The sequence below is a fragment of the Mycobacterium sp. E1747 genome, assembly GCF_001667775.1.
Taxonomy (GTDB): domain Bacteria; phylum Actinomycetota; class Actinomycetes; order Mycobacteriales; family Mycobacteriaceae; genus Mycobacterium.
This window is the reverse complement of sequence record NZ_LZJI01000098.1, coordinates 1-42,902: the sequence shown is the minus strand read 5'-3', so window position 1 is coordinate 42,902 and position 42,902 is coordinate 1. Positions and strand designations below refer to the sequence as shown.

At 71.2% G+C, this 42,902-nt stretch carries 33 protein-coding genes; 19 read left to right on the top strand and 14 right to left on the bottom strand.

Annotated features, from left to right (window positions below):
- From A5695_RS10255 to A5695_RS10245, 3 genes are all read right to left on the bottom strand, one after another.
- Positions 1 to 665, bottom strand: a 665-nt coding sequence (locus A5695_RS10255) for a VWA domain-containing protein (protein ID WP_068080597.1), incomplete at its 3' end; no start/stop codon positions are given.
- A gap of 43 nt (positions 666 to 708) precedes the next feature.
- Positions 709 to 2,007, bottom strand: coding sequence for a primosomal protein (locus tag A5695_RS10250; protein WP_068080579.1), 1,299 nt, complete (start codon positions 2,005 to 2,007; stop codon positions 709 to 711).
- 165 nt (positions 2,008 to 2,172) lie between these two features.
- Positions 2,173 to 3,051, bottom strand: a complete 879-nt coding sequence (locus tag A5695_RS10245) for an alkaline phosphatase family protein (protein ID WP_068080593.1) — start codon at positions 3,049 to 3,051, stop codon at positions 2,173 to 2,175.
- A gap of 116 nt (positions 3,052 to 3,167) precedes the next feature.
- On the opposite strand from A5695_RS10245, the gene upp reads away from it, so the two are divergent.
- On the top strand, positions 3,168 to 3,791 hold the full coding sequence (upp, locus tag A5695_RS10240; protein WP_068080576.1) for a uracil phosphoribosyltransferase: 624 nt from the start codon (positions 3,168 to 3,170) through the stop codon (positions 3,789 to 3,791).
- A gap of 1 nt (position 3,792) precedes the next feature.
- On the opposite strand, the gene A5695_RS10235 is transcribed toward upp, so the two are convergent.
- A complete protein-coding gene (locus tag A5695_RS10235) occupies positions 3,793 to 5,376 on the bottom strand; it encodes a phospho-sugar mutase (protein ID WP_068080591.1) in 1,584 nt (527 codons plus the stop codon).
- Between the two features lie 57 nt (positions 5,377 to 5,433).
- Positions 5,434 to 6,240 carry a purine-nucleoside phosphorylase gene (locus tag A5695_RS10230; RefSeq protein ID WP_068080573.1) on the bottom strand — a complete coding sequence of 269 codons (807 nt, stop codon included), beginning with the start codon at positions 6,238 to 6,240 and terminating at the stop codon, positions 5,434 to 5,436.
- A gap of 56 nt (positions 6,241 to 6,296) precedes the next feature.
- On the opposite strand from A5695_RS10230, the gene A5695_RS10225 reads away from it, so the two are divergent.
- The 3 genes from A5695_RS10225 to A5695_RS10215 are packed head-to-tail and all read left to right on the top strand — an operon-like array spanning position 6,297 to position 9,366.
- Positions 6,297 to 6,962: a cutinase family protein gene (locus A5695_RS10225; RefSeq protein WP_082945976.1), complete on the top strand. Its 666-nt coding sequence runs from the start codon at positions 6,297 to 6,299 to the stop codon at positions 6,960 to 6,962.
- 35 nt (positions 6,963 to 6,997) lie between these two features.
- Positions 6,998 to 8,191, top strand: coding sequence for a M20 family metallopeptidase (locus A5695_RS10220; protein WP_068080567.1), 1,194 nt, complete (start codon positions 6,998 to 7,000; stop codon positions 8,189 to 8,191).
- Complete coding sequence (locus tag A5695_RS10215) at positions 8,188 to 9,366, top strand: amidohydrolase (RefSeq protein ID WP_068080564.1); 1,179 nt, start codon at positions 8,188 to 8,190, stop codon at positions 9,364 to 9,366. The genes A5695_RS10220 and A5695_RS10215 overlap by 4 nt, the downstream gene beginning before the upstream one ends.
- Here A5695_RS10215 and A5695_RS10210 read toward each other — a convergent pair.
- Entirely contained in the window at positions 9,363 to 10,181 is an 819-nt protein-coding gene (locus A5695_RS10210) for an alpha/beta hydrolase (protein ID WP_068080589.1), read from the bottom strand. The two genes, A5695_RS10215 and A5695_RS10210, sit on opposite strands and share 4 nt — an antisense overlap.
- Before the next feature lie 89 nt (positions 10,182 to 10,270).
- Positions 10,271 to 10,750 carry a gamma-glutamylcyclotransferase gene (locus A5695_RS10205; protein WP_067757370.1) on the bottom strand — a complete coding sequence of 160 codons (480 nt, stop codon included), beginning with the start codon at positions 10,748 to 10,750 and terminating at the stop codon, positions 10,271 to 10,273.
- A gap of 93 nt (positions 10,751 to 10,843) precedes the next feature.
- On the opposite strand from A5695_RS10205, the gene A5695_RS10200 reads away from it, so the two are divergent.
- From A5695_RS10200 to A5695_RS10160, 9 genes are all read left to right on the top strand, one after another.
- On the top strand, positions 10,844 to 12,259 hold the full coding sequence (locus A5695_RS10200; protein WP_068080561.1) for an NAD(P)H-quinone dehydrogenase: 1,416 nt from the start codon (positions 10,844 to 10,846) through the stop codon (positions 12,257 to 12,259).
- Between the two features lie 65 nt (positions 12,260 to 12,324).
- Positions 12,325 to 14,067: a glycerol-3-phosphate dehydrogenase/oxidase gene (locus tag A5695_RS10195; RefSeq protein WP_369830175.1), complete on the top strand. Its 1,743-nt coding sequence runs from the start codon at positions 12,325 to 12,327 to the stop codon at positions 14,065 to 14,067.
- Positions 14,068 to 14,074: 7 nt separating this feature from the next.
- Complete coding sequence (locus A5695_RS10190) at positions 14,075 to 14,923, top strand: pseudouridine synthase (RefSeq protein ID WP_068080587.1); 849 nt, start codon at positions 14,075 to 14,077, stop codon at positions 14,921 to 14,923.
- An 81-nt stretch (positions 14,924 to 15,004) separates the two neighbouring features.
- The gene (locus A5695_RS10185) at positions 15,005 to 15,673 is read left to right on the top strand and encodes a diguanylate cyclase/phosphodiesterase (RefSeq protein ID WP_231974780.1); all 669 of its coding nucleotides are present in this window, start codon (positions 15,005 to 15,007) and stop codon (positions 15,671 to 15,673) included.
- A complete protein-coding gene (locus A5695_RS10180) occupies positions 15,624 to 17,144 on the top strand; it encodes an HNH endonuclease signature motif containing protein (protein ID WP_068080555.1) in 1,521 nt (506 codons plus the stop codon). Before A5695_RS10185 ends, A5695_RS10180 begins: the two co-directional genes overlap by 50 nt.
- Positions 17,145 to 17,258: 114 nt before the next feature.
- The gene (locus A5695_RS10175) at positions 17,259 to 17,573 is read left to right on the top strand and encodes a hypothetical protein (protein ID WP_068080554.1); all 315 of its coding nucleotides are present in this window, start codon (positions 17,259 to 17,261) and stop codon (positions 17,571 to 17,573) included.
- A 104-nt stretch (positions 17,574 to 17,677) separates the two neighbouring features.
- Complete coding sequence (locus tag A5695_RS10170) at positions 17,678 to 17,983, top strand: hypothetical protein (RefSeq protein WP_369830173.1); 306 nt, start codon at positions 17,678 to 17,680, stop codon at positions 17,981 to 17,983.
- A gap of 210 nt (positions 17,984 to 18,193) precedes the next feature.
- On the top strand, positions 18,194 to 19,336 hold the full coding sequence (locus tag A5695_RS10165; protein WP_068080552.1) for a PPE family protein: 1,143 nt from the start codon (positions 18,194 to 18,196) through the stop codon (positions 19,334 to 19,336).
- A gap of 104 nt (positions 19,337 to 19,440) precedes the next feature.
- On the top strand, positions 19,441 to 20,592 hold the full coding sequence (locus A5695_RS10160) for a PPE family protein (RefSeq protein WP_068080585.1): 1,152 nt from the start codon (positions 19,441 to 19,443) through the stop codon (positions 20,590 to 20,592).
- On the opposite strand, the gene A5695_RS10155 is transcribed toward A5695_RS10160, so the two are convergent.
- Positions 20,581 to 22,929 (bottom strand): heavy metal translocating P-type ATPase, encoded by a 2,349-nt coding sequence (locus tag A5695_RS10155; RefSeq protein ID WP_068080550.1) that lies wholly within the window; start codon positions 22,927 to 22,929, stop codon positions 20,581 to 20,583. The two genes, A5695_RS10160 and A5695_RS10155, sit on opposite strands and share 12 nt — an antisense overlap.
- A 99-nt stretch (positions 22,930 to 23,028) precedes the next feature.
- On the opposite strand from A5695_RS10155, the gene A5695_RS10150 reads away from it, so the two are divergent.
- Together A5695_RS10150 and A5695_RS10145 are read left to right on the top strand one after the other, a co-directional pair.
- The gene (locus A5695_RS10150) at positions 23,029 to 23,442 is read left to right on the top strand and encodes a cyclic nucleotide-binding/CBS domain-containing protein (RefSeq protein ID WP_369830172.1); all 414 of its coding nucleotides are present in this window, start codon (positions 23,029 to 23,031) and stop codon (positions 23,440 to 23,442) included.
- On the top strand, positions 23,439 to 24,971 hold the full coding sequence (locus A5695_RS10145) for an FMN-binding glutamate synthase family protein (RefSeq protein WP_068080548.1): 1,533 nt from the start codon (positions 23,439 to 23,441) through the stop codon (positions 24,969 to 24,971). The genes A5695_RS10150 and A5695_RS10145 overlap by 4 nt, the downstream gene beginning before the upstream one ends.
- Here A5695_RS10145 and A5695_RS10140 read toward each other — a convergent pair.
- The 3 genes from A5695_RS10140 to A5695_RS10130 form a co-directional block, all read right to left on the bottom strand.
- A complete protein-coding gene (locus A5695_RS10140; RefSeq protein WP_068080546.1) occupies positions 24,946 to 27,633 on the bottom strand; it encodes an HAD-IC family P-type ATPase in 2,688 nt (895 codons plus the stop codon). The two genes, A5695_RS10145 and A5695_RS10140, sit on opposite strands and share 26 nt — an antisense overlap.
- A 35-nt stretch (positions 27,634 to 27,668) precedes the next feature.
- Positions 27,669 to 28,286: a DUF5994 family protein gene (locus tag A5695_RS10135; protein ID WP_068080544.1), complete on the bottom strand. Its 618-nt coding sequence runs from the start codon at positions 28,284 to 28,286 to the stop codon at positions 27,669 to 27,671.
- A 147-nt stretch (positions 28,287 to 28,433) separates the two neighbouring features.
- The gene (locus A5695_RS10130; RefSeq protein WP_369830174.1) at positions 28,434 to 32,717 is read right to left on the bottom strand and encodes a cation-translocating P-type ATPase; all 4,284 of its coding nucleotides are present in this window, start codon (positions 32,715 to 32,717) and stop codon (positions 28,434 to 28,436) included.
- A 268-nt stretch (positions 32,718 to 32,985) separates the two neighbouring features.
- Here A5695_RS10130 and phoU point away from each other — a divergent pair, with 268 nt between their 5' ends.
- Genes phoU through mgtA form a run of 3 tightly spaced genes read left to right on the top strand, consistent with a single transcriptional unit; the run spans position 32,986 to position 37,307 of the window.
- Positions 32,986 to 33,651 (top strand): phosphate signaling complex protein PhoU, encoded by a 666-nt coding sequence (phoU, locus tag A5695_RS10125; RefSeq protein WP_068080540.1) that lies wholly within the window; start codon positions 32,986 to 32,988, stop codon positions 33,649 to 33,651.
- Between the two features lie 36 nt (positions 33,652 to 33,687).
- Positions 33,688 to 34,680 carry a magnesium transporter CorA family protein gene (locus A5695_RS10120; RefSeq protein WP_068080538.1) on the top strand — a complete coding sequence of 331 codons (993 nt, stop codon included), beginning with the start codon at positions 33,688 to 33,690 and terminating at the stop codon, positions 34,678 to 34,680.
- Positions 34,677 to 37,307 carry a magnesium-translocating P-type ATPase gene (gene mgtA, locus A5695_RS10115; RefSeq protein WP_068080536.1) on the top strand — a complete coding sequence of 877 codons (2,631 nt, stop codon included), beginning with the start codon at positions 34,677 to 34,679 and terminating at the stop codon, positions 37,305 to 37,307. Before A5695_RS10120 ends, mgtA begins: the two co-directional genes overlap by 4 nt.
- Positions 37,308 to 37,610: 303 nt before the next feature.
- Here the strand turns inward: mgtA and A5695_RS10105 are convergent, their stop codons facing one another.
- Positions 37,611 to 37,961 carry a DUF732 domain-containing protein gene (locus A5695_RS10105; RefSeq protein WP_068080531.1) on the bottom strand — a complete coding sequence of 117 codons (351 nt, stop codon included), beginning with the start codon at positions 37,959 to 37,961 and terminating at the stop codon, positions 37,611 to 37,613.
- A gap of 167 nt (positions 37,962 to 38,128) precedes the next feature.
- Here A5695_RS10105 and A5695_RS10100 point away from each other — a divergent pair, with 167 nt between their 5' ends.
- The gene (locus A5695_RS10100; protein WP_068080530.1) at positions 38,129 to 39,046 is read left to right on the top strand and encodes a PHB depolymerase family esterase; all 918 of its coding nucleotides are present in this window, start codon (positions 38,129 to 38,131) and stop codon (positions 39,044 to 39,046) included.
- A 27-nt stretch (positions 39,047 to 39,073) separates the two neighbouring features.
- On the opposite strand, the gene nei2 is transcribed toward A5695_RS10100, so the two are convergent.
- Positions 39,074 to 39,829 carry an endonuclease VIII Nei2 gene (gene nei2 / locus A5695_RS10095; RefSeq protein ID WP_068080528.1) on the bottom strand — a complete coding sequence of 252 codons (756 nt, stop codon included), beginning with the start codon at positions 39,827 to 39,829 and terminating at the stop codon, positions 39,074 to 39,076.
- A gap of 13 nt (positions 39,830 to 39,842) precedes the next feature.
- The coding region (locus tag A5695_RS10090) for an ATP-dependent helicase (protein ID WP_068080526.1) at positions 39,843 to 42,902 on the bottom strand (3,060 nt) is incomplete at its 5' end.

Below are 42,902 nucleotides of genomic sequence, written 5' to 3'. Positions count from 1 at the left end.
GCGGCGGTGAACGCCCCCTGCGGGGCGTTGGCGTCCAGCGGCACATTCTCCGCGCCGTCGGATTCCAGCACGATGCGCGCCGGCGGCGGGCCGTCGCCGCCCCCCATCACCGAACCCACCGTCGCGATCGCCTGCAGCGCGGTGAACAGGCCCTCACCCGTCGCGGTCTTGGGTGCCGGCTTCAGGCTGTCGATCGCCGCCTTCACGGCCGCACGGTTGGTGGTCGGCGAGACCAGCAGCGACGCGTTGGCCGCGAACTCCACCAGCCCCAGGTTGATGGCCGGCGTCAGCTCGTCGGCGAACTGCTTGCCGGCCACCTTCGCGGCGGTCAGCCGGTCGGGGGGGACGTCGGTCGCCCGCATCGACTGCGACATGTCGATGACCAGCACGACGACGGCCCGGTTGCGCGGGATGCGCATGTCGTGGGTGGGCGTGGCCAGCGCGATGGTCAACAGGACCAGGCTGAGCAGCGCCACCGCGATCGGGATGTGCTGTCTCGGCGACTGCGGCACGGTCTCCTCGGTGAACCGACGCAGTCGGCGCCGCCGACGGGCCTGGACACCGATGTAGACCGCCAACAGGGCCAGCGGCAGCAAACCGAACAGGAGCATGCCCGGGCGCTGAAAGCCGTACAAGGGCAACGGGCCTATCCCGGGAAGCGACACCCGCCAGTAAAGAGGAGACTTGCGGGCCCGTCAAACGCGGGGGCTACTCCCGGCGCAGCCGCCCGTCGACGAATTGCTCCAGGTTCTCCCACTCCCGCACCGCCGCCGCGTACGGGGCCGACGGCTTGCCGACCGAGCCGGGCTCGAGCACGTAGGCGACCAGCTTGCCCAGCGGGCGTCCCGTCTCGAGCGCCTTGTCGACCGTGCCCTCCTCCGAGTAGTCGCCGATGTCGCGGAGCAGTTCGACGGCCAGGTCCAGCTGGTCGCGGTCCACGGCGTCGGGGCCGTCGGCGATGTCGTCGGCCAGCCCGCTGAGCACGTAGATGTTGTCCTCGGTGACCTTGACCTCCAGCGAGCCGTCGGTGGCGGCGGTGCGGATGTCGTCGTAGGTGCTCAGGTCGGACAGGTCGTGGTCGTGCTCGTCGGCGAGGTAGCGGGCCAGCGCCCGCTCGGAGGTGAACACGCTGATGCGCCCGTTGCGGCCGAGGAAGATCGGGCGGTCGTCCAGGTAGCACCGCAGGGTGTAGAAGGTGCCCGAACTCGTCATGATCCGAATGGGGTCGATGCCCACCTGCAGCCAGAAATCCTCGTCGCTGCCCAGGATCACGGTGTCGCCGGCCGCGCGCGGCTCCTCGTCGGCCTCGACATCGTCCTCCGGGGCGTCCGCCGCCTCGTCGCCCTCGTCGACGGCATCCTCGTCCGCCTCGTCGCCGGGCTCGGTGTCTTCCGCCTCTTCTTCCTCGGGCTCCTCGGCCAGCTCGTCGGCCGCCTTGGCCGAGAGCTTCTCGTCGACCTCCGGCGTGGTGGCGATGCCCTCGATCGCGCTCAGCACGTCGTCCCAGCCGCGGCCGATGATCTCGCCGATCGCATTCCAGCGTTTGAGGCCGGCCTTGCCGGTGAAGTGGTCGATCCCGCCCGACACGGTGCCCAACGTGGGGTTGCCGTTGAAGAACTTCGACACCGCCGGGAGCTCGCACACCGACCCGATGGACGAGACGAGCGACAGCGTGCGGGCGAGCCCGATCACCGACTCCTCGGTCGGCTTCTCCGACACCAGCTCCTCGACCGCGACCAGATCGAACTGCTTGTCGGTGGCCGGCGCGAATTTGTGTGCGTGCGCCGACGTCAGGTCCTTCCACGCCGGGTGGTCGACCAGGTCGTTGTCGGTATCGGAGCGCACGAAGGCGACCAGGTCGGCGACGGTCTCGAAGACGTACAGGTCCTCGTCCTTGCCCAGGAACGCCTCCCACTCGTCGCCGGCGTCACGCCAGCGGGGCGCCCACACGGTGTAGCGGTCGCCGTCGGACAGGCTCAGGCGGATGGGCACGAGGTCAGCAGCCATGCGGCACACAATAGCGACGGCGGCGCAATGCGCGGGCCATCGGGCCGTCGCGCCTAGCCCGGCGACGGCGAGCGCCGTGCGGCGCGAGCAAGGAGTCGGGCCGTCGCGCCTAGCTCGGCGACGGCGAGCGCCGTGCGGCGCGAGCAAGGAGTCGGGCCGTCGCGCCTAGCCCCAGATATCGGCGATCGGGGGCGCGCCAGCCGCGTAGCCGGTCTTGGGCAGCCCGTACATCTGCTCGACCGTGGCGAGCAGGTTGTAGTGGTTGATCCGCTCGGCGTAGTTGCCGGGGACGACGTGGGCGCCGTAGAAGATGGTCGGGATCTGGTTGCGGCTGGAATTGTCGTCCTCGTCCCACGTCACGATCAGCAGGCTGTTGTTGGCCACCGCCCAGTTGGCGTAGCCCGACAGCTGGCGGTTGAGCCAGGTATCGGCCTGCGCGATCGACCCGTCGTGCATGTTGTCGTCGTTGTTGGGGATGACGAAGGACACGGTGGGCAGGCTCGCGTAATTGCCCGTCGGGAACGCGGAGAACGGCAGGGAGTTCGCCGACGGCACGTTGGCGAAGTTGGCCCAGGGCACATGCTTGCGCGCGTACTTGCCGGCGCTGCACGCCGGCGAGCCGACCGCAGGCAGGCCTTCGGCGAAACCGGCGAAGGTGTAGCCCGCCGCGAGCAATTCGGAACCCAGGTTGGGCGCGTCGCCCGCATTGACCGGGCACCGGTCGCTGGTCACGCCGAAGGTGTTGCCGGCGAACATCGCCAGGTAATTCGGCTCGCTGGGGTGGGTTTCGGCGAACGACTGCACCATGTTGGCGCCGCTCGCGGCCAGCGCGGTGATGAAGGGCGCCGACTTGTTGCCGATGATGTTGGCCTCGGAGCGGTTCTCCTCCACCACGATCACGATGTGCGCGGGCTGCGGAATCGCCGCGGCCGCGAGGCCGATGCGCGCGGTCAGCGGCCCGGCCGCCAGAGCGACCAGCGCGACTGCGCCCAGCAGGCGCAGGATCCGAAACGCCCTGTCCGTCAACCCCGTTGCACCCACCATTGCGCCCGCCACCACGGGAGCATAGGGGGACGCCAGGAATTGACGGCGCCGACGCGGCCGGTTTGGGCGGGGCGTTTAACGAAATGCGGCCGGATTGTTATATAGGGTCGGACACCGTGGAAGTGCGCGTTGTCGATCACCCGCTCGCGGTCGCCCGGCTGACGACGATGCGCGACGAACGCACCGCCGATGACGGCTTCCGGGCGGCGCTGCGCGACGTGACCGCGATGCTGATCTACGAGGCCACCCGGAACGCGCCCCGCGAGACCTTCGGAATCCGCACACCGGTGGGCGACACGTTGGGGGTGCGGCTGGCCCAGCCGCCCCTGCTGGTGCCGGTGCTGCGGGCCGGGCTGGGCATGGTCGATCAGGCGCTCGCCCTGTTGCCGCAGGCCCGGGTCGGATTCGTCGGCGTGGCCCGCAACGAGGAAACCCACCGGCCCACCGGGTATTTCGAGTCGCTGCCCGACGAGCTGGCCGGTCTGCCGGTGCTGGTGCTCGACCCGATGCTGGCCACCGGCGGGTCGCTGAAGTACACCGTCGGCCTGCTGCTCGAGCGCGGTGCCACCGACATCACGGTGTTGTGCGCGGTGGCCGCCCCCGAAGGCGTTGCCGCCCTTGAAGAGACGGTGCCCGCCGCCCGCCTTTTCACGGTGGCGATCGACGACGGTCTCAACGAGAACGCCTACATCGTCCCGGGCCTCGGCGATGCCGGGGACCGTCAGTACGGGCCGCGCTAGCTCACAAGCCGCGCGCCGCGGACACCAGCTCGTCGCGCAATGCACCCGCGCGCCGGCGGGCCTGGTCGATGCCGCCGGTCACCGCGCAACGAACCTCGATGTAGCACTTCAACTTCGGCTCGGTTCCCGACGGGCGCACGACCAGCCTGACCGACGTCGCGTCGTCGCCGCCGGTGAGGATCAGCGCGTCGGTGATGTCGGTGACCGTGGCGGTGAAACCGGCCAGCGTTTCCGGTGGCGCCGTCCGCAGCCGACGCATCAACTCGCCCGCCTCGGCGGTGTCGGCGACCCGGCGGGACACCGCGGCGACGTCGTGTACCCCGTAGCGCCGGGCGAGTTCGTCGAGCGCGTCAACCACCGAACGGCCCTGCTCCTTGAGCGCGGCCACCAGGTCGCACACCAGCACCGCCGCGCTGATGCCGTCCTTGTCCCGCACGGCCTCCGGGTCGACGCAGTGCCCGATCGCCTCCTCGTAGGCGTAGACCAGCGTGCCGCCGGGCACGCCGGCGTCCGCGCGCGCCAGCCACTTGAAGCCGGTGAGGGTTTCGACGTGGGTGGCCCCATAGCGGCGCGCGATGGCCGCCAACATTCGCGACGACACCACGGTGCTGGCCACCACCGCCGTTTGGGGCTCGGCGCTGCGCGACAAGATGTAATCGCCGAGCAGCCAACCGGTTTCGTCGCCGGACAGCATTCGCCAGCCGTCCGCGGTGGGGATCGCGACCGCGCAGCGGTCGGCGTCGGGATCAAGCGCGATCGCGACGTCGGCCGTGACGTTGTCGGCCAGGGCGAGCAGCGCGTCGGTGGCGCCGGGCTCCTCGGGGTTGGGGAAGGCGACGGTGGGGAAGTCAGGGTCGGGCGCGAACTGGGCGCCGACGGTGTGCACCCGATCGAAGCCGGCGCGCTGCAACGCCTCCACGGCCACCGCGCCGCCCACCCCGTGCAGCGGGGTGAGCGCCACCCGGACCGATCCGGTACCGCGCCGCACCGCGGCGGCGCGCGCGACGTAGCGCTCGACCACGTCGGTGACGGCGGGTTGTGCCGGGGTCCGGGCGATTTCGTCGGCCGGGGGAGCGGCGGACATCGCGGCCTCGATCTCGCGGTCGGTGGGGGAGACGATCTGGATGCCGCCGTCGGCGTAGACCTTGTAACCGTTGTCGGTCGCCGGGTTGTGCGACGCGGTGATCTGGATGCCGGCCGCGGCGCCGGTGCGGCGCACGGCGAAGGCGACCACCGGCGTCGGCACCGGACCCGGTAGCAGCTGCACGGTAAAGCCTTGGGCGGCAAGCACTTCGGCGGCGACGGTGGCGAAAACGGCGGAGCCGTGCCGGGAGTCGCGCCCGACGATCACCACCGCGCCGGCCAGGCCACGTCTGCGCAGCACCTGCGCCACCGCCCAGGTGGCGCGCGACACCACCGCCACGTTCATGGCGTCCGGCCCGCCGCGCACCGGACCGCGCAGCCCCGCGGTGCCGAACGTGAGCGGTCGCGCGAAACGCGCCGCCAGCTCATCGGGATCGCAGGCGGCGAGCTCGGCGGCCGTCGCCGGGTCGGGATCGTGCGCGATCCACTCCGCCGCGGCGATCGCACGCCCGGTGTCGTCGCCGGGGGCCGCGGGTCGCCGCCACGGGTCGGGCGGCATCTAAAACCGGGCCACGACGTCGGCCAGCAGCGCGCCCATCCGGCTCGCCGACACGGCGCCGGCGGCGAGCACCTCGGCGTGGCTGAGCGGCTCGCCGCTGATCCCGGCGGCCAGGTTGGTCACCAGCGACACCCCCAGCACCTCGGCGCCGGCCGCCCGCGCGGCGATGGCCTCGTGCACGGTCGACATGCCGACCAGGTCGGCGCCCAACGCCCGCAGCATCCGCACCTCGGCGGGGGTCTCGTAATGCGGCCCCGGCAGTCCGGCGTAGACCCCCTCGGCCAGCCCGGGGTCGCCCTGGCGCGCCAGCTCCCGCAGCCGCGGCGCGTAGGCGTCGGTCAGGTCCACGAATTGCGGGCCGACCAGCGGTGAACGGGCGGTCAGGTTGAGGTGGTCGCTGATCAGCACCGGCTGACCCACCGCCATGTCGGACCGCAGGCCACCGGCCGCATTGGTGAGCACGACGATGCGCGCCCCCGCCGCGCAGGCCGCCCGCACCGGATGCACCACGTGGCACAGGTCGTGGCCCTCGTAGGCGTGTACCCGGCCGACCAGGACCAACACCCGGCGCTCGCCGACGCGCGTCGACATCAGCTCGCCGGTGTGCCCGACGGCGGTCGGCGGCGCAAACCCGGGCACGTCGGCCTGGGGCAGCACGGCGGTCGGGGAGCCGAGTGCGGCGACGGCCGGGCGCCATCCCGATCCGAGCACGATGGCCACGTCGTGCTCGGGCACCCCGGTGCGTTCGGCGATGACCGTCGCCGCCAGTCGCGCCAGTTCGGTGGGGTCGGACGCGGGGTCGCTCACAGTCGGGGAGCTTAGCGCCGCGACGGCCCGCGCCGGCATATGTGAAAATCTGCCGCATGAACCTTCGTAGGTGGCAGGTGGTCGGCTCGGCCGTCGCCGTTGCGGTGTCACTGTTTTCGATCGCGGGCAGCTGGCTGCCGGCGGCCCGGGCCGATGGATGCCCCGACGTCCAACTCATCTTCGCCCGCGGCACCGCCGAGCCGCCCGGCCTCGGGGTCGCCGGCGACGCGCTGCTCGACGCCCTGCGGCCGGCCCTCGGCTCGCGCAGCGTCGATGCGTACCCGGTGAACTACCCGGCGAGCTACAACTTCCTGCTGACCGCCGACGGCGCCAACGACGCGCGCGACCACATCGCGCAGATGGTCGACCAGTGCCCGGGCACGCGGCTGGTGCTCGGCGGCTTCTCGCAGGGCGCCGCCGCGGTGTCGATGCTGGCCGGGGTGCCGCCGCTGGGCGAGCGCATCGGAAACTTCGGCTCGGCCCCCGCGCTGGATCCCGGCCTGGCCAACAAGGTGGCGGCCGTCGCGGTGTTCGGGAATCCCGGCAACCGCTTCAACACGCCCCTGTCGACGACGGGGCTGTTCGCCGGTCGCGCCATCGACATCTGCAGCCCCGGGGACCCGGTGTGCGTGGTCGGCGGCCGCGACCGGGATGCGCACCACGACTACGGGGTGCCGCCCTACCCCGGGCAGGCCGCGGGATTCATCGCCGGACTGGTGTAGCCAGGCCCCGAGGTCGCGGGTGGGATACTGCGAGGATGCCCACCACCGCATCGGACCACCCCTCAGACAGGGTCGAGGATGTCGTGCGGCGACGTGGCTCCGACCTCGTTGAGCTATCCCACGCCATCCACGCCGAGCCCGAGCTGGCGTTCGCCGAGCATCGCAGCTGCGCCAAGACCCAGGCGCTGGTCGCCGAGCGCGGTTTCGAGCTCACCGCGCCGGCCGGCGGCCTGGACACGGCCTTTCGCGCCGACTTCGGCAGCGGGCCGCTGACCATCGGGGTGTGCGCCGAGTACGACGCGCTGCCCGAGATCGGCCACGCCTGCGGCCACAACATCATCGCCGCCTCGGCGGTTGGCGCCGCGCTGGCGCTGGCCGAGGTGGCCGACGACCTGGGCCTGCGGGTGGCGCTGATCGGTACCCCGGCCGAGGAGGCGGGCGGCGGCAAGGAGCTGCTGCTGCGGGCAGGGGTGTTCGACGACGTGGCGGCGGCGGTGATGGTGCACCCGGGCCCCGCCGACATCGCCGCGGCCCGCTCACTGGCGCTGTCGGAGGCGATCGTGCACTATCGCGGCAAGGAATCCCACGCCGCCGTCGCGCCGCATCAGGGCATCAACGCCGCCGACGCCGTGACCGTCGCGCAGGTGGCCGTCGGGTTGTTGCGGCAGCAGCTGGCCCCGGGTCAAATGGTGCACGGGATCGTCACCGACGGCGGGCAGGCGGTCAACGTCATCCCCGGACATGCGACGCTGCAGTATGCGATGCGGGCGGTCGAGTCGGATTCGCTGAGACAGCTGGAGGGCAGGATGTACGCGTGCTTCGCCGCGGGCGCGCTGGCCACCGGCTGCGAGTACGAAATCGACAACCCCGCGCCGGCATACGACGAACTGCATCCCGACGAATGGCTAGCCGACGTCTTCCGCGAGGAGATGCGCCGGCTCGGCCGCGAGCCGGTGGCCCGCGAGTTCGAGGCGGCGCTGCCCATGGGCAGTACGGACATGGGCAACGTCACCCAGGTGCTGCCGGGCATCCATCCGGTGGTCGGGGTCGACGCGGGCGGCGCGACCGTGCACCAGCGTGAGTTCGCCGCTGCGGCCGGTGGACCCAGCGCCGACCGGGCGGTCGTCGAGGGCGCGATCATGCTGGCCCGCACGGTCGTTCAGCTGGCGCAGACAGCGGCTCAACGCGACCGGGTGATGGCCGCGCAAGAACGGCGGGCGCACGCATGAGCCTGGCCGACGCCGCCACGTCCTGGCTGGCCGCGCACCACGACGACCTCGTCGAGTGGCGCAGGCACATCCACCGCTACCCCGAGCTGGGCCGCCAGGAGTACGCCACCACCCAGTTCGTCGCCGAGCGGCTGGCCGACGCCGGGCTGAACCCCAAGGTGCTCCCCGGCGGCACCGGACTGGTCTGCGACCTTGGCCCCGAGCACGAGCCCAGGATCGCGCTGCGGGCCGACATGGACGCGCTGCCCATGGCCGAACGGACCGGGGCGCCCTACACCTCGACCATGCCGAACGTCGCCCACGCCTGCGGGCACGACGCCCACACCGCCATCCTGCTCGGCACCGCGCTGACCCTGGCCTCGGTGCCCCAGCTGCCCGTCGGGGTGCGCCTGATCTTCCAGGCCGCCGAGGAGCTGATGCCCGGCGGCGCGATCGACGCCATCGCCGCAGGCGCCATCACCGGGGTGTCGCGCATCTTCGCCCTGCACTGCGACCCGCGGCTGGAGGTCGGCAAGATCGCGGTCCGGCACGGCCCGATCACCTCGGCGGCCGACCAGATCGAGATCACGCTGCACTCGCCGGGCGGGCACACGTCGCGCCCGCACCTAACCGCCGACCTGGTGTACGGGCTGGGCACGCTGATCACCGGTCTGCCCGGCGTGCTGTCCCGCCGCATCGACCCGCGCAACGCGACAGTGCTGGTGTGGGGCGCGGTCAATGCCGGGGTGGCCGCCAACGCCATCCCGCAGTCCGGGGTGCTGGGCGGCACCGTGCGCACCGCGAGCCGGCAGACCTGGGTGGGGCTCGAGGACATCATCCGCGAAACGGTGTCGGCGCTGTTGGCCCCGCTGGGCATCGACCACACGCTGCAGTACCGGCGCGGCGTGCCGCCTGTGGTCAACGAGGACGTCTCCACCCGCATCCTCACCCACGCGATCGAGGCCATCGGCCCCGACACGCTGGCCGACACCCGCCAGTCCGGCGGCGGCGAGGACTTCTCCTGGTACCTCGAGGAGATTCCCGGCGCGATGGCGCGCCTGGGCGTCTGGCCGGGCCAGGGGCCGCAGCTGGACCTGCACCAGCCGACGTTCGACCTCGACGAGCGGGCCCTGGCGATCGGCCTGCGGGTGATGGTCAACATCGTCGAGCAGTCGGCCGCGTTCTCGCTGCCCTAGCGGGTGGCCCGCACGACGTGCTCGGCGATGCGGGCGTAGCTGCGCAGCGTGACGTCGGCCGCGTCGCTCATGATGTTGTAGCCGTGGTCGACGCCGGCCACCTCGTAGCACTCGGCCAACGCCCCGACGGCGTCGAGCTTTTCGGCGTAGCGGCGGGCCTCGTCGCGAAGTCGATCGTGCTCGGCCGTCACGACCAGCGCCGGCGCGATGCCGGCGATCCCGTCGGCGTTGCCGCCCCAGGCGGGCGAGGCCAGCCGATCGCGCCGCCGCCCGGGGTCGGGCACGTAGGCGGTGTCGAAGACCTCGCCCATCCACGGTTTCAGGACGGCGCGGCCGCCCACGCTGGACGGCTTGTCGCGGGCGGGCGTCACGAGGTCGAGCGGCGCGTAGTGCAGCACCTGCAACGCGATGCGGGGGCCGCCGTTCTCCAGCGCCAGCCGCGCCGCCGCGGCACTGAGGTTGCCGCCCGCGCTCTGGCCCCCGACGCACAGCCGCCCGCCGTCCCAGTCGCGATCGGCGGCCGCCGCCCAGCAGACGACGTCGTAGACCTGGTGCGGCGCCGCGGGGAAGCGGTGCCGCGGCGCCAGCACATAGTCGGGATTGATCACCGCCACGCCGGCGTTGGCGGCCAGGTACCGGCACCAGGGATCGTCCTGGTCTGGGTGCCCGATCACGAAGCCCCCGCCGTGCACGTTGACGTAGACCGGCGGGCTCGTCGTGCCGACCGGCGGATGGTAGACGGTTGCCGGCACCGGACCGTGCCGGGCGGGGATGGTGACGTGCGAGGTCTCGCCGCCGATTTCGGGGAAGCGCACGGCCGCCTTGGGGGCCGGGTTGACGACGGCGGCGAACGTGCGGGCCAGTGCGTCGGCGACGACTGGCGTGGAAAGAATCGACACGGGCCTTAGGAGCCCGTTCCCGGACCGATGTTGTGGGCCGGCCTGGTTCGCAGGTTGTGCACGTAATCGCTTGGTGCTCCGGCGATTTCGGCAGCATCGGCCATCACGCCCAGGTATCGCGCCGAGGGCAGGCCGCCCTCCCAGGCGTCGAGCACGTACAGCCACGCCAGCACGGGGTCGGTGCTGGTGTCCGACGAGATGCGCTCCACCCGGCAGCGGATCTTCTTGTGCACGCCGAACTCCGAGCCCTCCCACCGGTCGAGGTTGTTCTCGTCGGCCGGGGTCATGTCGTACAGGACGACGAACACCTTGGAGGTCGGGTCTTCGACCACCGTGGCCAGCGCGCCTTCCCAGCCGATGTCCTCGCCCCCGAACGTCAGGCGCCAGCCGTGTAGCCAGCCGGTTCCGGCCATCGGCGAATGGGGTGCCCGCTTGAGCATCTGCTCAGGATCCATGTTCGACCCGTAGGCGGCGTAGAGCGGCACGGGGAAATCTTAGACGTCCCACAGTCGGCTGGTCTTCTCCCGCGGACGTCGCCGCGCTGCGGCCTCCCGCGTTCCCCCGCTAGGTTGGGGGCTGTGGCGACCCGCATCGTGATCCTCGGTGGCGGCCCTGCCGGTTACGAAGCCGCGCTGGTGGCCGCCACCTCCCACCCCGACACCACGCACGTCACCGTGATCGACTCCGACGGCATCGGCGGCGCGGCCGTGCTGGACGACTGCGTGCCCTCCAAGACGTTCATCGCCTCGACCTGGCTGCGCACCGAGCTGCGCCGGGCGCCGCGGCTGGGATTCGACATCGACATCGATGACGCCAAGATCTCGCTGCCGCGGATCCACGCCCGGGTCAAGCGACTCGCCACCGAGCAGTCGGCCGACATCACCGAACAGCTGCTCGGCATGGGCGTGCAGGTGGTGGCCGGTCACGGCGAGCTGATCGACCCCACGCCCGGGCTGGCCTGCCACCGCATCAAGGCGACCGCCCACGACGGCACCACCCGGGAGTTCGAGGCCGACGTCGTGTTGATCGCGACCGGCGCCAGCCCCCGGGTCCTGCCGTCGGCCCAGCCCGACGGCGAGCGCATCCTGACCTGGCGGCAGCTCTACAACCTGGAGACGTTGCCCGAACACCTGATCGTGGTCGGGTCGGGCGTCACCGGCGCCGAGTTCGTGCACGCCTACACCGAGCTGGGCGTTCCGGTGACGGTGGTCGCCAGCCGGGACCGGGTGCTGCCCTACGAGGACGCCGACGCCGCGGCGGTGCTGGAGGAGGCGTTCTCCGAACGCGGTGTCGAGCTGGTCAAGAACGCCCGCGCCCAGTCGGTCACCCGCACGGGAGACGGCGTGCTGGTCACCCTGGCCGACGGGCGCACCGTCGAGGGCAGCCACGCACTGATGACGATCGGATCGGTGCCCAACACCGGCGGCCTCGGCCTGGACCGGGTGGGCATCGAGCTGGGCCGAGGGGGTTACCTGACCGTGGACCGGGTGTCGCGGACCTCGGTGGCCGGCATCTACGCCGCGGGCGACTGCACCGGCCTGCTGCCGCTGGCGTCGGTGGCCGCCATGCAGGGCCGGATCGCGATGTACCACGCGCTGGGCGAGGGCGTCAGCCCGATCCGGTTGCGCACGGTCGCGGCGACGGTTTTCACCAGGCCCGAGATCGCGGCCGTCGGCGTGCCGCAGACGATGATCGACGACGGGTCGGTGTCGGCCCGCACGATCATGCTGCCGCTGCGCACCAACGCCCGGGCCAAGATGTCCGGTCTGCGGCAGGGTTTCGTGAAGATGTTCTGCCGCAAGTCCACCGGCGTGGTGATCGGCGGCGTGGTGGTGGCCCCGATCGCCTCCGAGCTGATCCTGCCGATCGCGGTGGCCGTCCAGAACCGCATCACCGTCAACGAGCTGGCCCAGACGCTGGCCGTTTACCCGTCGCTGTCCGGATCGATCACCGAGGCCGCTCGTCGCCTGATGGCCCACGACGATCTGGACTAGCCTGGGTTCGACACCGTCCTACTGGCGAGTAACCGGGTGAGGAGTCCTCTGCCGTGACCGATCCGATGCACGCGCCCACCGAGTTGGGCTCGCCGGCATCCGTGCTGGGACCGCAGCACCGCGAGGTGGCCTGGGAGCGGCTCGGCACCGAGCAGTTCGACGTCGTCGTCATCGGCGGCGGCGTGGTGGGCTCCGGTTGCGCGTTGGACGCCGCCACCCGGGGGCTGAAGGTGGCGTTGGTGGAGGCGCGCGATTTCGCGTCGGGCACCTCCAGCCGCTCGTCGAAGATGTTCCACGGCGGGTTGCGCTATCTCGAGCAGCTGGAGTTCGGGTTGGTGCGCGAGGCGCTGTATGAGCGCGAGCTGTCGCTGACCACCTTGGCGCCGCACCTGGTCAAGCCGATGCCGTTTTTGTTTCCGCTGACAAACCGCGTGTGGGAGCGCCCCTACGTCGCCGCGGGCATCTTCCTCTACGACCGGATGGGCGGCGCGAAATCCGTTCCCGCGCAAAAGCATTTGACTCGGGCCGGTGCTTTGCGGTTGAGCCCTGGCCTCAAACGCAGCGCCTTGATCGGCGGCATCCGCTACTACGACACCGTCGTCGACGACGCTCGGCACACCATGACCGTCGCGCGCACGGCCGCCCACTACGGCGCGGTGGTGCGCTCCTCCACGCAGGTGGTCGCGTTGCTGCGCGAGGGCGACCGGGTGACCGGCGTGCGGGTCCGCGACTCCGAGGACGGCGCGGTCACCGAAGTCCGCGGCCACGTCGTCGTCAACGCGACCGGGGTGTGGACCGACGAGATCCAGGCATTGTCCAAGCAGCGCGGGCGGTTTCAGGTGCGCGCGTCCAAGGGCGTGCACGTGGTGGTGCCGCGCGACCGCATCGTCAGCGACGTCGCGATCATCCTGCGCACCGAGAAATCGGTGATGTTCGTCATCCCCTGGGGCAGCCACTGGATCATCGGCACCACCGACACCGACTGGAACCTGGACCTGGCTCACCCCGCGGCCACCAAGGCCGACATCGACTACATCCTCACAACCGTCAACACCGTGCTGGCCATCCCGCTGACCCACGCCGACATCGACGGCGTGTACGCCGGGCTGCGGCCACTGCTCGCGGGCGAGAGCGAGGAGACCTCCAAGCTGTCGCGCGAGCACGCCGTGGCGGTGCCCGCCCCGGGCCTGGTGGCCATCGCCGGCGGCAAGTACACCACCTACCGGGTGATGGCCGCCGACGCGATCGACGCCGCGGCGCAATTCGTCCCGGCCCGGGTGGCGCCGTCCATCACCGAGAAGGTCAGCCTGCTGGGCGCCGACGGCTACTTCGCCCTGGTGAATCAGGCGGAACACGTTGCGGCGCTTCAGGATTTGCATCCCTACCGAGTGCGGCATCTGCTGGATCGCTACGGCTCGCTGATCGGCGACGTGCTCGGCGTGGCGGCCGGCAACGCCGACCTGCTCAGCCCGATCAAGGAGGCGCCGGGCTACCTCAAGGTGGAGGCCCGCTACGCCGTCACCGCCGAGGGCGCGCTGCACCTGGAGGACATCCTGGCGCGCCGGATGCGGATCTCCATCGAGTACTCGCACCGCGGCGTCGACTGCGCCCGCGAGGTCGCCGACGTGGTCGCGCCGGTCCTCGGCTGGACGACGCAGGACATCGAGCGCGAGGTGGCAAACTACTGCGCGCGGGTGGAGGCCGAGATCCTCTCGCAGGCCCAACCCGACGACGTGTCGGCCGACGAGTTGCGGGCCAGCGCGCCCGAGGCCCGCGCCGAGATCCTCGAGCCGGTGCCGTTGAATTGAGCGCGTGGTGAGGCCGGCACCGCTTCCGGTTCGCGACGGGCTCGGCCCGGCGCGGGTGCGGCTGCGCGGCGGGCCCGTCTTCGCCGAGTTGACCGCCCGGTTCGGCGCGGGGGCGGTGAGTGGACCGGTTGTCGACGCCGACGGGATGATGGTCGACGACGCGACTCTCCTGCCCGCCGGGTCGCACGTGTTTCTGTACCGGGAGCTGCCAGACGAGGTTCCGGTGCCCTGCGACATCCCGGTGCTGCATCGAGACGACGACATCGTCGTCGTCGACAAGCCGCACTTCCTGGCCACCATGCCCCGCGGCCGGCACGTGGCGCAGACGGCGCTGGTGCGGCTGCGCCGGGAGTTGGGGCTGCCGGAGCTGAGCCCAGCCCACCGCCTCGATCGGCTGACCGCGGGGGTGCTGGTGTTCACCGCCCGCCGCGAGGTGCGCGGCGCATACCAGACGCTGTTCGCCCGGGGTTTGGTGCACAAGACCTATCTGGCGCGCGCCGCCGTCGACCCCGCTTTGGTGTTGCCGCGCGTGGTGCGCAGCCGAATCGTCAAGCGCCGCGGGGTACTGCAGGCCACCTGTGAAGCCGGGCCGCCCAACGCCGAGACGCTGGTGGAACTCGTTTCCCCGGACGGGCTCTACCGGCTGACCCCACGCACCGGCCGCACCCATCAACTGCGCGTGCACATGGCCTCACTGGGGGTGCCGATCGACGGTGATCCGTTGTACCCCAACATCGTCGACGTGGCGGCCGACGATTTCAGCACGCCGCTCAGGTTGCTGGCGCGGCGCATCGCGTTCGACGATCCGCTGACCGGCGCGCGCCGCGAGTTCGTCAGCCGGCGACCCCGACCGTAGTTTCGGCGCTGTCGCGCGGGGTACAGGGCGCATGTGCGACACCAAGGGACAAAACGGACGACGATCGGGCTGCGTCGGCGGATGCGCGTTCCGGATCAGGCCAACGACTCCGAAACAGCGCTGCTGCGTTATTTGATGTACGGTCTGCTGCCCGCTTGGTTCATCCCCGCCCTGTTGGATTGGAATCAGCACCGCCGCAGCCGGATTGAGATAACGGCAGGAACGCGTGAGTCGTTGATCCACCTGTTGATGATGGCCGAAGTCGGCGTACCGATCACCCTTGTCTTGCTTTGTGAGATCAACCCTCTGGTGCTGAGCACCATACTGGCGTCGATTGCCGCCCACGAGGCCACCGCGCTGTGGGATGTGAGCACTGCCGAGCACAGTGGGCGCCGGGTGACCACGTGGGAGCAGCACGTGCACAGCTTCTTGGAGTCCATGCCCATCATGGCTGCCTCGGCCCTCGGTTGCCTGCACTGGCGGGAGATGCGCGAGCTGATGCGCGGCGCGCGCTCGCGGGATGCATGGCGGCTGCGGTGGAAGCAGAATTCCCTGCCGGGCGGCTACCTCGCCGCTGTCGGGGCGGGTGTCGTCGCCGCAATTGTCGTCCCGTACGGCGAGGAGCTCTACCGCTGTGTCACCAAGGCAGACCGGACCTTGGGCCGAGATTCTGTCGGCCGCGGGTGGCATACTCGAATGTATGTTCGATTCCCGGGTGCCGTCGGCGGAGGTGATCGCCGCGATGGATGAGCACTTTGAGCGGCGGTATCCGTCGAAGACCGGCGAGTCGGCGGGGTTGCTGGATCGGGTGTCGCGTTTGGCGCGGGTGGAGAATCGGGCGGCGGCTGGGCAGTTGGCGGCGATTGGGGCGTTGTTTGCGTATCGGTTGTCGCGGTGTGGGGAGTGTGACGAGTGGGCGGTGGATACCGAGGCGGCGGTGGCCGCCGAGGTGGCCGCGGAGTTGGGGATCGGTCAGGGGCTGGCGGCCAGCCGGGTCCGCTATGCCCGCGCGCTGCGTGAGCGGCTGCCTCAGGTGGCCGGGGTGTTCGCGGCCGGGGACATCGATTTTCGGATGGTGCAGACGCTGGTGTATCGCACCGATCTGATCACCGATGTCGAGGTGATGGCGGCGGTGGATGCGCAGCTGGCCGCGACGGTGGCGCGCTGGCCCTCGATGACCCCGGCCCGGCTGGCCGCCCGGGTGGACAAGGTGGTGGCCCGCGCTGATGCTGATGCGGTGCGCCGGCGCCAGCAGCGCGCGGCGGGGCGCGAGGTGTGGATCGGTGATATGGGGGAGGGCCTGGCCCGCCTCGAAGGGGTGCTGTGTAGCCCGGATGCGCACGCCCTGGATGCGCGGCTGGATGCGTTGGCGGCCACGGTGTGTGCCCACGATCCGCGCAGCCGCGAGCAGCGCCGCGCCGATGCGCTGGGGGCACTAGCCGGCGGGGCTGAGCGGCTGGGCTGTCGCTGCGGGCGCTCCGATTGCGCCGCGGCCGCCCGGCCGGCGGCCGGCCCGGTGGTGATTCACGTGATCGCCGAGCGGGCCGCCCTCGAGGGCACGGGCGCCGCTTCCGCTTCCGAGCTCAGGGCTGACGGGCTGATCCCGCCGGAGTTGATTCGCGAGTTGGCGGTCGCGGCCAAACTTGTGCCGCTGGTCCATCCCGGCGACGCGCCGCCCGAACCCGGGTACGTGCCCTCGGCGGCGTTGGCCGATTTCGTGCGGTGCCGGGATCTGACGTGTCGCTGGCCAGGCTGTGATTGCCCGGCGGTGGCCTGCGACATCGACCACACCATCCCGCACAGCCAAGGTGGGCCCACTCACGCGTCGAACCTGAAATGTTATTGCCGCACCCATCATTTGGTGAAAACGTTTTGGGGCTGGACCGAACAGCAGCTGCCCGATGGCACCCTGATCCTGACCTCCCCGGCCGGGCGCACCTACGTCACCACCCCGGGCAGCGCGCTGCTGTTCCCCAGCCTGTGCGCGGCCACCGGGGCCATCGGGGCCGCCGAAGCCGACCCCCCGCCGCCCGACGACTACTGCGGCCAGCGGACCGCGATGATGCCCAAACGGCGCCGCACCCGCACCCAGGACCGCGCCACCCGCATCGCCGTCGAACGCCGACACAACCGCGACACCCGGATGGCCCGACGAGCCGAAAGGGTGAGCTACAGCGGACCGGCCCCACCCGACAGCGAGGACGATCCGCCACCATTCTGAACCGACCCGGGACTCTTCCTGGGATCGGTAGCGATCCGGTCATTGTTCGCTGCGTCAAGCAGCGCGAGCGGATACTGATCCTCAGCATCCAGCGTCGAGGAAAGGCGCGAGGCTATGTCGAACAATTCCAAGTTCAGGAAGGTGATTGCCGGGGCGCTACTGTCCGGCGGCATGGCGCTGGCTGGTCTGGGGCTGGGCTCGGGCGCGGCCCAGGCGGACAACTTCACCGTCCCGCACGACTGGTGCCCGGGCCAACCGTTGCCGATGCCCGATGTCCGGTGGCACATGGGCGTCTGCCACCACTGGTACTGGGTCCCCGTCGGCGGCATGGGCAACGTCGGCCAATTCGTCTGGGAGGGTGACGCGCCCCGCCGGCCGCTCGGGCCACCGCCCTGTTACGGCGCCCCCATCTGCTTGCCCGGCCTGTAGGCGTGAGCCGCTCGCAATCGGGTGGCCCGCGGTGATGGGCATCATGCTGGAATTCGCCGCCGACGACGGATCGCCCCGGCGCAGGCTACATCTCGGGCGACACGGTGCTCGTCGCGGAACTCAAGGAGATCCCGGCGCGGTTCGACCCCATCGACGTGGGCGTGCTGTACCTGGGCGGGACCCGTCTGCCGGCCGGGCCGCGGCTTCCGTTCGGGCTGACCGTAACCATGGACGGCCGCCAAGGCGCGGAACTGGTGGCCATGCTGACCCTGCCGAAGGCCATCCGGGTGCACTTCGACGACTACGCCGCCTTCGCCTCCCCGCTCGCCGACTTCACCGGGGAAATGCAGCGCCGCAATATGGCCGATCGAATCATCGAGGTCGCGCGCGGCGCGTCGGTGACCGTCTGAGAAGTCGCCGGCTGGCCGGATAAAAGGCCACGTCGGCCGACACTTTGGCTACCCTAATGTCACGGGTATATCGTTCGTCACGGCCGGAACTCGACGGGGAAGGATTGGGGCGGCACCCTGGTGGGTGAATGCGTAATGTTTCCGGTCTCTTTGCCACCTAGTAAACGAAATTTTCCGGCCGCGTACTCGGCATAGACAATGTGAGATGTGATGGACCTATTCGCGCCACCTGAGGTCACCTCGACGCTGATTCACTCCGGTCCTGGAGCGGGTTCGCTGGTCGAGGCTGCCGGCGCGTGGCAGAGTCTGGCCGTCGAGCTGGAGAACTCGGTCTCCGTGTATGCGTCGGTGCTGTCGTCGCTGATCGAGTCATGGGACGGGTCGTCCTCCATGGCGATGCTGCAGGCCGTGCAGCCCTACCTCATCTGGCTGCGCACCACCGCGCAGCAGGCCCACCAAATGGCCACCTCGGCGGAGTCGGCCGCCGCGGCGTTCACCGCCGTGCGCGCGTCGGTCGTCCCCCCCACAGTGGTGGCAGCCAACCGGACACGGCTCGCGCGACTGCTGGCCACCAACCGATTCGGCCAGAACACCGCGGCGATCGCCGAGACGCAAGACGAATACCAGACCATGTGGGCGAACAACTCGGCGGCGATGAGCCGCTACCAGGCCACATCGTCACAAGCGACCACGTCGCTGTCCCAATTCAATTCGCCGCTGGCCATTGCGGACCCGTCGGGGACGGCCCAGCAACAAGCTGCGGTGTCGAATGCCTCCCTGCTCAGCTCGGCATCGAGCACCGGGAACATCATCGACTCGCTCGGGGTCACCCCCTTCGACCCCAACGCCGGGTGGTTCAGCTACGCGAGCACCTGGGGCAACCAGTTCATCTCGTCCGGTTTTCCCATCAACCTGCTCAGCTACCTGGCGCAGAACACCTCGGCGCAGGCGCTGCAGGGCGTGGGCAGCGACATCGGGCTGGGGCTCTCGGAGGGCGAGGGGGCGCTGGCGTCGTCGATCACCAGGCTGGCGGGCGCCGTCTCGGCCGCGCCGGGGGGCGCCGCCGCGGGTGCGATGGGCGTCGGGGTCTCGCTGGGCAAGCTCACCGCCCCGCCCGCGGTGGTGGGCCTGTTGCCGGCGACGCAAACCCCGGTGCAACTCGCCTCGTCGGTGTCGCCGCTGCCCGCCGAACCCGGGCTCGCCGGGATGCCGCTGATGCCGATGATGCCCGTGCCTCCGGGCAGCTCGGCGGGCAGCGGCTGGCGCAAGCGCAAGCAGCAGAAGTTCGAAGACCTTGACTACGGGGCGGAACTCCCGAAGAAGGTGATACACCGACCGCCCAGCGGGGGATGAGGAACGACGATGGTTCCTCACCACTCCGGAAGCAGAATTTCGCCGCCGGATAGGTCGACGGCGCGACTCGTCGCCAGCCCGGCTCACTCATTGGGCGAGACGTGATCGATTTTGGGCTGCTGCCGCCCGAGATCACCTCGGCGCTGATCCACTCGGGACCCGGCGCCTGGTCGATGATCGAAGCAGCCGGCGTGTGGCAAGAACTCGGCGCCGAATTGGAGGCGACGGCCAACAGCTACAGCGCGGAGCTGGCGTCGCTGGCCGGGACGTGGCAAGGGCCGTCGGCGACGGCGATGGCCCAGGCGTTCGAGCCGTACCTGGCATGGTTGCGCACCACCGCGGCGCAATGTCAGGAAATAGCCGCCTCGGTCGAAACCGTCACGGCGGCATTCGAGTTGACCCACTGGACGGTGGTGCATCCCTCGGTCGTCGCGGCCAACCGCGCACGGTTGGCGATGCTGCTGGCCACCAACTTCTTCGGCATCAACGCCCCGGCCATCGCGGAAACGGAAGCCGAGTACAACGCGATGTGGGTGAACAACTCGGCGGCGATGTACCGCTACGGCGCGACCTCGCTGAACGCGGTGAAGCTGTCCCAGTTCTCGTCACCGCCGTCCGTCGCCAACGCCTCTGGCGTCTCCACCCAGGCCGCCGTGCTGCCCGCCGCCACGGGCAGCGCCCAGACCACCGCCAACCTGCTGGCCGCCTCCAATACCGGCACGATCATCGACCAGCTTGGCGTCACCCCGTTCGACCCTAACCAGGGCTGGTTCGGCTATTTCAGCACCTGGGGCAACCAGTTCATCGCCGGCGGCTTCCCCGTCAACCTGCTCAGCTACGTCGCGCAGATCAGTGCGGCCCAGGCGCTGCAGGGCGTCGGCTCCGACATCGGTCAGGGCCTCGCGGAGGGGTCGGCCGCGTTGAGCGCGGCGGAGGTGAACCTGGCGAACGCGCTCAACTCCGGTGGGTTGGGGCTGGCGCCCCGCGGTGCGATGGGCGTGTCGGTGCTGGTGGGCAAGCTGAGCATGCCGCCCGCCACGGTGGGCATGCTGCCCGGCGCGCAGGCGCCGGTGCAGCTCGCCGCCGCGGTGTCCCCGCTTCCGCCGGGGGGAGCCCAGCCGTCCGGCCTCCCGATGGTCCCGGTGCGGCCGCCGCTGGGCGGCAAGGGCGGGGGTGCCGGGCGCGACTACGACGACATCGAAATCGGCGCGGAGCTGCCGGGTACGGTGATGAAGCGGCCGCCGTCAGCGGGCTAGCTTGTGCGCCAAAGACTTTGGTTCCGCGGGTTCGTCGTCGGCCAGGGTGAAATAGCTTTCCTCCTCCTGCAGGAAATGCAGGCGTAGCAGGGCGTGCAGGCCGTAGAGGCACGCGAGCAGGTCGTCGACCTGATCGGCCCCGATCGCCCCGCTGCTTCGGGCCAAGGCCAGGTGGGCGCCGATCCGGTCGGCGAGGCGCTGGATCTCCGCGTGGGTTCGGCTCATCGGGGCGGTCGCCTCGCTGGTACCCAGCGGGTGGACCAGCGCCGGATAGAGCTGCGTCTCCTCGGCGCGCTCGTGCGGGATGATCCGCTCGACCAGCACGGCGTAGGCCTGGCCGATCGCCTCCAGGGCCGACTGGTCGGCCGCGGTGGCCAACCGGTCGGCGGCGCCGCGCAACAGGTCCACGGCGTCGCGCAGCTCGTCGTGTTCGGCGTCGAAGCGCCGCAACAGCTGTTCGGTCGGCGCGGGAAGGTCGACCTCGATGTCGGGATTGCCGCGCAGGGCGCGCAGCGCGTTGAGGATCACGGCGACGTCGATGCCCTCCTGCACCAGCGCCCCGACGGCGGGCGGCAGCCACCCGACGGCGGCGACGCCCATCGCGGCCAGCGACAAGACCATGCCGACGACGGCGCTCTGCACGGCGATGCGCCGCGACCAGCGGGCGATGTCCATCGCGTCGGCGAGCCGCTCCAGCCGGTCGGTGGTCAACACGATGCCGGCGGCCTCCGAGGACGCCGTGGCGCCGCGGGCGCCCATCGCCACGCCGACGGTCGCCGCGGCCAGCGCGGGCGCGTCGTTGACGCCGTCGCCGACCATGATGGTCACCGCGCGGTCGCACTCTGCGCGCACGGCGGCAACCTTGTCGGCCGGGGTCTGCTCCGCGTACACCTCGTCCAAACCCAACACGGCGGCGACCTCGCGGGCGGGCTCGGCGCGGTCCCCGGTCAGCATGACCAATCGGGTCAGCCCGGCCTCGCGGAGCCGGCGCAGGGTCCGCGGCGCGTGGCGGCGCAGCGGATCGCGCAGCAGCACGGCACCGACGGGCTGGTCACCGACGCAGACCCACGCGATCGAGGCCCCGTCCAGCAGGGCGCGATTCACCACCGCGCGGGCCCATTCCGCGTGCGCGGTGCCGTGCATGAGCTTGCCGACGTGGATCCGCTGGCCGTCCAGGGTGGCGGTGACACCACGGCCGGGTTCCTCCACCACCTCGCTGGGCAGCGACAGCTCCAGACCGCGGGCGCGCGCCGCGGTGACGATCGCCTCGGCCAGCACGTGCGGGGACAGCTGATCCACCGAGGCCGCGACCCGCAGGATCTCGGCCGCGTCACGGCCGGGCGCGGCGGCGGCGTCGATGACGGCGGGGCTTCCCATCGTCAGGGTTCCGGTCTTGTCCATCACCAAAGTGGTTGCGTGTCCGAGGTTTTCCAGGGCGCCGCCACTGCGGATCACCACGCCGCGCCGCGACGCCCGCGACAGCCCGGACACGATGGCGACGGGCGCGGCCAGCAACAGCGGGCACGGCGTCGCGACCACCAGCACCGCGACCGCCCGCACCGGCGACCCGCTGCCCAGCCAGGCCGTCCCGGCCACCAACAGGGTCAGCGGCAGGAACCACGCCGCGTACCGGTCGGCCAGCCGTACCACCGGCGCGTTCTGGGCCCCGGCCTCCGCGGCCAGGCGAACGATCTGCGCGTAGGTGCTGTCGGTGGCCGTGGCCGTGGCCCGCATCTCGAAGGCGCTGCCCGCGTTGACCACCCCGCTGCGCACCGGCTCGCCGTCGCCCCGCTCCACCTGCAACGGCTCGCCGGTCAGGACCGATTCGTCCAGCACCGCCACCGCACCGGCGATCCGTCCGTCGACGGGCACCACCTCGCCCGGCCCGACCACCAGCAGGTCGTCGATCGCCACATCGGCGAGCGCGATGACGTCGACCGCCGACCCCGCCCGGCGCCGGGCGAACCTCGGGGCGTGTGCGAGCAGCGCCCGCAGGTCGTGGGACGCGCGGCGCTCGGCAGCGGCCTCCAGTGCCCGCCCGCCGGCCAGCATCACCGCGATCAGCGCACCGGCGAGGTACTCGCCGACCAGCAGCGTGCCGATCAAGGACAACACCGCGATTAGATCGACCCCGAACCGGCCCCGGCGCAGCGCGGCGAGCACCCACACCACCGCGGGGATCACCGCCACCACCGTGCCCGCGATCCAGCAGCCGTCGGCGACCCGTGCCGCCCCGGCCAGCCAGGCGATCCCCCCGGCCGCCAGCGCCACGACGGTCGCCACGGCCAGTACCGGCTCTAGCCAGCGACCCAGCCGCTCGCGTGTCCCAGCGCCCATGCGTGCCAGCCTGATCCCGGGGCCCGGCGACGGCTAGGGCCGGATGGACGCGGATTGAGGACTCAGGTCACTAGAAAGGGCCGCCACCGGCTGACGAGCATGGTGGACGTGACTGAGATTTCCCCGGCGGGGTCCCTCCCGATCGCCACCATCACCGGCGACCCCGTGGCACGCGTCCCCGTCAACGCCACGATCGCCGACGTCGCCAGGGCCATGGTGACCTGCGACGTGGGCGCGATCGTGATCGGCGACGACCCGCGGCCGGCCGCGTTGGTGAGCGAGCGCGACCTCGTGCGGGCGGTGGCGGCCGGGCGCAACCCCGTCACCACTCCGGCCTCCGAGGTGGCCAGCACGAAACTGGTGTGGTGCGATGCCGAGGCCTCGGTGGACCAGGTCGCCGCCCGGATGATGGACCGCTACATCCGCCACGTGCTGGTGGAGAGCGACGGCGCGCCCGTCGGCATCGTCTCGGCCCGCGACCTGCTGGGCGTCTACACGAATTTCGATTCTTGAGGCCGCGCGCGGTCGCCGCGGTCCTCGGCGGTGGCCTGGCCGGGCTGACGGGGTGGGACTTGCTGCAGCGCCGGCACACCATTCTGCGGAACTTCCCGGTCATCGGGCACCTGCGGTTCCTGCTGGAGGCGGTCGGCCCCGAGTTGCGCCAATACATCGTCACCGACAACGACGCGGAGCGCCCGTTCAGCCGCGACCAGCGGCGCTGGGTGTACACGTCCTCGAAGCTGGCCAACCGGTACTTCGGCTTCGGCACCGATAACGACCTGGAACGGGTGCACAACTACCCCATCATCAAGCACGCGGCGTTCCCGGTCGCGGCGCCGGCGGGCGCGCCCGAACATCCGGACCCGGCCGTTCCGTTGCCGGCGGCGAAGGTGCTCGGCGGCGCGCGGGGTCGCGCCAGGGCCTTTCGCCCGGAGTCGGTAGTCAACATCTCCGGGATGAGCTTCGGCGCGCTCGGCGGAGCGGCCATCACCGCCCTGAACAAGGGTGCGGGGCTGGCCGGCGCCCTGCACACCACCGGAGAGGGCGGGGTGTCGCCGTATCACCGCAACGGCGGCGACCTGATCTGGCAGGTCGGCACCGGCTACTTCGGCTGCCGCGACGACGACGGCCGCTTCAGCCTGCCCCGGTTGGTCGACCGCGTGGCGGCCACGCCGGCGATCCGCGCCATCGAGATCAAGCTCAGCCAGGGCGCCAAGCCCGGTCTTGGCGGTGTGCTGCCCGGCGCCAAGGTCACCCCCGAGATCGCCGCCATCCGCGGGGTGCCGGCCGGCGTGGACTGCAAGAGCCCCGCCGGCCACTCCGCCTTCAACGACGTGGACGGGCTGCTGGAGCTGGTGGAGACCATCGCCGCCGCGACCGGGCTGCCGGTGGGCATCAAGTCGGCGGTGGGGGAAGCTCGGTTCTGGTGTGAGCTGGCCGCGCGCATGGCCCGCACCGGTACGGGCATCGACTTCGTGACCGTCGACGGCGGCGAGGGCGGAACCGGCGCCGCCCCACTGGTCTTCAGCGACCACGTCGCCCTGCCCTTCAAGTGGGCGCTCCCTCGGGTCTACCGCGCCTTCGCCGAACACGGGTTGCACCACGACGTGGTGTTCGTCGGGTCAGGAAAGCTGGGCATCCCGGAGAACGCGCTGTTGGCGCTGGCCGCCGGATGCGACATGGTCAACGTCGGGCGGACCGCGATGTTCGCGATCGGCTGCATCCAGGCCCAGCGCTGCCACACCGGCCGCTGCCCCTCGGGCGTCGCCACCCAGTCGCCCTGGCTGCAGCACGGCCTCGACCCGGAGCTGAAGTCGGTGCGCTGCGCCAACTACCTCGCCACCCTGCGCTTCGAGCTGCTCCAGCTGGCCCGCACCTGCGGGCACGTCCACCCGGCGCTGGTGCCGCTGGAGTCCATCGAGCTGCTCGACATCGACATGAAGACGGTGCAGGTCAACGAATTGCTGGGCTATCAGCCCGACTGGGGGCTGCCCGGCCCGGCCGATATCGAGGCGATCACGACCCTGATGCCCGCAGGATAACCTTGCGGATTTCGCTCACCCACAGGACCGAGCTGGCCATGCCGATGCAGACCAGCCATTGGCTGACGGACAACGGTGTGGTGGTGAAGGCGGTGTTGAGGGCGGGCAGCTGAACGACGGCCACCTGCAGCAGCGCCGACAACCCGATCGCCGCCCACAACCACCTGTTGGCGAAGAAGCCCCGGAAGGCCGTCCGAGTCTCCGAGCGGGCGTTAATGGTGTTGATCAGCTGGGCGATCACCAGCACGGTGAAGCCCGCGGTGCGGGCGGTGTCCACGGAGGACGGCAGCGGACCGTCGGGCGCGTACAGGTGCATCGTGAACAGCGTGGCGGCGGCGACGGCCGCGCCGATCACGACGATGTTGTTCCACATCCGCGCGTCGATGACCCGGTCCGAAACCGAGCGGGGCGGCCGGCACATCAGCTCCTCGGTCTGCGGATCCACGCCCAGCGCCAGGGCCGGCGCGCCGTCGGTCAGCAGGTTGATCCACAGGATCTGGGTGGCCAGCAGCGGCAGCGCGATGGTGTGGTCCTGCGCCAGGCCGACCGACCCGGCCAGCACGACGCCGAAGAAGACGGTGAAGATCTCACCCATGTTGGAGGAGAGCAGGTAGCGCAGGGTCTTCCTGATGTTCGAGAAGATGCCCCGGCCCTCCCGAATGGCCGAAACGATCGTCGCGAAGTTGTCGTCGGCGAGGATCATGTTCGCCGCCTCCCTGGCGACGTCGGTGCCGCTGCGGCCCATGGCGATGCCGATGTCGGCCGATTTCAGCGCGGGCGCGTCGTTGATCCCCTCCCCGGTGACGGCGACGATCTCGTGGTCGGCCTGCAGGGCGTCGATGATGCGCTGTTTCTCCGCAGGGTCGACTTGGGTGAACTGCGAGTGCACGCGCACCGTTTCCCGCAGTTGCTCGTCGTCCAGGGCGGCCAATTGGGCGCCGGACACGACCGACTCGGTGTCCTCGATGCCAAGCTTGCGGGCGACGCGCGCGGCCACCCGAGGATGGTCGCCGGTGATCATCACGACCCTGACCCCCGCCCGGCGCGCCTCGGCGATCGCCGCCGCCGCCTCCGGTCGCGGCGGATCGGTGATGCCCACCATGCCCAGGTACACCAGGTTCCCGTCCGACTGGTAGGCGACGGCGACGGCGTGCAGGGCGTCCAGCGCGAGCCGCTCGGCCTCACCCCGGATCGTGGCCCTGGCCGCCCCGTCGAGCGGGGCGAGCCGCCGGCCGGCCTGCAGGTACGTGCAGCGGTCGACTAGCTCGCCGGGGTTGCCCGTCGTCACCCGCGCCGGGGCGCGCCGCGACCCGTCGTCGAGCTTGCGGTGCGCCACCAGGAAGGCCGCGTCGACGGGATCGCCTTGGACCGTCCACCGGCCGACCTCCTCGCGCAGGGTGGCCGTGCCGGCGGCGGCGCCCGCATCGAGCACCAGCGCGGCCTGGCGCCACAGGTCGTCACCCTCGTCCAGGGCCACACCGTCGAGCTCCAGGTGACCCTCGGGCCGATATCCGGCTCCGGTGACCTTGACCTCGCCCAGGGGCGTGACGACCCGCACGATGGTCAGCTCCCCGGTCGTCAGCGTGCCCGTCTTGCCCGAGCACACCACCGACGCCGAGCCCAGGGTTTCGGCGGAAGACAGCTCCTTGACGACGGCGTTGCGGCCGGCCATCCGCCGCATCCCGAGCGCGAGCACGACCGACATGATGGCGGGCAGGCCTTCGGGAACGGCAGCCACGGCCAGTGAGACGCCCAGCAGCACCGCCTTCGTGACGTCGTCGGCGCCGTGGATGCCGAAGACCAGGAAAATGGTCGCGATCACCACGACGGCGATCACCAGCACGGCGATCCCGAGCAGCCGGCTGGCCCGCGCCACTTCGCGCTGCAGCGGCGTCGCCTCGTGGTCCGCGGTCCGCACCAGGCCGGCGATCTGACCGGTCTGGGTCGCCATCCCCGTCGCGGTCACCACCGCCCGCCCTGCGCCCTTGGCGATCGCGGTGCCCTTGAACACCATGTCGGCCCTGTCGTCCCGATCCGCCGACTCGGGCAAAATCTGGGCGGCTTTGGGCACGGGTTCGCTCAGGCCGGTCAGCGCGGCCTCCGACACCTGCAGGTCCTCGGCCCACAGCAGCCTCGCGTCCGCCGCCACGGCGTCGCCCTCGGCGAGCAGCAGCACGTCGCCGGGCACCAGCTCGGTCGCGGGGACGGTGCGCCGCGCCCCGTTCCGGACGACCGTCGCCGAGGTCGCCGCCATCCGCGCCAGCGCGCCGACCGCGCGCTCCGCGCGGGCCTCCTGCGCATAACCCAGCAGCGCGTTCAGGACGAGGATGACCGCGATCACCGCAGCGTCGACGGGCCAGCCGCCGGCCCCCTCGACTGCCCAGACCGCGAGCGAGGCGACCAGCGCGGCGAGCAGCAGGTAGATCAGCGGGCTGCGAAACTGCGCCAGCAGCTTTCGCCACGCCGGCACCGGCGCGACGCTCTCGATGTCGTTGGCGCCCAACACGGCGAGCCGGCGGGCGGCCTCCGCGTCCGTCAAGCCGAATTCGGCGTCGCTGCACAGCTTTTCGATGACGGCCGGGCCGTCGAGCAAGGCGGGTTCGGTCGGTGCGCCGGAGGCCGAAGCCGTGCCCCCCAGCCAGTCCCGCGGCTGGGTGCCCATCGGGTCGCTACGTCGCGATGCAGCCGGCGTTCGGCTTACGCCGTCAACGACGGTCGCCGATGATCGTGCGGGCGCGATTCCAGCATGCGGTTACGCACGATGTGTTCGACCAGGATCGGCACGAAGGTCTGCACCGGCGCATCGACGAACTGACACGCGGCCTCCTCGCTCCAGCGTTTGATCTGGGCGGTCCGGGCCGCGTCGTCCAGGCCTTCGTGACGGGCCAGCTTGTCGGCGACGTCGGCCACCGACCGCGCCACCGTCGATCGATTCACCGGGGCGGCCCCGGCGTCGGCGGGTTTCCCCGCACGCTCGAGCGCTTGCCGGGCCGCGTCCTCGGCGGTGTCCGGCCGGATCACCTGCAGCGTGACGTGGCGGCCGTTCTCCGCGATCAGGATGACACTGGTCGGCTCGTCGCTGGTAAAGCCGAGCAGTTCGACGGTGTGCCCCGCGATCTCGATCAAGGCCGGCGTCTCGTCCCAGCCGTTGCGGCGATAGCCGACCATCACGACCCGCCCCATCCGTTCGGACAGCGCCGTCAGCAACTTCGGCAGCTCCTCGACCAAGTTTGTCGACTGCGGCCACCAGGCACCGTCGATGTGTTCCGATACCGACCGATAAGGCTTGAGCCGCAACCGATTGTCGCGCTCCATGTCAACCACCTGCTCGCCTACTTTTCGAGTTAGCCGTCGTACCGCAAACGGTACGGCCGGCGTGACCGGCCCGCGACCCGGAGAAGTGACCGCGGGGTTTACCAGACGTGAACAACCAGTGCCGCCAAGGGGGTTTCGGGCGGGCCATCAGACGCCGACCATCCGGCGCTGCACGCTCTGCGATGCGCGTAGCAGCAAGTCGGGGGCGACCGCCGACAGTGAGCTCGCCAGGACCGCGGCCAGCAAAGCCTGGCCCCAGGCCAGCGGGTCCACGGGCGTGCAGCCGAACACCTGGCTGAGCCCCGGCGTGCTGACCACCACCACCAGCGCGCCCAGCGAGCCGACCGTCGTCAGCACCACCAGCGGCGCGCGCGAGTCGACCAGCGTCTGGGTCAGTTGCGCGCCCACCAGCGCGATCAGCGCGACCGTCGCCGCGCGGCGCGGGGGGCCGGTGACGCTGGCCATCGCCCAGCCCGCCGTGGCGCCGATCGTGGTTGCCGCCCCGCGGATTCCGATCGCCCGCCACATCGCCGCCTCGTCGCGGCTGACCTCGTCGGTGGCCGCCTGCGGGCTCACGGCCAGTGCCGCGGCGGGCAGCGCGTCGGTCAGCATGTTGACCAACAGCATCTGCCGGGCATTGAGCACCGATCGTCCAGTGAGGACCGTGGTGATCAGGGCGAAGCACACCTCGCCAAGGTTGCCGCCCAACAGCATCGATACCGCCGATTGCACGCGCCGCCACAGCTGCTGGCCCTCGTCGAGCGCGTCGATCAGCGCCTCGATCCGCTCGTCGAGCAGCACCACGTCGGCCGCCGTGCGGGCCGCGTCACTGCCGCGCGCCGCCACCCCGATGCCCACGCTGGCCGCCCGGATCGCGGCGGCGTCGTTGACGCCGTCACCGACCATGGCCGTGACCAGCCCGGACCGCTCCAGGGTCTGGACCACGTCGATCTTGTGCTCGGGCGTCATCCGCGCGAATACCACCCGCGCCGCCGCCGCCTCGGCCCGTCCGTCGGCGGACAACGCTTCCCAATCGCTGCCGGTGATCACCTGATCGGGGGTGACGTCGAGCCCCATCTCCTGGGCGATAACCGCCGCGGTCGCCGGGTGGTCACCGGTGATCAGCCGGACGCCGATGTCACGCGCGGCGAGTTCCTTCAGCAACCCAGGGGCCGCCGGCCGTGGGGTGTCGGCCAGCCCGAGCAGGCCGATCGGGGTGAGCCCGGTCGTGCACAGGGTCTGCAGGTAATCCGGATCCGTTGCGGCGGTTGAGGCTTCCTGCTGGCTGAGCTGACGCTCGGCCACTGCCAGCACTCGCAGCCCGCCCGCCGCCATCTCGTCGATCTGGCGGGTCAGGGCGTGGTCGTGCTGCAGTAACGCCGACGAGAGCACCTCGGGCGAGCCCTTGATGGTCAGCCGGGTGCCGACCAGCGCGGCGGCGAACGGACGACCGGACTGGAACGGCAGGAACGCGTCGCGGGTCAGCCGTTGCGGCGCGCAGCCGTCGCCGCGAAGGGCGGGGTCGGCGGCGGCCCGGTGGATGGCGTCGTCGGTGGCGTGGTCGACCCGGTGGCTGTGCCGCGCGTAGCTGGTGCTCAGTGCCGCGTCCAGCACCGCACCGGGGGCGTAGCCCGGCTGCGGGCGCACCTCCTTGACCTTGAGCCGGTTCTCGCTCAGCGTTCCGGTCTTGTCGAAGCACACCACGTTCAGCCGGGCCAGCGCCTCCACCGAATGGGGGTTGCGAATCAGCACCGATTCGCCGGTGAGCCGCCGGGCGGCGGCCAGCTGCGCCAACGTCGCCACCAAGGGCAGGCCCTCGGGGATGGCGGCGACGATCAGCGTGACCGCGCTGGACACTGCCTCGCGCAACCCGGTGCCGCGGGCCACGCTGAGCAAGCCGACCAGGCCGCCGCTGGCCACGCTGAACGGCAGGGCCCGGCGGGTGATGTGCCGCAACTGCCGCTGCAGGCCGATCTCCTGCAGCTTGCGCGGCGCCATCGCCAACGCCCGGCGCATCTCCGACCGCGACCCCACGGCGGTGACCACGGCCACCGCCGTGCCCGCCACGACCGTGGTGCCGGCGTAGAGCATGCAGGTCCGCTCGGCCAGCGGCGCGCCCGGCGTGGGCTCGGTCTGCTTGGCGACCGGCAGCGATTCGCCGGTCAGCGTTGACTCGTCGACCTCCACGTTCGAGGCGTGCAACAGCCGGGCATCCGCGGGGACCACCTCGTCGGCGTGCACTTCGATGATGTCGCCCAGCCGTAGCCGCTTGGTCGGCACCTTCTCGCGGCGCTGAGCGTCCAGCGCCCCGACCCGGCGTCGCGCCGGCGGGTCCTGGACGGCCAGTAGGCGATTCAACGTGCTTTCGGCGTGCAGCTGCTGCTCGGCCGACAGGGCGGCGTTGACCAGCAGCACGCTGCCCACCAGGACGGCGTCCAGCGGGGAGCCGAGCAGCGCGCTGGCCGCCGCGCCGGTGGCCAACAGCGGGGTGATCGGGTCCGCCAGGTCGCCGCGCATCTCCTCGGCGAAATCGCGGATGGTTGCCCAGGACGCCGCGGTCGCGTCGTGCAGCACGCGAAGCGGGGGCACCTGCTGCCACCGCGCCACAGCCTCCTTGCGGGGCTCGTCGACCGGGCGGGGCAGCAGCCGCTGCACCTCGGTGACCGGCAGCGCGTGCCAGTCGTGGGCGGTTTCGGGTTCGGGCAGCGGGTCCCGCAGGGCCTTCACGGCCGCCCGGTAGCCGAACCACAGGCTGGCGACCATGCCGACATTGACCGATGCCGAACTGCGGCCCGGCACACCGGGAATGAGCATCAGTGCGCCGATCGCGGAGGCAGAGGCCGACAACCGGACCGCGCCGTCGGTGGCGGCGCGTGCGGCGGGCAGCGCGTGCAACATGCGCCAGGCGCCGGTCAGGTCCTTCGCGATGACGTCGGCGGCCCAGGGCGCGGAGTGCCCGGGCCGCAGCACCCCGATCGTCACGTCGGACCGGTGCGCGCCCCGCATGTCCGCGGTTGTCAGCAGCGCAACGGTGTGCCCGGCGGCCTTCAGTTCCGCGACGGCCGCCGAGACCGCGTGGTCGATCGACCCGTCCGCTGGGTAGAGCTGGTCGAAACCCTGTGCCAGGGAACGTAATCCGTCATCGTCTAGGGAATAGACCCGCGGCTGGGAGCGCCGCGCCTCGGTGAGCACCGCCGCCGCGAACGGGTCGCGGACCGGGCTGACCAGCGCCTCGCCGACGTCGCCGGCGCCGGGAATGTCGGCCAGCCGGTGCCATCCCGGCTGCATGTCCCCGCCCTCGAGCGCGGCCCGCACGGCCGCCCAGGCGTGCGCGCGTGCCGAATTCTCCACGCCCAGAACGCGACTGACCGTCAGCTCGTCGGTGTACAGCGCTCGCGGATCGACCATGATCGCGTCGATCCGGTCGAGTGCTCGCAACACGCCCGGACGCAGCACCAGCGCGTCGTGGCGGGCGGTGAGGCCGTGATTCATCGTGCAGCCGAACGCTTCCCGCACGGTGCGCAACGGTTTGGGGACGGCGGCCAGCGCGGCGGCGCCGGCCGCGTCGGGGTTGCGGGTGAGCAGGCCGACGGCGGCGGCGGCACCGATTCCGGCCAATCCGACGCGGTTGGCGTAGCGTTCCGCGGGCCCGTCCGCCGTGGCCGGGTTACCGACCGGGGTCGTGGCCGCGTCGTCGGGCAACAATTGGCCGGGCAACAATTGGCCGGCCAACTCGGGTTCATGGCGATACCACGCCAGCCTGCCGTTCCACGCCTCGGCCGCCAGCATGGTGCGGGTGGCGGCCTCGGCGGCCGCCGCCGTCGGCGACAGCGTCAGCGCCGCGGTGGTGGCGTTGACGATGCCGAACAACACGTCGGCGCCCTCGCGCCCCAGGCGCCGATCCAACTCGCGGCGCAGCCGCGGCAGATGATCGGCCACCGTCGGCGGCACGGCCACCAGGTCGGGCAGCCGGGGCAACCGCAGCAGGCTGCCGGTCAGGGAGAGGCCGAAGCCCACCGAGGCCGCCGTCGCCGCCACCATCCGGCCCATCAGGAGTGCATCGTCGCCCGGCAGGCTGGGCGGGTGCGCACGTGAGGCCCGCGCTCGGCGGGGTCGTTCCGCGGCGGCGACGGCCCGGCAGAGTTCGGCCGTCGAGGGTCCGTCGTCGGCCACGGTCACCACCACCCGCGCCAGGGCCGGGTTGAGGTGGGCCCGCTGGACGCCGGGCATCGCCCGGACCGCCGCCAGAACCGCCGCCGCGATGTCCGCGGCGCGCTCGCCCTCGAGGCCGCGCACCTCGATCCAACGCCGGGGCCCGTTGACGCTGACGCGCCGGACCCGCGGGCCGCCCGCCGCCTCGAGCACCGCGCCGGCCGCGGCGCGCGTCAGCGCCGGCACGTCCGGCGTCGCGCGTGACAGCGACCTGCCCATGCTCGTCGCGACGTTTCCGCCCAACAATGCGGCGCCGGCGGCGATCTCGGCGCTCACCGCGGCGACGCGCAACGGCGCCGTCAGCAAGCCCAGCCCGGGGAGGCCGCGTCGTGTGTTCACCGTGTTCTTTCGACTCGGGGTGGATGTCATCGATATGGTGACAGCGGCAGGTTAACCGGCGGTGCCGCACGGGGGAGGAGGCGTTCCGGCCCTTTTCGGGTGCCTTTCGTCCCTTGTGAAAAACGTTCGTATTGGCCACCGTTACGCTATGCGAACCGGTTACCACCACCAGCTGGAGGAATTGACCGTCCAGCTCGGCGAGATGTGCGGCCTGGCCAACGAGGCGATGAGGGGCGCGACCAAAGCGTTGTTGGAGGCGGACCTCGACGCCGCCGAACGGGTCATCGGGGAGCACGACCGGGTAGTGGTGATGCGGGGGCGCGCGGAGCGAGAAGCGTTCGCGTTGCTGGCGCTACAACAACCGGTTGCCGGAGAGTTACGGGCAATCTTCAGCGCCATCCAGATGATCGCCGACATCGAACGAATGGACGCGCTCGCGGTGCACGTCGCCAAGATCGCCCGGCGCGAGCACCCGAATCGGGCACTCCCCGACGAAGTCCGTGTTTGTTTCGCCGACATGGCCAAGGTGGCAATCACTTTGGGCGGCAACGCAAAACAGGTGCTGATGTCCCACGACCCAGAACAAGCCGCGCGACTTCGCGAGCAGGACGACGCGATGGACGAGCTCTACCGGCAGTTGTTCAGCGTGCTGTTGGACCAGAACTGGACGGACAACATCCCCGCCGCCGTGGACGCCGCGCTGCTGGGCCGGTTTTACGAGCGCTTCGCCGACCATGCCGTGGAAGTCGGGCGCCGCGTCGTCTTCATGGTCAGCGGCGATTTGCCCGAGCAAGACGAGATCTCCACCTACTGATGGGCGGGGGCTGGGCCGGGCTGAGAAGATAGCGTCGTGCAGGGCAACATCCAGGGCCGCGTCTGGCGCCACGGTAAGCCGCAGGACGACTTCACCTTTGAGGACATCTCGGAATACCTCCGTGAACCCGACGCCTTGGTGTGGGTCGACCTGTGCGTCCCCGACCACGACGCGCTGTGCGAGCTGGCCGCCGAACTCGGCCTCAACACGTGGGCCGTCGAGGACGCCGTCGCGGCCGCCGAGCGGGTCAAGGCCACCGCATACGAGTCGCACACCTTCTTCACCGTCTATGCGGTCGAGGTCGCGGCCGCAGCCACCGACGAGCCGCGGCGAATGCTGTCCATGCACCGGATTTCGGCGTTCGTGCTGTCCCGCGGCCTGATCACCGTGCGCCTGACACCGGACTTCGACGTCGCCGCGGTCACCCGGCGATGGGAGGAGATCGGCGCCCAGCAGTACGGGGTGGGCGCGCTGGTGCACGGCCTGCTCGACGTCGTGGTGGACAGTCATTTCGCGGCGGTGGAGGCCCTGGACGACTGCGTCGAATCCATCGAGGACGAACTTTTCGACGGCAGGCCGCGCCAAGCCACCTTTCAGCGCCGGACATTCCAGATGCGGCGGGACCTGGTGGGGCTGCGCCGGGTGGCGCTCCCGATGCGGGAGGTGGTCAACTCGATTCAGCACCACCGCCACGAGGTGGGCACCGCCCCGGAACTGGACCCGCTGTACGCCGACCTGTACGACCACGTGCTGCGGGTGTCCGAATGGACGGAATCGTTGCGCGACATGGTCACAACGATCTTCGAGACCAACCTGTCGCTGCAGGATGCCCGGCTCAACACCATCATGAAGAAGCTGACCGGATGGGCGGCCATCATCGCCGTGCCCACGGCGATCACGGGTTTCTACGGCCAGAACGTTCCCTACCCTGGCTTCGGTCACCTCGCTGGGTTCATCGCCAGCACCAGCCTGATCTTCGTCCTGATGGCGGTGATCTACCTGATGTTCAAGCGCCGGGACTGGCTATGACCGCCGAGGTGTTACCCGATTCCGCGGCCCCGACCACCCCGTCCGTCGCGGCCTCCCCGGTCGACGAGGTGCTGCGCCTGCTGGACAGCTCGGCCGCCGGGTTGTCCAGCACCCAGGCCACTGCCCGGCTGACGCGTTACGGCCCCAACGCGGTGCGGACCCATCGCGTCAATGTCCTTGCGGTGCTGGGTCGCCAGCTGCGCAACGCCGTGCTCATCCTGCTGGCCGCCACCGCGGTCGTCTCGTACTTTCTGGGCGACAGCATGCAGGCGGTCATCATCGGCATCATCCTGGTGGCCAGCGTCGGGCTGAGCTTCATCAACGAGTACCGCGCCGAGCGCGCCGCCGCCGACCTGCACGCCAGCGTCCACCACAACGCCGTCGTGCGCCGCGACGGGGACTTCGTCACGCTCCCCGTCACCGCGCTGGTCCCGGGCGATGTGGTCCGGCTGTCGCTGGGGGAGGCGGTGCCGGCCGATGTCCGGCTGATCGAGGTCAGCGGTTTGGAATGCAACGAAAGCATTCTGACCGGGGAGTCGACCGGGTCCGAGAAATCACCCGAACCCGTGCCCCCCGGAACTGACCTGGCCGACGCCGCCGACCTGGCGTTCATGGGCACCATCGTCAGCGCCGGCGAGGGCACCGGGGTGGTGTACGCCACCGGAAGGAACGCCGAATTCGGCCGCATCGCAGCGGGTTTGGACGAACGCCAGCCGGAAACGGGCTTCCAGGTGGGGCTGCGCCGGTTCTCCTACCTGCTGCTGCAGGTGGCCGTCGCGCTGATGGTGGTCATCTTGATCAGCAACCTGCTGTTGGCGAAGCCGATCATCGACTCCGTGCTGTTCTCGCTGGCGATCGCCGTCGGCATCACGCCGCAGCTGCTGCCCGCCGTCGTCAGCACCGGCCTGGCCACCGGATCACGGCAGCTGGCCAAGGCCAAGGTGCTCGTCAAGCGGTTGGTGTGCATCGAGGATCTCGGCGACATCGACATCCTGATCACCGACAAGACCGGGACCCTGACGGAAGGCCGGGTGCGGTTGGTCGACTGCCTCGACGCCGCCGGTGCACACGACGAACCGGTCCGCCGGCTGGGGCTGCTGGCCACCGATGTGGACCCGGAAACCGGTGGCGTCAGCGCCAATCCGCTCGACGCCGCACTCTGGGAGTCCCCGCAGGCGCACGAGTTGGTGGCCGGCGCCGCACGGGTGGCGATGCTGCCGTTCGACCATGAACGCCGGGCGACGTCGGTGCTGGTCGACGACGACGGCACCCGGATGCTGGTGGTCAAGGGCGCGCCCGAGCAGGTGCTGGCCCAATGCCGGGGCGTCGTGGCGGTGGCGCAGGAAACCCTCGCCGCGTTGTTCGCGGCCGGGCGCCGCGTGGTGGCCGTGGCCACCAAACCGGCGCCGGGGCTGACGACGCTGACCCGCACCGACGAGTCCGAGCTGACGCTCGCGGGCTTCCTGGTGTTCGCTGACGAACCCAAAGCCGCTGCACGTCAATCGCTCTCGGAGTTGGCCGACCTGGGCATCGAGCTGAAGATCGCCACGGGCGACAACCCGCGTGTCGCCGAAAAGGTCTGCGGCGATCTGGGTTTGGCCTCCAAGGGCACCATCACCGGCGCGCAGCTCGACGGGCTGGACGACGACGCGTTCGCCGCTGTCGCGCACAACCACACCATCTTCGCCCGCATCTCCCCCGAGCAGAAGGCGCGGCTGATCGCCGCGCTGCGGCGCAAGGGGCGCTCGGTGGGTTTCCTGGGTGACGGCGTCAACGACGCGCTGGCCCTGCACGCCGCCGACGTGGGAATCTCCGTCGACAGCGCCACCGATGTGGCCAAGGACGCCGCCGACGTGGTGCTGTTGGAAAAGGACCTCGGGGTGCTGGCCACCGGGGTGGCCGAGGGCCGGCGCATTTTCGCCAACACCATCAAGTACGTGCTGATGGGCACATCGAGCAATTTCGGAAACATGTTCAGCGCCGCGGCCGCGTCGGCGCTGTTGCCGTTCCTGCCGATGCTGCCCAGCCAGATCCTGCTGAACAACCTGCTCTACGACACCTCACAGCTGGCGATCCCGACCGACCGGGTCGACGCCGCGCAACTGCAGGCGCCGTCGCACTGGAACGTCGCGTTCATCCGCCGGTTCATGCTGATCTTCGGCCCGATCAGTTCGCTGTTCGACTTCCTGACGTTCGGCCTGATGCTGGGCGTGTTACACGCCGGGGCAGTCGAGTTCCGCACGGGGTGGTTCGTGGAATCGCTCGCGACACAGACGCTGATCATCTTCGTCATCCGCACCCGCATGGTGCCGTTCTTCCGCAGCCGGCCCAGCGCGCTGCTGACCGCCACCAGCGTCACCGTCGTGGCCGTCGGCGCCGGGCTGACGATCTCGCCGCTGGCGCGGGCCCTCGGCTTCACGCCGCTGCCATGGCAGTTCTTCGCCGTGCTGGGCACGTTTGTGATCTGCTATCTGATTCTGGTGGAGCTGGCCAAGATGCTCTTCTACAGCGAGCCGATACACCTTGTCGGACAACCGCATCGCACCCGTGGCAGCGCGTATCGCATCCGCCGGCGCGCCGCGCGCTACCACCATTACGCCGGGCCGCGGACGCGGCGAAAGAACTGAAGGTCAGTGATGAATCTGCACCGTGGGCGCGTCCGCAAGGCCGTGCTGGATACCCCGATCGATCTTGTCCATAAGGGCCGCGCTGTCCGCGGGCGCCGTCTCTTCACAAGTGCAGCTGAGCGTGTTGAAGGGGCTTGGGTCGGCGTTGGCGGTGGCTGCCGTCCAACCGGCAGTGCCGAGAGCGAGTGCCACGCCGACCAAAAGTCTAGGAATCATTTGGCCTTCGAGAGTTCTCAGGAATTGTTTCCGAGTTCAGATTTTACCGGCGCGTTTGTCACGAGCCTGTCAACTGGCTGTTAACTTTCAGGCCTGGGCGCCGTACTTCGGGCAGTACGCCCGGATGCTGACGCCCACGAAGTAGCCAGCGTGGTAGCCGTCGAGGTGGCTGTTGGTCATCACGTCGTTTGCCACCTGTTGCGGCGCTTCACCGGAGTCGAGTTCCTGGCACACCAGGTGCCCGGATCGGATCGCGGTTTCGGGCGATTCGTAGTTGATCCCCTTGGCGGTCAGCGCGGCGAGGAACGCGTCGTCGGCGGCACTGGCGTGGGCGGCCGGGGCCGCCCCGAGCGCGTCCAGCAGCCCGGCGGCCGGGACGACGCCGGCAGCCATCAGCAACAGCAGGAGGCTGGGGTTGCGTACCTGGGTCCTCGTCATTTCTGATACTCCCGTGACCTCGAAGTGCCGTTGCTCGCTGACAGCGGGGGCTGCCCGAATGTTCGCACGTTGCGGCGCAGCTCGGTGCAGGATCAATCATATTGCGATCACCGCCACACTCAGAGCGGGGTTTGCTCTGCCGTCGGCTCTGCCAGGGTCCTGACGGCATGCCCTGCGCGCGTTTGTTGTCTGTGGTCCTCGTCGCGCTGTGCCTGGTGGGCTGTGCTGAGCGGCACGTTTCGGCGGCCAGCGCGCGCGATGCGTCCGGGACGTTCCGTTCCGGCGGCATGGACCGAACTTACCTGCTGCACGTGCCGCCGGGCAGCCCGGCCGGCCTGGTCCTGAGCCTGCACGGCGGCGGCGGGACCGGGAACGGGCAGCGGGGGCTGACCGGGTTCGACTCCGTCGCCGACCACCACAATCTGCTGGTGGTCTATCCCGACGGTTACGACAAGAGCTGGGCCGACGGGCGGGGGGCGTCCCCGGCGGATCGCCGGCATATCGACGATGTCGGCTTCCTGGTGGGGCTCGTGGGCAAGCTGCAGAACGACTACGGCATCGCCCCCGGGCACATTTTCGTCACCGGGATGTCTAATGGCGGATTCATGTCCAACCGGCTGGCGTGCGACCGCGCGGACGTGTTCGCCGCCGCCGCGCCCGTGGCGGGCACGCTGGGCGTGGGCGTGGCCTGCAACCCGTCGCGGCCCGTGTCGGTGTGGGAGGCCCACGGCACCGCCGACCCGCTGGTGCCGTTCAAGGGCGGGGCCGTGCGCGGCCGCGGCGGGGTCAGCCACGCCATCTCCGCCGACAGCATGGTGAACACGTGGCGTTCGGCCGATCGCTGCCAGGGTGACCCGTCCGTCCAGGCCCTGCCCAATGTCGGGGACGGGACCGTCGTGCGCCGCTTCGACTCGACGGCCTGCGCGGCATCAACCGAGGTGATCTTCTACCAGATCGACAGCGGCGGGCACACCTGGCCCGGCGGCAGGCAGTACCTGCCCAAGACGATCATCGGACCCACCACCCGCGCGCTCGACGGCTCGGAGGCCATCGCGCAGTTCTTCCTGGCGCACGCCCGGGACTAACCGGTTGTGATCGCTTCGGGTCAGTGGTCAGCGCTGGCAGGTCGGGCACCAGTAGGTGACCCGGTCCCCGGAGCCGTCGTAGGCGATGCGGGTACCGCAGCGACGGCAGCCCTGGCCGGCTCGCCCGTAGACCCACAGCTGCCGGCCGGCCCTGGTGTCGCCGGTGGTGCAGCGGTTCCACCGCAAGCGGTTGAGCCACAGCATGTCCCGGGCGCGGGACACCAGCCGTTGCGGGTCGGTGACCGCGCGCACCGCCGCGGTGGGCAGGTGCCCGCTGACGAAACACAGCTCGTTGGCATAGACGTTGCCGATTCCGGCCAGGACGCGCTGGTCCAGCAGCGTCTCGGCGAGCGGGCGGTCCGGGTGGGCGACCAGGTTGGCGGCGGCCAGCCCGGCGGCCCAGTCCTCGCCGAGCAGGTCGGGCCCGAGGTGCGCGACGGCGTCCTCGTCGCGGTCGCGCTCCAAAATCTCCAGCACGCCCAGGTCCACGCCGACGGCGCGGATGGTTCCGGCTTCCAGGACGATGCGCGCCCGGTGGTCGACCCGCACCTGCCGCTCGCCGACCCGCCAGCTGCCGTCCATCTTCAGGTGCGAGTGGATGCTCGCCCGGCCGGCCCGGATGAAAAGGTGTTTGCCGCGGCTGAGCACCTCGTCGACCACCTCCCCGGTGAGGTCGACCGTCGCGTACCGCGGGACGCGGACGTCGCAGCGCGTCAGGGTGCGCCCGACCAGGTGCTGGCGCAGGACGGCGGCGGTGTGCCAGACGGTGTCGCCCTCGGGCACGGCTACCGCGGCCTCACCGGAGGCGAAGTCCGCGCGGAGTGCGGGCGAACCCGGCGTCGGCCAGCGCCTCGGCGACCGGGCTCGGACCCTGCGGCTGCAGCGCCGGCGCCCCGTCGATGCGCTCGACCAGGATCGACGCGACGCGCCGGGAGGCGACCAGGTCGGCCAGCGCCGCGGCCGCCGTGCCGTGGGCCGCGGGGTCCTCGGTGAACGTGAGCAGGGACCGCCCGCCGCGCTCGAGGAACCAGCCCAGGTGGCCGTCGACCAGCACGACGAGCGCGCCGGCCTTGCGACCCGGCCGCGCCCCCTCGCCGCTGGCGGCGGGCCATGGCAGCGCGGCGCCGTAGGGGTTGGCCGGGTCGGCGGCGGCCAGCACGATCGCCCGGTATTCCGGCCGTTCGGGGTCGATGCCGTCGCTGTAGCTGCGCAGCCGGTCGACGGTCGAGGCGACCGCGAACTGCGCGCCGCCCAACGACTCGACGAAGTAGCCGCGCTGGCATCGGCCGGCCTCCTCCAAGGTGCTCAGCACCTTGTAGAGCGTGGCGAACCCGCCGGTGATGCCCTCGGCCGCCACCGCACCCTTGGTCAGCACGCCATGACGCCCCAGCAGCAGCTCCGCCTGGTAGTGGGCGCGCACCGTCGAATCGGGCTCGGGCGGTGGCAGGGCCGACCATCGGCCCGCCACCGTCGGGTCGGCCGGGCGCGATTGCGCGTGCGCGACGCTGTATCGGCTCAGCCTCGGCAGCCGGTGCGACCGGTGCGCCGGGGCCGATCGTTTGCGGCCGCCCACCCCGCCGAGCACCGCGCGCACCGGGGCGAACGTGTCTCCGGTGATCCAGCCGGCCCAGGTCAGTTCCCACAGCGCGGCTTTGAGGTCGGCGTCCGGGACCCCACTTTGGGCCAGCTGGCGGAAGAAGTACGCGCCCCCGCCGGCCAGCGTCTCCAGGATTGCGCGGTGTGCGTCGGTGAATTCGATCTCGGCGGGCCCGGCCAGGGTGAGCGGCGCGGAATCGCTCACGTGCAGCGCGACCCAGCCGTCGCTGGCCGAGATCGACCCGGCGCCCGACCAGGTCACCTCGCCGGTGGCGAGCAGCTCGTCGAGCATCGCGGGCGAGTAGTCGCGCACCCGGGGGCCGAGCACCAGCGGCTCGATCGCCGAGGCCGGCATCCGGACCCCGGCCAGCTGGTCGATCACGGACATCAGGCCGTCCAGCCCCGAATTCTGGGCGGGCACGCGGTGCCAGGCCGGCAGGAACCGCCCGTAGGCGGCGGTGCTCACGGGTTCCACCTGCGCGCGCAGCGCGGCCAGCGATCGGCGCCGCAACACGCGCAGCACGTCGGCGTCGCACCACTGGTCGCTGCCCGAGGCGACCGCAGTGGCGGCGACGAAGTCGCCGCGCACCAGGCGGCCGTCGGCGGCCAGCCGGCCCAGCACGTCGGCCGTCACCCGCAAGCACAGCCCGAACCGGGCCGCCGCCTCCGCCGTGGTGAACGGGGTGTGGGTGCGCGCGTAGCGGCCCAGCAGCTCGCCCAGCGGGTCGGCCACCGTCTCGGTGAAGGCGGCCGGCACCCCGAGCGGAACGGGCGCCCCGACCCCGTCGCGCAGCCGGCCGATGTCCTCGATGGCCACCCACCAGCTGCGGCCGGCGAACGACACGGTCAGCGCCCGCCGCGCGCCCAGCAGGCCCTCGAGCCAGCCGCCCACCTCCGCGCCGCCGGCCCGGGCGGCGATCTCGTCCTCGGTCATCGGGCCCAGCAGCCGCAGCAGGTCGGCGACGCCTTCGGCGTCGCGCGCGTACCGGTCCTCGGTGAGGTGCTGCAGCTGACGGCCGGTCGCGGCGATGACGTCGGGGTCGAGCAACTCCCGCAACTCGACGCGGCCGAGCAGTTCGGCCAACAGCGTGCTGTCCAGCGACAGCGCCGCGGCCCGGCGCTCGGCCAGCGGGGTGTCGCCCTCGTACATGAACGCGCCGACGTAGCCGAACAGCAAGGACGACGCGAACGGGGAGGGCCGAGCCGTCTCGGTTTCGAGCACCCGTACCTTGCGCTGGGCGATGCCGGCCATCAGCGACGTCAGGGCGGGGACGTCGTAGACGTCCTGCAGGCATTCGCGGATGGTCTCCAGGACCACCGGGAAGTCGGGGTATTTGCGGGCCACGTCCAGCAGTTGGGCGGCCCGCTGGCGCTGGTGCCACAGCGGCGACCGCTTGCCCGGGTGCCGGCGGGGCAGCAGCAGTGCCCGGGCCGCGCACTCCCGGAACCGCGAGGCGAACAACGCCGAACCGCCCACTTCGGCCGTGACGATCGGGTCGATCTCGTCGGCGTCGAAGACGAACAGCTCGGCGCCGGGCGGGGTCTCGCCGGTGTCGGACAGCATGTCCGGCAACCGCACCACGATGCCGTCGTCGGAGGCGGTCGGTTTCTCGTCGAGGCCGTAGCGTTCGCGCAGCCGGCGGCCCACCGCCAGCGCCAGCGGGCCGTTCACCCGCAGCCCGTACGGCGAGTGCAGGATCACCCGCCAGTCGCCCAGCTCGTCGGGGAACCGCTCGACCAGCAGGGTGGTGTCGGTGGGCACCACCCCGGCCGCGGTGCGCTGCTCGTCCAGCAGCGCCCACATGTTGTCGGTCGCGTAGGCGTCGAAACCCAGGCCCGCGCACCGGGCGTCGAGGGCGTCGCGGTCCAGTCCCGCCAGCTCGCCGGTGAACGCGCCCAGCGCGGCGCCCAGCTCCGCCGGGCGGCCCGCGTCGTCGCCGCGCCAGAACGGCAACCGGGCCGGCTGGCCCGGCGCGGGGATGACCAGCACCCGGTCGTGGGTGATCTCGGTGATCCGCCAGCTGGTGGCGCCCAGCGAGATGACGTCACCGGGCCGGGACTCGTACACCATCTCCTCGTCCAGTTCGCCCACCCGCGACGGCTTGTCGGCCTCGCTGGCGAGGTAGACCGTGAACATGCCGCGATCGGGGATGGCGCCGCCGGAGGTGACGGCCAGCCGCTGGGCGCCGGGCCGCGCGGTCAGGGTGCCCGTGTCGCGGTCGTAGACCAGGCGTGGCCGCAGCTCGGCGAACTCGGTGGA

Bases quoted from the DNA above. Each gene is read 5' to 3' on its own strand.
- A5695_RS10250 (WP_068080579.1), bottom strand. From the start codon at position 2,007: ATGGCTGCTGACCTCGTGCCCATCCGCCTGAGCCTGTCCGACGGCGAC.
- A5695_RS10245 (WP_068080593.1), bottom strand. From the start codon at position 3,051: ATGGTGGGTGCAACGGGGTTGACGGACAGGGCGTTTCGGATCCTGCGC.
- A5695_RS10225 (WP_082945976.1), top strand. From the start codon at position 6,297: ATGAACCTTCGTAGGTGGCAGGTGGTCGGCTCGGCCGTCGCCGTTGCG.
- A5695_RS10220 (WP_068080567.1), top strand. From the start codon at position 6,998: ATGCCCACCACCGCATCGGACCACCCCTCAGACAGGGTCGAGGATGTC.
- A5695_RS10215 (WP_068080564.1), top strand. From the start codon at position 8,188: ATGAGCCTGGCCGACGCCGCCACGTCCTGGCTGGCCGCGCACCACGAC.
- A5695_RS10195 (WP_369830175.1), top strand. From the start codon at position 12,325: ATGCACGCGCCCACCGAGTTGGGCTCGCCGGCATCCGTGCTGGGACCG.
- A5695_RS10185 (WP_231974780.1), top strand. From the start codon at position 15,005: ATGCGCGTTCCGGATCAGGCCAACGACTCCGAAACAGCGCTGCTGCGT.
- A5695_RS10180 (WP_068080555.1), top strand. From the start codon at position 15,624: ATGTTCGATTCCCGGGTGCCGTCGGCGGAGGTGATCGCCGCGATGGAT.
- A5695_RS10175 (WP_068080554.1), top strand. From the start codon at position 17,259: ATGTCGAACAATTCCAAGTTCAGGAAGGTGATTGCCGGGGCGCTACTG.
- A5695_RS10165 (WP_068080552.1), top strand. From the start codon at position 18,194: ATGGACCTATTCGCGCCACCTGAGGTCACCTCGACGCTGATTCACTCC.
- A5695_RS10155 (WP_068080550.1), bottom strand. From the start codon at position 22,929: ATGGGCGCTGGGACACGCGAGCGGCTGGGTCGCTGGCTAGAGCCGGTA.
- A5695_RS10150 (WP_369830172.1), top strand. From the start codon at position 23,029: ATGGTGGACGTGACTGAGATTTCCCCGGCGGGGTCCCTCCCGATCGCC.
- A5695_RS10140 (WP_068080546.1), bottom strand. From the start codon at position 27,633: ATGGGCACCCAGCCGCGGGACTGGCTGGGGGGCACGGCTTCGGCCTCC.
- A5695_RS10135 (WP_068080544.1), bottom strand. From the start codon at position 28,286: ATGGAGCGCGACAATCGGTTGCGGCTCAAGCCTTATCGGTCGGTATCG.
- A5695_RS10130 (WP_369830174.1), bottom strand. From the start codon at position 32,717: ATGGGCAGGTCGCTGTCACGCGCGACGCCGGACGTGCCGGCGCTGACG.
- phoU (WP_068080540.1), top strand. From the start codon at position 32,986: ATGCGAACCGGTTACCACCACCAGCTGGAGGAATTGACCGTCCAGCTC.
- mgtA (WP_068080536.1), top strand. From the start codon at position 34,677: ATGACCGCCGAGGTGTTACCCGATTCCGCGGCCCCGACCACCCCGTCC.
- A5695_RS10105 (WP_068080531.1), bottom strand. From the start codon at position 37,961: ATGACGAGGACCCAGGTACGCAACCCCAGCCTCCTGCTGTTGCTGATG.
- A5695_RS10100 (WP_068080530.1), top strand. From the start codon at position 38,129: ATGCCCTGCGCGCGTTTGTTGTCTGTGGTCCTCGTCGCGCTGTGCCTG.